This window comes from Candidatus Methylomirabilota bacterium (assembly GCA_035764725.1).
GTDB lineage: Bacteria > Methylomirabilota > Methylomirabilia > Rokubacteriales > CSP1-6 > DASRWT01.
Genome location: DASTYT010000019.1, coordinates 57,672 through 102,678 on the forward strand (window position 1 = coordinate 57,672; position 45,007 = coordinate 102,678).

The window sequence follows — 45,007 nt, forward strand, 5'->3', positions numbered from 1 at the left end:
ACCGAGGAAACCATCACGTTCATGCGCAAGCTCGACGTAAAGGAGATCCACGGGTACAACGCCTCGCAGGGTCTCAAGCTCCTCAAGCCGGACGCCCTCGCCGCGCGCAAGAAGAACGGAGGCAACCATGCTTGAGTGGCTCGCCGCGACATTCCGTCAGTATCCGGAGATCGCGATCTTCCTCGCCCTCGGCCTCGGGTACTACTTCGGCAAGTTCACGTTCAAAGGCATCGGGCTCGGCTCGGTGACCGCCACCCTGCTCGCCGGCGTGATCATCGGCCAGCTCGGGATCACCATCAACCAGCCTCTCAAGGCCTTCGCGTTCCTCATGTTCCTGTTCGCGGTGGGCTACGGCGTGGGGCCGCAGTTCGTGCGCGGCGTCGCCAAGGACGGGCTGCCGCAGGCGTTCTTCTCCGTGGTCCAGTGCCTCTTCAGTCTCCTCGTTCCCGTGGCGATCGCCAAGATGGCGGGCTATGACCTCGGTTACGCGGCGGGGCTCTACTCCGGATCGCAGACGATCTCGGCGGCCATGGGGCTGTCGACCGATGCTATCAATCGGCTCGGCCTGCCCCCCGAGCAGGCCAAGGCGCTGCTCGACTCGATGCCCATCGCCTACGCCGTGACCTACATGTTCGGGACGGTGGGCTCGGCGATCGTGATCGCCCTCGTCTGCCCGGCGCTCGTTCGCATGGATCTCGTCGCGGCGTGCAAGGAGTACGAGAAGATGCAGGGCGGCACCGCCGCCATGGGCGGCGCTGGCTCGGCATGGCACAAGTGGGAGCTGCGCGCCTTCCGGGTTCGGCCGGGCGGGAAGGCGGTCGGACTCAGGGCGGTCGAGGCGGAGGCGATGGTCCCGGACGCCCGGGTCTTCGTCGAGCGCATCCGCCGGGCGAACGGCACCATCGAGGACGCCGCGGCCGACACGGTGATCCGCGAGGGCGACATCGTGGCGATCGCCGGCGCCCGCGAGGTGCTCGTGAAGGTGATCGGGGAGGCCGCGCAGGAAGTCGACGACCCCGAGCTGCTCAACGTGCCCGTGGAGGGCGTTGACGTCTACGTGACCAGCAAGGAGGTCGACGGCAAGAGCCTCGCCGAGCTGGCCAAGCTTCCCATGGCGCGCAGCGTGTTCCTCCAGAGGATCGCGCGGGGCGCCGTCGCAACCTCGATCCCGATCCTGCCCAACACCAAGATCAATCGCGGCGACATCCTCACCCTCGTCGGCCGCACTCAGGACACTGCGGCCGCGGCCAAGGTCCTGGGCGTGCCCGATCGCCCCTCCGACGTGGCCGACGTCGCGTTCATCGGCGCCGCCATCACTGTCGGCGCGCTGATCGGCGCGCTGGTCCTGAAGGTCGCGGGGGTACCGCTGACGCTGTCCACCGCGGGCGGCGCGCTCATCGCGGGGCTCGTGTTCGGCTGGCTCCGCTCGACCCGGCCGTTCTTCGGGCGGATTCCGTCATCCACGGTCTGGTTCATGAACTCCGTCGGCCTCAACATCTTCATCGCCATCGTCGGTATCTCGGCCGGCCCCGGCTTCGTCAACGGCCTCAAGACCCAGGGCATCGGCCTGTTCCTCTGGGGAGCGGTGGCGACCACCGTGCCGCTGATCCTCGGGCTCTTCATCGGCAAGTACATCTTCCGGTTCCACGACGCGATCCTGCTGGGGATCCTCTCCGGCGCGCGGACGACGACGGCGTCCCTGGGCCTGGTTTGCGACCGGGCCCAGAGCCAGATCCCCGCGCTCGGCTACACCGTGACCTATGCCGTCGGCAACACGCTCCTCACGATCTGGGGCATGGTGCTGATCATCCTCTTATCGTGACATCGAAGGCCGCTAGGAGACAGCCATGAGCATCGACCTCACCCAGTTCGACAAGATGGGCCCGTTCGAGATCAAGGACGAGCTCATCAAGCTCGCCAAGAAGACGTCGAAGACCACGCAGTCGGCGTTCCTCAACGCCGGCCGCGGCAACCCGAACTGGATCGCGACCGAGCCGCGGGAGGGCTTCTTCCTCCTCGGTCAGTTCGCCCTCACCGAGAGCCGGCGCGTGATGGAACATCCCGCCGGCATCGCCGGCATGCCGGCCGCCAAGGGCATCGCCGGGCGCATGGAGGGGTGGCTCGCCAAGCATGCCGACGCCCCCGGCGCCGCCTTCCTCGGCAAGATGGTGGCGTTCGCGGTCAAAACGTTCAAGTTCGAGGCGGACGCCTTCGTCCACGAGCTCGTGGATTCCATCATCGGCGACAACTACCCCGTGCCCGACCGCATGCTCGTCCACAACGAGCGCATCGTGCACGAGTACCTCATGTGGGCGATGTGCGGGAATCCGCGGCCCGCCGGCAAGTTCGACCTCTACGCGGTCGAGGGCGGCACCGCGGCGATGTGCTATCTCTTCAAGTCGCTCAAGGCCAATCGCCTCCTCATGCCAGGCGACACCATCGCGCTGGGCACGCCCATCTTCACGCCGTACATCGAGATGACCCACCTCGAGGACTACGGGCTCAAGGTGGTCAACGTCGCGTCGCCGCAGGAGAACCGCTTCCAGCCGACCGACGCCGAGCTCAAGAAGCTCGAGGATCCGCACGTCAAGGCCTTCTTCCTCGTCAACCCCGGCAATCCCACCGGGGTGGCGCTCAGCAAGGAGTCGATCGGCAAGATCGCGAAACTCGTCAAGACGAAGCGCCCCGACCTCATGCTCCTGACCGATGACGTCTACGGGACCTTTGTCCCGGGCTTCCGCTCGCTCCTCGGCGAGCTGCCGCACAACACGCTGGGCGTCTACTCCTACTCGAAGTACTTCGGCTGCACGGGCTGGCGGCTGGGCGTCATCGCGCTCCACGAGGACAACATCTACGACAAGATGATCGCCAAGCACACCGGCGAGACCCTGAAGGCACTCGACAAGCGCTACGGCGCGCTCACCCTCGAGCCGCGGAAGATCAAGTTCATCGACCGCATCGTCGCGGATAGCCGTGACGTCGCCCTCAACCACACCGCCGGGCTCTCGCTGCCCCAGCAAGTGATGATGACCATGTTCTCCCTGGCCGAGCTGATGGATGTGGAGAAGCGCTATCAGAAGGCCTGCATGGAGATCGTGCACCGGCGGTTCCAGGCCATCCTCGAGGGGCTGGGCCTCCAGGCCAGCCCGGGCGACCTCTACGACGCGTACTACGGGCTGATCGACTTCGAGTTTTTCGCGCGGAAGAACCTCGGTGAGGACGCGGTGGCGTGGATGAAGAAGAATGTTCATCCCCTCGACCTGGCCTTCCGCCTCGCCGAGACCCAGGGCATCGTGCTCCTGAACGGCGGCGGCTTCGAGGCGCCGGATTGGTCGCTGCGCGTCTCCCTGGCCAACCTCGGCGACGACGTGTACGACGACATCGGCCGCGGCGTGCGGGCCATCGCGCGCGGCTATCGGGACGCCTTCGAAGCCTCGAAGCGCGCCCCGAAGAAATAGGGCCAATGGCCAAAGGGGAGCGGAAGCAGCGGATCAAGACCGCGCGCAAGCTCGCCAAGCCCTTCCGGGTGACCGACGACAACTTCCGCCTCAAGGACTACGACCCCGGCGAGACCCTCGGCTTCTCGTCGGAGGACAAGCCGAAGGCGAAGGAGGCGCTGGCCCTCGGGGTGGAGCTGCTCGCCGAGCTCCAGGACATGCTCTACGCCCAGGACCGCTACGCCCTGCTTCTCATCTTCCAGGCCATGGACGCGGCGGGCAAGGATGGCGCGATCAAGCACGTGATGTCCGGCGTCAACCCCCAGGGCTGCCAGGTCTACTCGTTCAAGGCGCCCTCGTCCGAGGACCTCGACCACGATTTCCTCTGGCGCTGCATGCGCTGCCTGCCCGAGCGTGGCCGCATCGGCATCTTCAACCGGAGCTACTACGAGGAGACGCTGGTCGTCCGCGTGCACAAGGAGCTGCTGGACAAGCAGCACCTGCCGCCCGCGCTGGTCACCAAGGACATCTGGGACGAGCGCTTCAAGGACATCCGCGCCTTCGAGCGCTACTTGACTCGCAACGGGGTGATCGTCCGAAAGTTCTTCCTCAACGTCTCCAAGAAGGAGCAGCGCAAGCGCTTCCTCAGCCGAATCGAGGAGCCCGAAAAGAACTGGAAATTCTCCGCGAGCGACATCGAGGAGCGCGGGCACTGGGACGACTACATGGAGGCCTACGACGACATGATCCGCAACACGGCGACCAAGCGCGCGCCGTGGTACGTCGTCCCTGCGGACAACAAGTGGTTCACCCGGGTCGTGGTGGCGGCGGCCGTGATCGAGGCGCTGGAGTCGCTCGACCTCGCGTACCCCAAGGTGAGCGACGCCAAACTCAAGAGTCTGGCCGCGGCCAAGCGGAGCCTCCTCGGCGAGTGAGGATGGGAGCTCGGCGGTCAGCGCTTCGCGCGAAAGGCGTCCGCGGCCGCGTCGAGGGAGGGGAACACGGCGTCGGCGCCGATGCGCTCGAGCACTCCCGCCCGATCCAGCATCTCGCGGACCCCGCGGCGCGCGTTGGCGAGGCCAAGCCGGATACCCCGGGCCGCCAGCTCGCCGGCGAGGGCCTCCAGCGTGTCCGCGCCGGTGAGATCGACAAGATTGATGGGGCCGCCGTCGAGGACGATCCATCGAGCGTCGCGATTCGTCTCGGCGAGCTCGATCATCCGCTTCTTGACGTAGCCTGCGTTGAAGAACAGGATCGCGGAGCTGACGCGGTAGACCACGAGGCCGGGCTCGACGTGAGCCTCCGGATAGTCTGCGATGTCGTGCCACCCCCCCATGCCCGGCACGCGCCCCAGCACCGCGTCGCGCGGACGCGACGCGCGCTTGACGAGGAGCAGGAGAGCACAGGCCACCGCGATCAGCACCCCGTCGAGCACGTCCAGCCAGATGACGCCAAACATCGTGAGCACGGCCAAGGCACCCTCGGATCGCCGTACCCGCCAGATGCGGACGACTTCCGCGCCATCGAAGAGGCCGAGCGCCGCCACGAACAGCACCGCGGCGAGGGCGGCGAGCGGCAGGTAGCGGAGCGGCTCGGTCAGGAAGAAGAGCACGGCGGCCATGGTGGCGGCCGCGACCAGTCCGACCATCTGCGACTTGCCGCCCATGGCGTCGTTCACCGCGGTGCGCGAGCCGGCCGCGCTCACCGCAAAGCCCTGCGACACGCCGGCGGCGATCTGGCAGGCGCCGAGCGCGATGAGCTCCTGGTCGGGGTCGAGGTCGTAGCGATGGCGCGCGGCGAAGCTCCGCGCCGTCACCATCGCGCTGCTGAAGCTCATCAGCGCAACCCCCGCCGCGCTCGCGAGCAGGGTCGGCAGGAGCTCAAGGTCGAAGCGCGGCCAGCGCAGGTGGGGCAGGCCCGCCGGGAGCGCGCCGACCACCGCAACCCCCCGACGCTCGAGGTCCAGAGCGTAGACGAGAACGATCGCCGCGACGACGGCGAGCAGTGGGGCGGGCAGGCGCGGCGACAGACGTCGGCTCACGAGGAGCACGGCGAGCGTCGCCGCGCCCACGCCGAGCGTGGGCCAGTGCGTCTCGGGCAGCTTCTGGACGAGCTCGATCAGGCGGGGCACCACTCCGTGCGCCTTCATGGAGAAGCCGAACACCTTCCCGATCTGGCCGAGGAAGATGGTGATCGCGACCCCATTGAGAAAGCCGACCAGGATCGGCTTGGCAAGGAAGTCCGCGACGAAGCCCAGGCGGAGCAGTCCGGCGCCGATGCAGATCGCCCCGGTGAGCACGGCCAGGGTCACCGAGAGCGCCACCAGGATCTCGCGGTCGCCGTCTGCCAGCGGCAGCACCGCGGCCCCGACCACCGCGCAGGTGGCGGCGTCGGGATTCATGATGAGCTGGCGGGAGGTCCCGAACAACGCATAGGCCAGCAGAGGCAGGATGGCCGAGTAGAGACCCACCACCGGCTCGAACCCGATGAGCTGCGCGTAGGCGATCGCGGTGGGGATGGCGACCGCCGCGACCGAGAGGCCCGCCACCACGTCGAGGAGGAGCCACTCGCGCCGATACCGGAGGAGCTGCCGGAGCCCGGGCATGAACCGGCTCACGCGTCCAGCCTGGACCCTGGTCACCCCCTTGGGAAGTACGACCAAGGTCCAATCGGTGGCGCGATTCGGCGGTATGATCGGCCGATGTCGCTCGACGCCGGCCAATCGGGGGCGCCCGCGTGCGCACGATAGAGTTCGATCTCATCTCGACCCTCCTCGTGTCGCTCGTGGTGCTGTTCATCGGTCGCTTCCTCGTGTCCCGGGTGGCCGTGCTCGCGCGGCTGAACATCCCGGCGCCCGTCGTCGGCGGCGGCCTGATGGCGCTGCTCCTGGCCCTCGTCGACGGGTTCTTCCACGTCCGGCTGGGCTTCGGGTTGGGCCTGCGCGACACCCTGCTGCTGATGTTCTTCACCACGGTGGGGCTCGCCGCCGACGCGCGAATGCTCGTGAAGGGCGGGCCGCGGCTCCTGATCTTCCTCGCGATCAGCGTGGTCCTCATCGTGGCGCAGAACGCCATCGGGGTCACCGCCGCCCGCCTCATGGACATGCATCCGGTGGTGGGCCTGCTCGGGGGATCGATCACCCTCGTGGGCGGCCACGGCACCGGGGCGGCCTACGCGGGACGGCTCGGGGAGACCATGAACCTCCAGGGGATCATGGAGCTCACGATGGCGTGCGCCACCGCGGGCCTCGTCATCGGGGCCGTTCTGGGCGGCCCGCTCGCGGAGCTCCTCCTCAAGCGCCACCGGCTGTCGGGGCCGGCGCCGGGCGCCGACGCGGACGCGGACGGGAAGGCGGACGAGGCCGAGGACGATCCCATTACCGCGTCGTCCCTCCTCAACACCCTGTTCGTCATCCTGCTCTGCCTGGCCGGCGGCAAGCTCCTGGCCGGGCTGGTCGCGAGCACGGGCTTCATCCTCCCCGACTTCGTGTTCTCGCTCCTGCTGGGCGTGGTCGTCCGGAACGCTTCGACCGCCACGGGGCTCTTCCGGATGAGCGGCACGACGGTGGATGCGCTGGGCACCGTCGCCCTGTCCATGTTCCTCGTCATGGCCCTCATGACGATGCGGCTACTCGACCTCGTGAATCTCGCCGGGCCACTCCTGGTGCTGCTCGCCGTCCAGACCGTGGCGATTGCCCTCTTCGCGGCGCTCGTGACGTTCCGGGTCATGGGACGCAGCTACGACGCGGCGATCATGGCCGCCGGGCAGATCGGGTTCGGGATGTCGTCCACCGCGTGCGCGCTCGCCATCATGAAGTCGGTGACCGACCGCCACGGGCCCTCACCGCTCGCGTTCCTGATCGTCCCCATGGTCGGCGCGTTCTTCATCGACATCACCAACGCCTTCATCATCCAGGGCTACCTCGCCCTGCCGATGTTCGGCTTCTAGGCCGTGGGACGCCTCGCCCTCTCCCTCCTGATGGCAGTGGTCATGGCGGTCGCGTGCTCGCGTGGCCCCGACGCCACCGCCCTCCGGAGCGAGGTCAAGACGAAGCTCGACCAGCGCTTCAAGCCGGGCCTCTTCGAGCTGGTGGGGCTGCGCCGACAGGGGAGCGCCCCGCTGCCGGACTCGGAGGGCGGGGCGAGCCGGCTCGCCGTCTACTACAACACCACCCTCAAGCTCAACCAGGGGTACGACTTCGGCAACTGGGAAGGGCTGAGCCCGGGGACGCTGGCGCAGGTGCTGGGCGCCACCGAGAAGGGCATCTTCGGCGTGAAGGCGGGGGAGACGCGGCCCGGCGACGAGATCCGCGTGTACGGCAGCTCCACCTATGAATGGACGGACAATCAGTGGCGGACCGTCGAGGCCTCGACGTCCGGGGTCACGCGGGAGAACGCGCCCGGGGACGCGGCCCCGCCGTCCCGCTCGAAGCAGCTGATCGACCGCCTCGCCGCCCTCGTCGACATTCCGCCCCCGGGCGTGCCCGCCGGTGACGATCAGGTGATCGCCGAGGAGCTGAACCATGCCCTCCAGGCCATCACGGCGCGGCGCGCGCGGCGCAAGCACGTCTACACCTTCGCCAGTGGCCCGCAAGGGGGCGAGTATTATCCGATCGTCGACGCCGTGGTCGACCACGTGACCCGGCTGAAGACACCAGTCAAGGTCCGCAATCTCGAGACGGAAGGGAGCCTGGAGAACGTCCGGCTCATTGCCAGCAAGGAAGCCGACTACGCCCTCGTGCAGTCCAACGTGGCCGCGATGGCCTACGCGGGGGAAGGCGCCTTCGCCCAGGGCGGCGCCGTGACGTCCGTCCGCGCTCTGGGCAGCCTCTTCCCCGAGCCCCTGCACATAATCGTCTCCGCGAAGTCGGAGATCCGGACGCTCTCGGATCTCCGCGGCAAGCGGGTGGCGCTCGGCCCATCCGGCTCGGGCACCCGCGCCGACGCCCTCACGGTGCTCGCCGCGCACGGCCTCGGCCTCAAGGACTTCGCCGAGGTGCGGGACGACGACCTCGACGACGCGCCCGCCCGGCTGCGCGGTGGGCGGCTGGATGCGATCTTCGCGACGGTAGGGGCACCGGCTCGGGAGGTGCAGCGGCTCGCCACGCGCCACCCCATCCGCCTGCTCCCCCTCGACGTTTCCGCGATCGCGGGCCTTGTCACCCAGCACACCGGGCTCGTCCGCCTCCTGATCCCCGCCAACACCTATCCGGGCCAGAAGGAAGACGTGACGACCATGGCGGCGACCGCGCTGCTCGTCACGCATGCCGACGTGCCCGAGTCTGAGGCCGCGGCGCTCCTGCGGCTGGTGTTCGAGAATCCCGGCTATCTCTCCGCGGGAAGCGCCCAGGGCGCGAAGATCGCCAAGCGTACCGGGCTACGCGGCATCACCATTCCCGTGCATCCGGCCGCGGGACTCTACTTCGGCGTGCCGGCGAAGGCAAGCTCGGGCGCCACCGATTCGAAACCGCACGGCTAACGCGAGGGAGCCATGCACTATTTCGTCACCGCACTGCGAGAGCACCCCGAGCTCGCGATCTTCCTCACGCTTGCTCTCGGGTTCGCCATCGGACGGATCAAGATCGGCTCGTTCAGCCTGGGCACCGTGGTGGGCACGCTGCTCGCGGGCGTCGTCATCGGGCAGCTCGACATCCAGGTGCCCGCCATCGTGAAAAATGTTTTCTTCGACCTCTTCCTCTTCACCACCGGCTACAAGGTCGGCCCCCAGTTCTTCCGGGGTCTCAAGAAGGACGCCCTACCCCAGCTGGTGGTGACGGTGGTGCTATGCGTCACCTGTCTGATCGCCGCCTTCGTCGCCGCGAAGATCTTCCGTTACGACATGGGGACCGCGGCGGGCCTCCTCGCGGGAGCCTTCACCGAGTCCACCGTCATCGGCACTGCGGGTGACGCGATCAATCGGCTCGCCCTGCCCAAGGACGAGAAGACCGCCCTCATCAACAACATCCCCGTCGCCTACGCGGTCACGTACCTCATCGGCACCGCCTTCATCGTATGGTTTTTGCCCTCTATCGGCCCACGTCTGATGGGCGTGAACCTGAAGGAGGAGGCCAAGAAGGCTCGGAGTGAGAGCGGCGTGGCCGAGGAGAAGGAGCCCGGAGTCCAGTCCGCCTTCATGAATTTCGCCGTCCGGGCCTACCGCGTGACCAACGAGCGCATGATCGGGAAGACGGTGGGGCAGGTCGAGGCGCTTCCAAAGGACGTGCGTGTCTTCATCTCGCGCATCCGACATGCCGGTGTCATCGTCGAGGCCCGACCCGACTCCGTCATCCACAAGGACGATGTGGTCGCGGTGATGACGCGCTCCGAGGCCTTGATGGCGCGCGGCACCGTGATCGGTCCGGAAGAAAACGACCGGGAGCTGCTGGACTTCCCGGTGGAGGTGTTAGACGTCGTCGTCACCAATCGCGCGATCGTCGGGAAGACCATCGCCGATCTGGCCACCATGGAGGCGGCGCGCGGTGTGTTCCTGCGGCTGCTCACGCGAGTCGGGCAGGTCATGCCGTTCTCCGCCCAGACCCGAGTGGATCGCGGCGACGTCCTGAACCTCGTCGGCGCCAAGCCCGACGTCGAACGCGCGGCCCGAGAGATGGGGTACGCGGACCGCCCGACCATCACCACCGACATGGTCTTCGTGGGCCTGGGCATATTCTTCGGCGGCCTGGTAGGGCTGCTCACCCTGGTCGTGGGCGGGCTGCCAATCACCCTTACCGCCAGCGGGGGCGCCCTCATCATGGGCCTGGTGTTCGGCTGGCTCCGCGCCGTCCATCCCACCTTCGGACGGATCCCCGAGCCGGCCATGTGGGTGTTCGACACGGTCGGGCTCACCGTCTTCATCGGCGTGGTCGGGCTTGGCGCGGGGCCGAGCTTCGTGTCGGGACTCCAGAGATCGGGCGTGAGCCTGGTCCTCGTGGGCCTGGTCGTTGCGATCCTCCCGCACGTGACGGCCATTCTCTTCGGCCGGTATGTGCTTCGGATGAACCCGCTGATTCTCCTGGGGGCCTGTGCCGGGGCCGGGACGATCACCGCCGCCCTCCGGGCCCTTCAGGAAGAGTCGCAGAGCAAGCTTCCCGCCCTGGGCTATACCGTGCCGTACGCCCTGGGCAATATTCTTCTCACCGCTTGGGGGCCCGTCATCGTGGCCTTGCTGAGCTGACCAACATGGACCAAAGTCCCATGGTGCCGGGGGCGCGCCCTATGCCACGTTCTCCCGAAAGCCCCTCTCAGGAGTGCCTTATGACACACCTTGCTCGGCTCGGGACGCTCGGCCAACCCCTGGCCTGGACGCTCGGCCTCATGCTGCTCACCGCCACCGTCGGATGCGACCGCGGCGCGAAGGCGGCGAAATCCGCCGAAGCCCCGCCTCCGACCCCCGTGATCGTCGCGGACGTGACGCAGCGATCGGTCCCGATCGTCCGTGACTACACCGCCCGCACCGAGGCGGTGCCCACCATCGAGGTGCGCGCGCGTGTGGCGGGCGTACTGGAAGAAGTACTGTTCAAGGAAGGCAGCGAGGTCAAGGCGGGGCAGACCCTCTTCGTCATTCAACGTGAAGAGTATGCCGCGCAGCTTGATACGGCGAAGGCACAGCTCGCCAAGGCCCAGGCTGACCTCACCCGGGCGCGCGATACCTCGGTGGTCGACCGCTACCGGGCCACCCTCAATCAGCGCAAGGCCGACCTCGGCAGGGCCCAGCAGGACGTCAACCGCTACACCCCGCTCGCGCGGGAGCGCGCGATCCCGCAGCAGGATCTCGACACCGCGCTCTCGCAGGAGAAGGTGGCGCAGGCCGGGGTGTCGGCGGGAGAAGCGGAGCTCAGGGACGCCGAGCTTGCCCAGCGCACCCAGATCCAGCTCGCCGAGGCGGCCGTCAACTCGGGGAAGGCCGCGGTGACCCAGGCGCAGCTCAACCTCGACTACACCACGGTGAAGTCGCCCATCACCGGTGTGGTGGGCAAGGTGCAGGTGGACCAGGGGAACCTGGTCGGCAAGGCCGACCCGACCCTGCTCGCCACGGTGTCGGCGATCGATCCCATCTACGCCGACTTCCCCATCGCGGAGGTCGACTACTTGAAGCTCGCGCCTCGCGTCAAGCTCGATCCCACGGGCCGCGTGCAGGGGTCGGCCCCGACGGTCTCCCTGATCCTGGCCGACGGCTCCGTGTTCCCCCACAAGGGGCGCGTCGTGTTCGTGGATCGCGCGGTCGACACCAAGACGGGCACCATCAACGTGCGCGCCTCGTTCCCCAACCCGGACAAGGTCCTGCGCCCCGGGCAGTTCGGACGCGTGCGGGGTGTGGTGGAAGAGCGACCCGACGCGGTGCTCGTGCCCCAGCGCGCGGTCATGGACCAGCAGGGCACGAAGGTCGTCTACGTGGTGGGCAGCGACAACAAGGTCGTGATGAAGCCGGTGACGCTCGACGAGCGCATCGATGACTCCACGATCGTGACGGCGGGCCTCGCCTCCGGCGAGCGCGTCATCGTCGAGGGGATGCAGAAGGTCCGGCCGGGGATGCAGGTGAAGCCGGAGCAGGCCGCGTCGCGGGCTCCGGCCACCGCCCCGGGCGCGCCGGCGCCTGCGGCGCCTGCCCAGCCAGGCGCGCCGAAACCCGGGAAGCCGGCGTCGGGAGGGTAGGCCGATGGCTCAATTCTTCATCCGACGCCCGATCGTCGCCATCGTCATCTCGATCCTGATGCTCCTGATGGGCGTGTACACGCTCACCAAGCTCTCCTTCGAGCAGTACCCGTTCCTGGCCCCGCCCATCGTCCGAGTGACCGCCACGTATCCGGGCGCGTCCGCGGTGGCGGTGGAGCAGTCGGTCGCCACGCCCATCGAGCAGGAAGTCAACGGCGTGGACCGGATGATCTACATGCAGTCCTCGAACACGAGTGACGGACGCATGCAGCTCGACGTGAGCTTCCAGGTCGGTGTCGACCAGGACACCGCCAACGTGCTGACTCAGAACCGGGTGGCCTCGGCCCAGGCGCGCTTGCCCCAGGAGGTCAACGCCCAGGGCGTGACGGTGAAGAAGCAGAGCCCGAGCATCCTGATGCTCATCTCCGTCTACTCGCCGAACGGCTCGTACACGGGCAACTATCTGATCAACTACTGCGGCATCAACATCCGCGACCAGATCCTGCGCATCCCCGGCATCGCCCAGGTCGATCTCTTTGGAGGGGCCGACTACGGCATGCGTCTCTGGGTGCGGCCCGACAAGATGGCCAAGCTCGGGATCACGCCGGCCGACGTGATCAACTCCATCAAGGAGCAGAACCTGCAGGCGCCGGCGGGGAAGATCGGCGGCGCCCCCACTCCCAAGGATCAAGAGTTCACCTACACGGTGTCCGCTCCGAGCCGTCTCATCACCACCGAGGAGTTCGAGAACATCATCATCCGCGGGACGGAGGGCGCCTCCCAGGTGCGCATCCGCGACATCGGCCGAGCCGAGCTGGGGGCGCAGGACTACAACTCGTTCGGCCGCATGAACGGCAAGCCCGCCGGCACCATGGCCGTGTATCTCCTCCCCGGAGCCGATCAGCTCAAGGCCGCGCACGAGATCTACGAGGCCATGAAGCGGCAGCAGGGCCTCTTCCCGCCGGACATGGACTACAAGATCGTCTACGACACCACCCCGGCGGTGGAAGCCTCGATCCACGAGATCGTGAAGACCTTCGTCGAGGCGCTCATCCTCGTGACCCTCGTGGTGTTCATCTTCCTGCAGTCCGTGCGGGCCACGATCATCCCGCTCTTGACTATCCCGGTGTCCATCGTCGGCACTTTCATCTTCTTCCCGATGCTGGGCTTCTCGGTGAACACGCTGTCCATGTTCGGTCTCGTTCTCGCCATTGGTATCGTGGTGGACGACGCCATCGTGGTGGTGGAAGCGGTCATCCATCACATGGAGCATGGGCTCGGCCCTCGGGAGGCGACCGTGCAGGCCATGAAGGAGGTGTCGGCTCCCGTCATCGGCATTGCCCTCATCCTCTCGGCCGTGTTCGTGCCCGTCGCCTTCCTGGGTGGCTTGACCGGGCGCATGTATCAGCAGTTCGCCCTCACCATCGCCATCTCGGTGCTACTCTCCGCCTTCAATGCGCTGTCGCTCACCCCCGCGCTCTGCGCGATGTTCCTCAAGCCGGGAAGCCACGGCATCAGCATGTGGCCGTTCGGCCCCTTCTTCCGCGGGTTCAACAAGGTGTTCGACTGGGCCACCAACGGCTACATGCACGGCGCGACGCTGCTCGTACGCAAGTCGCTCATCACCATCGGGCTCGTGGTGGTGGTGGCGGTGGGCGCAGGCCTCTTCGCCGGCGCCTTGCCTTCCGGCTTCATCCCCGAGGAGGATCAGGGCATCTTCGGCATCAACGTGCAGCTGCCACCCGGGGCCTCGCTCGAACGCACCGCCGGCGTGCTGACGATGGTCGAGGAGATCGTCGCCAAGACGCCCGGTGTCGATGCGAGCACGACGATCGGCGGCTACGGCGTGGTCACCAGCACCTATCAACCGAACTTCGGTACCGTGTTCGTGCGGCTGCACCCCTGGGAGGAGCGACACGGCAAGGCGCTCCACGTCACCGGCATCATGGCGAGTCTCCGACCAAAGTTCGCCGAGATTCCGGAAGCCATCATCTTCCCCTTCAATATCCCCACGATCTCGGGCTTCGGCGCCTCGGCCGGCTTCAAGATGCTCCTCCAGGACCGGAGCGGCACGCTCACCGTCGAGGACCTCGGCGCGGAGAGCCGCAAGTTCCTGGCCGCCGCACGCGAGCGTCCCGAGCTGGCCAACATCTTCACGTCGTTCGATCCCAACTACCCGCAGGTGAAGGTCGACGTGGACCGCGAGAAGGCGCGAAGCCTCGGGGTGCCGATCAACGATCTGTTCCAGGCGATGTCGGCGGCGATGGGCGCCGCCTACGTGAACGACTTCAACCGCTTCGGCCGCCTCTACCGCGTGTACGTGCAGGCCGATGCCGACTACCGGCGGCGGCCCGAAGATATCGGGCAGGTCTTCGTGCGGAGCCAGACCACCGGGACCATGATCCCGCTGTCCACGCTCCTGACCGTCACCCCCGTGGCGAGCACCGAGATCACCACCCGCTTCAACCTCTTCCGCTCGGTGGAGATCTCCGGCGCACCCGGGCGCGGCTACACCTCCGGCCAGGCCCTCGCCGCGCTCGAGGAGGTGTTCCGTGCCAACATGCCGAAGGAGATGGGCTTCGCCTACTCCTCGCTGTCCTACCAGGAGAAGACCGCGCCGCCCTCCGCGCCGACCTTCGTCCTCGCCATCGTCTTCGTGTTCCTCCTCCTCGCCGCGATGTACGAGAGCTGGCGCCTGCCCTGGGCGGTGTTGCTCGGGTCGCCCATGGTCGTGCTCGGCGCCAGCTTCGGCGTGTGGCTGTTGGGTTACGACAACAACGTGTACGTCCAGGTCGGCAACATCATGTTGATCGGCCTCGCCGCGAAGAACGCCATCCTGATCGTGGAGTTCGCCAAGGCCAAGCACGAGGAAGGGAAGACCGCTGAGGACGCCGCCCTCGAGTCCGCGCGCCTCCGCTTCCGGCCCATCCTCATGACCGCGTTCGCCTTCATCCTGGGCGTGGTGCCGCTGATGCTCGCGGCGGGCGCCGGCGCGGGCGCCCAGAACGTCATGGGCACCTCGGTGTTCTGGGGCATGCTGGTCGCCACCGCGCTCGGCGTGTTCCTCATTCCCGGCAACTTCGCCTTCGTGGAGACCCTGGGCCGACGGCGCAAGACTGTCGCGGTGCCGACCACACCTCCTCCCGTCCCCAGACCCGCGGAGCACTCATGAGACGCCTCGCGCTGATCGCCCCCGCTCTGCTGCTCTCGGCCTGCACGCTTGGGCCCGACTACAAGCGCCCCGAGGTGAACGCGCCGCCGGACTACCGGAGCACGATGGCCCCCTCCACGGATCCTTCGCTGGGTGAGTTCGGCTGGTGGCAGCTCTACCCCGACGAGGCCCTGCAGGCGCTCCTCCGCGAGGGCCTCGCCAACAACTACGACGTGCGGGTGGCAGCGGCGCGCATCGTGGACGCGCGCTCCCAGGTCACCATCGCGCGCTCCTTCCAGTTCCCCGAGGTGAATGGCAATGCGAGCGCGCCGTATCAACGAATAAAGGGCGATCTCGCCCCGCTCCAGACGCGGGAGACCCTGACGCCGTCCGGCGGCCTCGACTTCGGCTATGAGTTCGACTTCTGGGGCCGCTTCCGCAGGGGCACCGAGGCCGCGCGCGCCGATTTCCTCGCGACGGAGTATGGCCGGCGCTTCGTCCTGACGACCCTGGTTTCGGACCTGGCCTCCGCGTACTTCTCGCTCCGCGCCCTGGACGAGGAGCTCGTCATCGCCCGCCGCACCCTCGACTCACGCGTGCAATCGCTCAAGCTGGTCAAGCTTCGCGAGGAAGGCGGCGTGGCGGGCCTGATCGACGTGCGCCAGTCCGAGATCCTGGTGGCGGCGGCCGCCCAGACCGTCCCCGACATCGAGCGGCAGATCGAGCAGACCGAGAACGCCATCAGCATCCTGGTGGGGCGGTCGCCCGCGCCGGTGGCGCGCGGCCGGGAGCTCCGGGCCCAGGTCGCGGCCACCTCGCTGCCGGCGGGCGTGCCGTCGAGCCTCCTCGAGCGGCGCCCCGACATCCAGCAGGCCGAGCAGGTTCTCGCCGGCGCCACCGCCCGCATCGGCGTCGCCAAGTCCGACTACTTCCCGCGCGTGTTCTTGTCCGGCGCGGTGGGCGTGGGGGGCGTGATGATCAACGGGCAGATGTTCGGGCCCCAGGGCATCTTCTCCGTGCTGCCGTCCATGACCGTGCCCATCTTCAATACCGGCCGGGTCGGGGCCGGAGTCGACGCCGCCCGCGCCCGGGCGGACGAAGCGATGCTCCAGTACCAGCAGACCATCATCAATGCGTTCCGCGACGTCTCCGACTCGCTCGTCGAGTACCGCAAGCAGCAGGAGTTCAGGACGCAGCAGGAGGCGCTGGTGGTCGCCGCCATCGACACCACGCGGCTCGCCAATCTCCGCTACACGAACGGCGTGAGCCCCTACCTCGAGGTGCTCGACTCCGAGCGACAGCAGTTCGACGCCGAGCTGGGCTTGGTGCGCGTGCAGCTGAGCGAGCTGCTCGCGGTGGTCCGCCTCTACAAGGCGCTCGGCGGCGGCTGGCAGGAGGTCCGCGCGCAGTAGGCGCGGAGGCGTCCCGCGCCCCCGTCAGACCTCGGCGGCGGCGGGGCGCCGGCTCGGGCGCCGCCCCACCAGGCTCACGTAGAACCCGACCAGGAGCAGGGCGGCCAGCGCGAGCGCGACCGCCTGCATGAGCCACATGCCCGCAATGCCCCACGGCGCGCCCCAGAGCCCGCCGAAGCCGAGGCCGTAGCCGCCGAGCACGCCGACCCCCCACAGCGCCCCCGCGTGGATCACGGTCGGCGCCACCGCCATCTTGTAGGCGCGCAGCACGAAGCTCGCCACCGTCTGCAGCGCGTCGAAGAAGTGGAAGGCGGCGAGGTACGGGATCAAGGTCAGCGCCATCGCCCTCACCGCGGCGTCGCCGGTGTAGAGGGTGAGGATCCCGTGACGCAGCCCCCAGACCACGAGCACGGTGGCGGCGGCGACGAGCCCGCCGATCCTCATCCCGGTGAGCGCGGTCGCGCGCGCCTGGCGGAGGTCCCCGGCGCCGATCGCCTGCGCGGTGAGGGTGGCGGTCGCCACGGACAGCGAGAGCGGGATCATGAAGCAGAGCGCGGCAAGGTTCGCCACCACCTGGTGGCCGCCCATCACGGTCGTGCCGAGCCGCGCGGCCAGGAAGGTGATCATGGTGAAGGAGGTCGCCTCGAGCAGGTAGGAGAGGCTCATGGGCACGCCGAGCTGGAGCAGCTCGCGAAGCACCGCGCTGCGCGGCCCCGTCCAGTGGATGCGGAAGCGGTGATAGAAGCGGCTGCGCAGCATGTACGCGAACCCCGCGAGGAACATCGCCCAGAACACCACCACCGAGGCGGTCGCGGCGCCGAGTGCGCCCATGGCGGGCAGGCCGAAGCGTCCGAGTATGAGCGCGTAGCTCAGGCACGCCTTGAGCGCCAGCCCGCCGAGCTGCAGGACCATGACCACGTGCGGGCGGGAGATCCCGGTGTTGAGCGCATAGATAGCCCGGAACATCAGCGCGCCTGGCAGCGCCACGGCCAGGATGCGGAGGTAGGTTGTCACCCGAGCCTCGACCTCGGGCGGCGCGTAGAGCCACGGGAGCCAGACGGGCGAGAACACCAGCGGCAGGATGCCGAGGGCGGAGAGGAACAGCGCCATCCAGAGGCCCTGAACGTACGTCGCGCCGATGGCGGCATCGCGGCCGCCGCCGAAATGCTGGGCCGCGATCGGGTTCAGCGCGCTCGTCGCGCCCATGAGGCCCACGAACACGGTGGAGTAGGCGCTGAGCCCCAGGCCCATGGTGGCCAGATCCACCGCGGAGGCATGGCCGGTGAGCACCGTATCCACCACCGCGAAGGCCATCAGCGCGACCTGCCCGACGAGGATGGGGCGCGCCTGCCCGACAATGCCCCGGACGATGGACTCGGGCGGCATGCGCGCGATCAGCCGGCGATGACGCGCAGGGCCTCGCGCACGATGGCCTGCCTGCGCGCGGGATCGGCCTCCGTGGTCGAAAGCGCGAGGAAGGCGGTTTCGAGCCCCGCGTCGAAGTAGCGGATGAGCCGGCGCCGGATCTCCGGCAGCGGGCCCCGCGTGAAGAGATCGTCCAGCAGGGTCTGGGGGATCGCGGCCACGGCGGCCTTGCGGTCGCCCGCTTCCCACGCCTTCCACATTTCAGATAGAGCGGAGGTTCTTCCCAGCCACTCCTGGAAGTGCCGGTACACGGGGACGTTCAGGTACCCGGCGACGTGGCGGCGCACCGTCAGCTCGGAGTCGGGCGTGACGGGGTCGAGGTTCACGAAGATGCGCGCCGTGATCTCCACCGCCATCGGATCGCGTCCCGCTTTCTCCGCCGCCTCGCGCACCACCGCCACCGACTTGGGCACGTCTTCGGGGGCCAGCCAGTTGAGGATGACGCCGTCGGCGACCTCGCCGGCCACGCGCAGCATGCCGGGGCGCAGGGCGGCGACGTAGATGGGCACGGGCTTGGACGGCGGCTTCGTGAGGCGGAAGCCGTCGACCTCGAACGTTTTCCCCTTGAACACCACCCGCTCGCCGGTCAGGGCCTGACGGAGGAATAGCACCATCTCGCGCACGCGCGTGGCCGGCTTGTCGAAGCGGCCGCCGTTCCACTTCTCGATGATGACCTGCGAGCCCGAGCCCAGGCCCAGGATGAAGCGGCCGGGCGCCACGTCGGCGACACCCGCCGCGCACTGGGCCAGCGTGGCGGGCCCCCGCGTGTAAACGTTGGCGATGGCGGTGCCGAGACGGAGATTGGTGGCCGCGCCGATGACGGTGAGCGGCGTGAAGCAGTCGAGGCCATCCGACTCGAAGGACCAGGCGTCAGTATAGCCCCACTGCTCCGCCTCGCGCGCGAGCGCCGCGTGCTCGGCGAGGCTGAATCCGTCCTGCGGCACCGACAGAGACCAGCGCTTCCGGGCGGCCATGGCGTCCTCTTTCCGTTCGCCGGGCCGAACCCGGCGGGGTTGTGGGCGTGTCGTGATTCGGGTAAAGTCCCTGCACAGTCTAGTGGATATGGCCTCCCCAATGCTGGGCGACGTGATCGAGCTGACCGTGGTCGTTCGCGACCTCGACGAGGCCGTCACGCGCTATCAACGGATGTTCGGCCTGAAAGAGCACCACCGGCTGGACTCCAAGGAGTTCGGCTTCAAGAGTGCCATCTTGCCGCTCGGCGCCGGCCACATCGAGCTCTTGATGCCCACCGACCCCGACAAGGCGGCCGGGCGCTTCCTCGCCAAGCACGGCGAGGGCGTGTACCTGGTGGGCTTCGAGACCAAGGACGTGCCAGGAGCCTCCGAGCATCTCCGCAAGCAAGGCGTCAAGGTCGACCAGCGCGGGGATCGCATCGCGTGGGTGCACCCGCGAGAGTGCAACGGGCTCTTCGTGGAGATGCGCCACCGCGAGCCGTACGACTAGCCTTCCGCTCCGGAGCGTCCGATGCCGTCCTTCCCCGGCTACACCCTTCCCGATGAATTGCGGATGCTCGCCGAGCAGATCCGCCGTTTCGTGCAGGACGAGATCATCCCCGCCGAGCAGCGCGCGGATCCCGACGCCGAGGAGCTGGCGCCCGACGACGAGAAGCGCCTCTCCGACCTGACCAAGGCGGCCGGCCTCTGGGCGCTGGGCGCCCGGGAAGAGTACGGCGGCGGCGGGCTCGACACCTTCGGGATGTGCGTGGCGCTGGAGGAGATGTCGCAGCACCGCATGGGCCTCTACGTGCCCGGCTGCGGTGTCTTCGGCCGCTATCCGCCGCCCGCGATCTGGGCCGGGACCAAGGCGCAGATCGAGAAGTACGCGATCCCCACCATTCGCGAGGGCTGGGAGACCTTCTTCGCCATCACCGAGCCCTCGGGCGGCTCCGATCCCGCCGGCGCCATCCAGACCCGCGCCGAGAAGCGCGGCGACAAGTGGGTGCTGAATGGCCGGAAGGTCTTCATCTCGCGCGCGCACGATGCGCCGTGGGGCGTGGTGTTTGCGCGGACGGACAAGGGCAAGGGGCGCGCCGGCATCTCGTGCTTCATCGTGGAGCACGGCACGCCGGGCTTTCACACCAGCGAGATCAAGGTCATCCGCACCGCGGCGCGACCCAACGACGTGGTGTTCGAGGATTGCATGCTGCCCGGCGACGCGCTCGTGGGCGCGGAGGGCCAGGGGCTGGACCTCGCCTTCGACCTCCTCGTGAAGAACCGCTTCCCCTACTCCGCGTGCAATCTCGGGGTCGCGGTGGCCGCGCATCGCATGGCCATCGCGCATGCCAAGCAGCGCTCCACCTTCGGGCAGCCCCTCGCCCAGCGCCAGGCTATCCAGTGGATGCTGGCGGACGCCGAGGTGGAGCTGCGGGCCTGCCGCTGGATCATCTGGTCGGGCGCCTGGAAGGCGGACCGCGGCGAGGACGCGCGCGTGGAGGCTTCCATGGCCAAGCTCTACTCGAGCGAGGTGCTAGGTCGCGTCATCGACGCTGCCGTGCAGATCCACGGCGGCTACGGCGTGTCCAAGGAGTTCCCGCTGGAGCGCTGGTACCGCGAGGCCCGTGTCCGCCGCATCGGCGAGGGCCCGTCGGAAGTGCACCGCATGGTCATCGCCCGGCAGCTGCTGCGCTAGGAGCCCTATGACCGACGAGCTTCGATTGCAGATCGAAGGCGGTGTGGCCACGTTGACCATGAACCGCCCCGACCGGCGCAACGCGATGAATCGCGCGATGCTCCACGGGCTGGTCGAGCGCATGGACGCGCTGGACAAGAACCCGGACGTGCGGGTGGTGGTGATCCGCGGGGAGGGGCCGGCCTTCTGCTCCGGAATGGACCTCCGCGAGATGCGCCAGCGCCAGGACGACCCCAAGGGCGATCCCGAGAGCGGCGTCACCCAGGTGCTCCAGAGGGTCGAGCGCTCCCGCCATCCCACCATCGCCATGGTGCACGGCGACGCCGTCGCGGGCGGCTGCGAGCTGGCGCTCCACTGCGACCTCCGCGTGGCCGCCGAGGGCGCGCGCTTCGGGATGCCGCTGGCGCGTATCGGGCTCCTCGTCCCCTTCGCGCTGGGCCAGAAGCTGGTGGAGATCCTGGGCCCCGCGCACACGCGGCATCTCCTCTTCACGGGCCGGCTCATCGACGCGAAGCGCGCCTACGAGATCGGCATGGTCAACCAGCTCGTTGCCCCCGCCGACATCGAGCGGGTGACCTACGAGCTCGCCCGGCAGATCGCGGAGAACGCGCCGCTCTCGCTGGCCGGCATGAAGCTGGCCATCAATCGGATGATCTCGCTCCGCGAGCAGATCCCGCACGAGGACATCGACGCGCTGGCGCGTCAGGCCCATCGCAGCGAGGATGCCAAGGAAGGCGCCGCCGCGATGCTCGAGAAGCGCAAGCCCGTCTTCAAGGGCCGCTAGCCAACGGTCACGCTCAGAGGAGACGACTCGCCATGCCCACCTTCAACTTCGAGCTCCACGAGCTGCCCCCCGAGGCGGAGATGCTCCGCCAGGAGGTCCGTGAGTTCCTGCGCGCCGAGCTGCCCAATCTCTCCGCCGACGAGCGCCCACGCACCTGGGGCGGCCACAGTCCCGAGTTCTCGAAGAAGCTCGCCGCCAAGGGCTGGATCGGGATGACCTGGCCCAAGAAGTACGGCGGCCACGAGCGCTCGTTCCTCGAGCGCTACGTGGTGCTCGAGGAGACGCTCGCCGCCGGCGCGCCGGTGAGCTTCCACTGGGTAGCCGACCGCCAGTCCGGCCCGCTGCTGCTGCGCTTCGGGACGGAGGAGCAGCGCCAGAAGTTCCTGCCCGCCATTACCCGCGGGGAGCTGTCCTTCGCCATCGGCATGAGCGAGCCGGACTCGGGCTCGGACCTGGCGTCGATCCGCACCCGCGCCGAGAAGGTGCCGGGCGGCTACAAGGTGAACGGCACCAAGATCTGGACCAGCAACGCCCACCTCTCCGACTACGCCATCTCACTATTCCGCACCCAGGTCGTGCCGGACAAGAAGCACGAGGGCCTGTCCCAGTTCCTGGTGGACCTCAGAAACACCAAGGGCATCACGATCCGGCCCATCTACGACCTGGCGGGCGGGCATCACTTCAACGAAGTGCACTACGAGGACGCCTTCGTCCCCGAGGATGCGCGCGTGGGCAAGGACGGCGACGGCTGGAAGCAGGTGACGACGGAGCTCGGCTTCGAGCGCAGCGGCCCCGAACGCTATCTGTCCTCTATTCGATTGGTCCTCGAGCTCCTCAACGAGGTCGGCAAGGAGCCCGGCGAGCGCGCGGCGGTGCTGGTGGGTCGGCTCACCGCGCACCTCAACACGCTTCGGCAGATGTCGCTGTCCGTAGCCGCCATGCTCCAGGCGGGGAAGAGCCCGAACCTCGAGGCCTCGGTGGTGAAGGACATCGGCACCACCTTCGAGCAGGAGATTCCGGAGCTGGTGCACGCGCTGATCGGCGCCGAGCCGCATCTGCACACCGGCAGCGAGTTCGAGCGGACGCTCGGCTACCTCGTCCAGCATGCCCCGTCCTTCTCCCTCCGCGGCGGCACGCGCGAGATCCTGCGCGGCATCATCGCCCGCGGCTTGGGCTTGAGATAGAGATAGTGCGAGGCGCAGCCGAAGGCGAGACGAGCGAATATGGAGATCTGAAATGGACGATTTGAGTGGTTTGCTGGCCGACACGTGTACGCGCCTCTTCACCGACCGCGTGACGCCCGCGCTGATCGAGGCCACCGAGAAGGGCAAGTGGCCGGACGATCTCTGGCAGGCGGTGGAGGAAGGCGGCCTCACGCTCCCGCAGATCCCCGAGCAGCACGGCGGCGCCGGCGGCACCTGGGACCACGCGCAGGTGGTGCTGAGCGCGGCCGGCCGCTTCGCGGTGCCGCTGCCGATCGCCGAGACCATGGTGGGCGCGTGGCTGCTCTCCTCCGCCGGGCTCGACGTGCCCATGGGCCCGATCACGGTGGCGCCGACTCAGCCGAGCGATCGCCTGTCTATTTCCCGGAATGGTGGCGCCTGGGCCCTCAGCGGCACCGCCGCGCGCGTGCCGTGGGGGCGCAGCGCCAAGCACGTCGTGGTCCTGGCCGAGAGCGGCGGCAAGCTCATGGTGGCGCGCGTGGCGGGCGGCGCCGCCAAGGCGGAGCCCGACACCAATCTCGCCCTCGAGCCTCGCGACACCCTCACCTGGTCGAACGCGCCGGTGGCCGCCGCGGGCACGTCTGACAGCCTGCAGCCGGATTCGCTCTGGCTGGCCGGCGCCATGGTCCGCGCCGCGCAGATGGCGGGCGGGCTCGAGTTCCTCCTGTCGCAGTCGGTGAAGTACGTGAGCGAGCGCAAGCAGTTCGGCAAGCCGCTCTCGACGTTCCAGGTGATCCAGCAGAACCTCGCCCTGCTCGCCGGCCACACCGCGGCGGCGGGCATGGCCGCCCAGGCGGCGTTCCATGCCATGGAGAAGGGCGATGCGTCGTTCGAGATCGCCTGCGCCAAGATCCGCGTGGGCGAGGCGGCGGGGCTGGGCGCGGGTATCGCGCATCAGGCCCACGGCGCCATCGGCTTCACTTATGAGCACACGCTGCACTTCGTCACGCGCCGGCTCTGGTCGTGGCGCGCGGAGTTCGGCGCCGAGGGGCACTGGGCCGAGCGGCTGGGACGAGAGGTCGCGGCGCGCGGAGCTCAGGCCCTCTGGACGATGCTGACGTCAAGGTGACCACTGCTTGTTTTTTCCACCCATGAGGTGAATGCATGCTGACGACCCGGCTCGGCGACGTCACCATCACCCGCGTGATCGAGATCCCGCGCTCCTACAACCCCACGCCGTCCATGCTACCGGAGTCCTCCGCCGATGCCATCGCGCGCCACCACGGTTGGCTGAAGCCCGACTTCTGGGACGACACCACCGGGGACATGGGCTCGCGCATCCAGTCGTACGTCGTGAAGACGCCGAAGCACACCGTGGTCATCGACACCGGCGTGGGCGACGACAAGGAGCGGCACGAAGTGCCCGCCTGGAACAAGAAGAAGGGCACGTATCTGGACGATCTCCGGGCCGCCGGCGTCGCCCCCGAGCAGGTGGACTACGTCCTCTGCACGCATCTCCACGTGGACCACGTGGGCTGGAACACGCGCCTGGTCGGCGGGAAGTGGGTGCCCACGTTTCCCAACGCCAAGTACGTGATGGTGGGCTCGGAGTTCGAGTACTGGAAGCGTGAGCAGGAGGAGGGGCGCGACGCCTCCGGCTGCTTCGCCGACAGCGTGGCGCCGATCATCGGGGCCGGCAAGGCGATGCTGGTCGACGAGACCTGCAAGATCGACGACCACCTGCGCTTCGAGCCCTCGCATGGCCACACCCCGGGCCATTCCTGCGTGCGGCTCACGACCAAGACGGGCGAGGCCGTCTTCTCCGGCGATCTCATGCATCGCGTGGTGCAGGTGGCGGAGCCCCAGTGGTCGAGCAGGTTCTGCACCGACATGGCGCACGCCGCGCGCACCCGCAAGGCCTTCGTGGAGCAGATGGCGGACTCGGGCGTGCTGATCTGTGCCGCGCACTTCCCCCGCCCCGGCTTCATCGTGAAGCGGGCGGGCGGGCTCCGCTTCACCCCCGCCCCGGAGGCCTGAGATGGCGCTGCCGCTCGAAGGGATCCGCGTCATCGAGCTGGGCGGGGCCTTCGCCGGCCCATTCGCCGCCGGCATCCTCGCTCGCATGGGCGCCGACGTGATCAAGGTGGAGCGTCCTGAGGGCGACGACGCGCGAGGCTGGGGTCCGCCGTTCTGGCACGGCGTGTCGCCCGCCTACCTCGCCATGAACTCCGACAAGCGCGGGATCACCCTGGACCTGAAGGACTCGAAGGACGTCGCCTGGCTCATGGACGAGGTCACGCGCGCCGACGTGCTCGTGCACAACATGCGGCCGGGCGTGATGGAGGAGCTGGGGCTCGGCCCCGACGTGATGCTGGCGAAGAACCCGCGCCTGGTCTACGCGTCGATCTGGGCGCTCGGCCGCACCGGCCCACTCAAGCTGAACCCCGGCTTCGAGCCCATGGTGCAGGCCTTCTCCGGGCTCATGGCCATGAACGGCGACGAGGACAGCCCGCCCACGCGGATCGGCACCTCGCTGCTCGACTTCGGCACCGGCATGTGGGCGGCCATGGGCGCGCTCGCCGGCATCATCCAGCGCGGCCGCACCGGCAAGGGCTGCGTGGTGGATGCCTCGCTGCTCGAGACCGCGCTCGGCTGGCTCACCGGCCACTACGCCTCGTACCGCATCTCCGGCGAGGTGCCGGTGCGCCACCGCACGGGGTCGAGTCGGCTCATCCCCTTCGAAGGCTTCGAGACCAAGAACGGCGAGATCATCATCGCCGCCGGGAACGATCGGCTCTTCGCCAAGCTCGCCGCCGCCCTCGGGCACCCCGAGTGGGCGACGGATCCGCGCTATGCGAAGAACACCGGGCGCTCGGCCAACAAGGCGGACATCCTCGGCAAGATCCGCGAGATCATCGCCACCCGCACCAAGGGCGAGTGGGTGGATGTCCTCGAAGCGGCGGGCGTGCCGTGCGCGCCCATCCACTCGCTGCCGGAGATCGTGGAGCACCCGCAGACCAAGGCCATCGGCATGCTCCAGCCCGTGCCGGGCGCGAGCGACCTCGAGCTGGTGGCGCTGCCGCTGAATTTCGACGGCGAGAAGCCGCGCATCCGCCGCGCGCCCCCCAAGCTGGGCGAGCACAACGCGGAAATACGCGGGACCAGGGAGGCACGGTCATGACGGGTGCGGCGGCAGGCGGCAAGATGATGAAGGCGCAGTTCTATCAGGGCGCGCGGCGTTTCGTCCCCGGCACCGCGCCCGTGCCGACGGCCGGCCCGGGCGAGGCCTTGCTGCGCGTGCGGCGCGTGGGCATCTGCGGCACCGACCTGCACATCTACGAGGGGCACCTGGACGCGCGGGTGGGCAAGGGCCGCGTGATCGGGCACGAGACCTTCGCGGAGGTCGTGGAGGCGCCGACGGGCGCGGCGGTGCGCGCGGGCGACCGTGTCGTCGTCAATCCCGTTGTTTCCTGCGGCGAATGCCGGGCCTGCAAGATGGGCGCGTCCTATGTCTGCTACAACCTGAAGGTCCGCGGCGTGGACGTGGACGGCGGCATGCGCGAGCTGTACCCGGTGCCGGTGGACCGGCTCCTGAAGGTCCCGGACGCGCTCAGCGACGACCACGCCGCCCTCATCGAGCCCCTCGCCGTCGCGACCCATGACGTCAACCGCGCCCAGGTCAAGCCCGGCGACTCGGTGCTGGTCTTCGGTGGGGGCCCCATCGGCGCCCTCATCGCCATGGTGTGCCGGCACCGGGGGGCGCGCGTCGCCGTGGCCGAGATCAATCCCTTCCGCGTCGAGATGCTGAGGGGCCTGGGTCTCGAAGTCGTGGGGCCGGACCGTGACGTCATGAAGTTCGTCCCCGAGTGGACGAACGGCGAGGGCGTGGACGTGGCCTTCGAGGTGACGGGCAATCCCAAGGCCGTCCGCCTCATGACGGACGTGGTACGCGTCTGGGGTACGATCAGCATCGTCGCGATCCACTCGGAGCCGATGCCGGTGAACCTTTTGGCGATGTTCTCCCGCGAGCTCAACATGCACGCGAGCCGGCTCTACACCTGGGAGGCGTGGGAAGAGGCGATCCGCCTCGGCGCCACCGGCGCGGTGACGCTGGGTCCGCTCGTCAGCAAGAAGATCCCGCTCGAGGCGCTCGGCGAGGGCATGGAGCAGGCCCTCAAGGGCGGCCCCGTGATGAAGGTGCTGATCGACCTCACGCAGTAGCGGATGTCCGGCGCCGCAGGCAATCGAATGTCGGGGCCTTTCCCCACCGAGCGCGCGGCCAAACGGGCAGCGCTGCTCGCGGCGGTGGAGTCGATCCGCAGCGTGGTCGCCGCGGGCGGCGAGGAAGCCGAGCGTCTCCACACGCTCCCGTCGGCGACCATCCAGGCGCTCTGCGACTCGGGCCTTCTCTCCATGAAGGTGCCCGAGACTCTCGGCGGCGCCGAGGCGGACCCCGTCACCCAGCTCGAGGTGCTGGAAGCACTCACGCGGGTCGAGGCCTCCGCGGGCTGGTGCCTCATGGTTGCTACGACCGCGGTGGGGCTGCCAGCCGGCTTCCTTCCCGATGCCGCCGTCGGCAAGATCCTCGCGGGCGGGCGCGTGCCACCCGCCGCCGTGGCCATCATGCCCACCGGCGTCGCCACGCCGGTGGACGGCGGCTATCGGCTGACCGGGCGCTGGCCGTTCGCGAGCGGCGTCCCCCACGCGGAGTGGCTCACCGCCGGATGCTGGGTGCGGCGCGACGCGACCGACCCGGGCACGCGGTACATCATGGTCTTCCCCGCCGCGTCGGCCATGCTCCATGACAACTGGCGTGTGGCGGGGCTCGAGGGCACCGGCAGCAACGACTTCTCGGTCACCGATCTCTTCGTTCCCGACGATTTCGCCTGGAACCCCGCCACCACGCCGCCCCGGCGCGGCGGCGCGCTGTTCCGGCTGGGCATGCCGGCCTTCGTGGCGTACGAGCACGTCGCCTTCGCCGTCGGGGTGGCACGGCGGGCCATCGACGCCGCCCTCGAGCTGGCGCAGTCCAAGCGGCGCGGGATGAATGCGCCCGCCGCCCTCTCGGAGCGCGCCCGCTTCCACGCCGTGCTGGGCCAGGGCGAGATGCGCGTCCGCGCGGCGCGGGCGGGGGCCATCGAGCTGTTCGAGGCGGCATGGAGCGACGCGCTCGCGGGCCGCACGCCCGACCGGCGCCGCCAGGCCGAGCTGCGCAGCGCGGCGGTGCACGCCACCGAGGTGGCGGCCGAGGTGGTGACCGCTCTCTTCCGCGCGGCGGGCGGCAGCGCCCTCTACCGCACCGGGGTCCTGCAGCGCTGCCTGCGCGACATTAACGCCGGCGCCCAGCACTTCATGGTGTCGGACTCGGCTTACGAGCGCCTGGGGCAGATGATGCTGGGCGTGCCCGACGTGGACCCCATGGGATGACGGGATCTCGCGCAATGGGCTGGCTGCTCGCGGGCGCGGTCGGGCTCGCCGCGCTGGTCACGCCGACGACCGCGCCTGCTCAGGCTCGGGCGAATCCACCGCTGGCCGGAGCGGAGCTCCTGGCCGCCCTGCGCGGCGGCGGCTACGTCATCTACTTCCGTCACGCCGATACCGATCACACCCAGAACGATTCACGCATGACCAGCATGGCGGACTGCGCCAACCAGCGGAATCTCACCGATGCGGGACGCGAGAATTCCCGCCAGATCGGCGACGCCATCCGGGCGCTCGGGGTGCCCGTCGGCGCGGTGCTGGCGAGTCCCATGTGCCGCACGGTGGAAACCGCGATGCTGGCATTCGGCCGCGCCGAGAGGAGCATGGCGGTGGTCGAGCGTGGTCCGGTCGCGTCCACGGGCACCCGGTCCTATACCGCGCTGCGCGCCTTGCTCTCGACACCCGTTCCCGAGGGAAGCAACACGATGGTCGTGGGCCACGGCAACCCGTACTACGCGATCGTCGGTCAAGATCACCTGGCGGAGGCCGAGGCGGTGGTGGTCCGGCCCGCGGGCACCAACTTCACCGAGGTCGCGCGCCTGACCCTGACCGGCTGGCGCGAGCTGGTGACCGCTCCGGCGAGCCGCTGACGCGGGCCGCGCGCTAGGCCAGCGGCACCAGGGCGGAGAGCCTCGACAAGTTCCCCACCACGCGCGTGATGTGGCCCTGGCCGGTGAGATCCTCGGCCAGCACCACGTCCCCCGGGCGGATGCGCGCCACCGTGCCGTCGCCCACCTCGATCTCCGCCTCGCCCGACAGCGTGATCGAGTACTGCCGCCGCGGCGCGCAGTGCCAGGCGAGCACGTAGCCCGGCGGCGCCGTCCGGAACGAGATGCCCTTGGCGGCGAGCATGGGCGTCCCCTCGCCGTGCGCGCCCTCCGTGTCGGTGAAGGGCCGCATGTCCGGCTTCTCCTCCACGATCCTCGACTGGCCGTCGCTGCCGCTGTAGAGCCTCCAGAACCTGGACATGTCGTCCCTCCCCTAGGATGCGGCGCCGCCGGCGAGCACGCGCTTCTCGTGGAGCGCGCTCAGGATCTCGTCGATCCCCGCCGACGCCCAGATGTCGAAGAACGGGGAGCGCTGCATGCCGAGGAACTCGCGGCCGTCCCGCTCCTTCCGCTGCTCCTCGCTCTCGCCCGGACGCGCCGCCTGCTGATGCCCCCGCACGCGATCCTTGTGGTAGATGGCCGGGTACTCGAAATAGCGGTGCAGTTCCTTCATGTCCTTGGTGTAGATCGCCACCACGGGCAGCGAGGCCCACTCGCCGCCGTCCTTCACGTTCAGGAACTCGAGCATCATATCGTGGTTGCCGTCGGGATAGGCGGCAGGGTCAGGGCGACGCACGCCCAGGATCTTCTGGCCATCACGATTGAAGATGCGCAGCTCGAGGCCACCCGCTTCGGCGAGGCGCGCGAGCCAGGGCAGATCGCGGCGGCAGTCGGACGACCAGTCCTCGGCGATGACGAGAATCTTCGCGGGCCCGTCCGGCTGGGCGGCCAGCCACTTGATGGCGGCGGCCTGATACTCGCTGAGGCGCGCCCGCTCGTAGCGTTCCCGGAACACCGCGCTGTTGTCCTTCCGGGCCGTCGGCTTCGAGCCGCTGTCGGGGAAATAGCCGCCCCAGGCCTCGCGGGCGAGGTTCTCGGGCGTCCCGACGTAGCGCACGTAGTCCTCGAACGTCCTTCCCTTGGCGAACCGCTGGGCGGTGACGACGCTACTGGCCATGGAGCTCGCTCCTTCCGTCAGACGGGGGAGGCGGGCGGCCGCTCGCCGACCGGCAAGATGGAGCGCCGGATGTCGGCCTGGACGTCGCGCACGATCCCCTCGGTGAACTCGATCGTGACCTCGTGCCGCTCCACCTCGAGGTGGCGCACGGACGAGAGCCACCAGAACAGCCGCCGCGTCCGCGGCCGCACACGGCGCCCGCGGTAGACGAGCGTGCGCCGGTCGTGCTCGCTCGTCGGAAAATGCTCGCCCTCCTCGGCGTTCGGCCCGCACAGGCGCAGCACGTCCTCATAGGTCGTCACGCCGGGTCGAATCTTCGCCAGCGTGTCCCGCGAGAGCACCACGCCGCTCCTTCGCTCGCGCGGCACCCCGCTGGAGACATGGATGCGCCCGGCCAGTCGCTCCGCGAGGTGGACGGAGGCGCGCCCGATCAGCGGCCCGACCGCGTAGCCGAGCACGAGCAGCGTGAGCGGGACCACGACCACCGCGATGGCCTGGGTGCGCGAGAAGTAGCCGTACTGCACGCTGAGCCGCTGCGGTGTCGCGCCCTCGCCGGTGTCGAGATAGAGCGAGACGACCTCGGTGCTCTCCGCCGTCTCGCTGGTGCTGCGCACGGCGGTGGGCGGCGCCACCGTGTCGATCTTGAGGTGGTCGGACTCGGCGAAGGTGACCGTCATCTCCGCGGGTGCGTCGCCCAGGCGCAGCACCCGGTCGCGGTGGGCGAGGTACATCCGATGCAGCGGGCGGCCCCGCACCTCGTTGTACGTCATCGAGAAGAGGCGGCGGTCGCCCAGTATCCAGTGCTCGAAGAAGGTCGACCGCTTCGCCTTCACCGCGGAGAGGCTCGGAATCTCGAGGGTCACGATCCAGTCGGGATCCGTGAGTCGCGGCCAGGCGGGGATACGGATCCAGGTCCCGGGGGCGCTGAGCCCCTGCGTCCCGCCCGTCTGCACGAAGGTGACGTAGGGGGCTCCGCTCTTCACGGGCTCGCGCCCCTGGACCGGACCCTCGCCGCTGAGCCGGCGCGCCCGCAGGACGAGGCGGCCCTCGTCGATGACGTCGTAGCGGAGGGCGGTCAGCTGCTCGGCGAGCGCCGGCTCGCGCGCGCCGAGGGTGGGGTCGCCCTTCACCTCGCCCGGCCAGAGCAGATAGAGGTCCGGCACCTTGGCGCCGGCCGGGGCCGTGACGCTGAACTGCAGCCGCACCGCCACCGGCCCTTCCTTCGGCGTGACCGCGGCGCGAATGCTCAGCGGCGCCACCCGCAGCTCCGGCGCCGGCGTCTCCGTGAAGAAGAGCTGCGCCCGCGCCGCCGGCGGCTCCGCAAGAACGCCGGCGACGGCGAGCGCGCCGATAAGCACACGGAGATGCGCGGCGGATCGCATGGCGAAGGCGATCATACCGCTAGTCGAGCCCCTTCACCGCCCGGTCGAGGTCGTCCGCGAGCTCGCCGGAGATCCGGGTGAGCGGCAGCCGGCACTCCGGCGAGGCGATCAGGCCCTGGCGCCAGAGGCAGTGCTTGAGCGGCATCGGATTGGCCTCGCGGAAGAGCAGCGGGATCAGGCCCTCGAGCGGCGTCCAGCGCGCGAGCGCCCCGCGATGATCGTTGGCGGCCATGCGCGCGTGGACGTCGAGGAAGCGCTCCGTCTTCACGTGGGCGGAGGCAAGGATGCCGCCGTCGCCGCCGTGAGCCAGCGTGGTGTAAAGCATGCCGTCGTCGCCCGTCATCACCGCGAACCCCCGCGGCCGGCGCCGCAGGAGATCCAGCGACTGGCCGAGGCTGCCGCTCGAATCCTTCACGCCGACGATGTTGGGCAGCTCGGCGAGGCGAAGCAGCGTGTCGTTGGCGAGGTTCACGCTCGTCCGGTAGGGAATGTTGTAGATGAGGATCTCGCGATCGGTCGCCTCCGCGATGCGCGTGAAGTGCTCGCGCATCCCGTCCTGGCTCGGCCGGTTGTAGTAGGGGCAGACGGACACGATGCCCTCGAAGCGGTGGCGCTCGAGCCGCCGGATGGTCTTCAGCACCTTGGCGGTGGCATTGCCTCCGATGCCGACGAACACCGGCACGCGTCCCGCCACCACGCGCACCGTCGCTTCCACGATGGCCTCGAGCTCGTCGTCGTCCAGGGTGGGACTCTCTCCGGTCGTACCGACGGGGAAGATCCCGTGCACGCCCTTGCCGAGGTAGTGCTCGATGAGCCGCTCGTAGCCGGCGAGATCCACGGCACCGTCCCTGAACGGGGTGATGATGGGCAGCCAGATACCCGCGATCTGCGTTCGCCGTGTCATGTCTGTCTCCCGTGCGCGTCGTCGCGCGAGGCTCCCGAAACGCAAAAGGCCCGCGACCGGTGGTCGCGGGCCTCGTGGGTCCGAGAAGGTTGAGGATGCCTGCTGGCCTAGGGCTCTCCTCCGGCGCGCGCCACCGCGGTCGCTGGGCGTCCCGGATAGGGGGACCCCAGCCGGCTCTTCTGGTCGGCGCGCTTGAACCGTGGAGACATCGTGTTGTTCTTATACGGGCGGGCTCGTTGTCCTGTCAACCTGCTCCGCCGCGGGTCGGCTCCCCGTGGTACAACAACCGAGGCGGAGGCATACCATGATGAACGCCTTCCTCCTCGCGCTCGGCTTCGTGCTCGTCGCCCTCGGCGTCACGCCGGCGGGGACGCCGGCGCGCGCGGAAGCTCCGGCGGAGGTCCTGGCCATGGGCGTGCCCCGGCCCCTCCAGCTCGCGGTGGACGGCCGCGTGCTGCTCGTGCTGAGCCCGGGGCTCCGCGTCGACTCCGCGGGCGAGATCTACCGTGTCCCCCTCGACGGCGAGGCGCCGCTCGATCTTGGCGGGCAGCCCCGCATCCACATCCCGTTCGCGGCCGATGGCGGGACCACCCTTGGCAGCCTCGCCCTCGATCCGGGAAGCGACACGCTGTACCTGGGAGAGGAGAACGGCAAGCGGCTCTGGCGTCTGGGCGGTGACGGCCACCTCGCCCTCTACGCCACCGGACTCCGACGGCTTCAAGGCGGCAGCACGCTGGCATTCGACGCGACCGGGCGACTTCTCGTCGTCGACTACGCCGACCGAAGCGACGAGCGCGCCACACCCGGCCTCGAGCAGCTCCGCGACGACGACTACCGTGGGCCGCTCGTATTCCGGATCGAGCTCGATCCCGGCTTCGCACTGCCCCGGCGCGTCGCCAACCTCCTGCCCCTCTGGCCCCGCGCGGTGCGCGGGCGCGCGAGCGGCGGGCTCCTGCCCTACCTGGTCGCGGTGGCGCCGCTGCCGCGCAACGAGGTGCTGCTCCTCAGCTCCACGGGCGAGATCTACCGCCTGTCGAGCGATGGCGCGTTCTCGGTGTTCGCCCGGTTGCCGCGAGGCCAGTACAATCGGATCAACATGGTGGCGGGATTGGATGGCACCGTCTACGTGAGCGGCGGCTTCTTCAGCGGAGCGGTCTTTCGCGTGACGCCGGACGGGACGGTGACGACCATCGCCTCCGGCCTCGTCGACCCCGAGGGCATCGCGCTGGACGCGCGCGGCGTCCTCTACATCGCCGAGTCCGGCCAGCATCGAATCTTGAAACTTCGCACGCCGTGAGCGGGAGGGGGCGAGATCGATGACCCAGCAGGTTCCCCGAGTGCACGAGATGGAGCATCACGCGGCGGAACGGGTTACCACGCGGCCGGTCGTTTCCGGCACCCAGGGCGTCGTCTCCGCCGGGCATCCGCTCGTCGCGATGGCGGGCATGCGCATGCTGCTCGCGGGCGGGAACGCCTTCGATGCGGCCGCGGCGGCGGGCTTCGCCGCTGCCGTCGTCGAGCCCACGGCCTCCTACACCCTCCTCGGCGAATGCGTGGCGATGCTCCACGACGCGCGCCGCGGCGAAACGCGCGCGCTGAGCGGCCAGGGCACCGCGCCCGCGCTGGCCACCATCCCATTCTTCCAGGGCCGCGGGCTCGATCGCATTCCCACCGGGCCGGGCGCCGACGCGCACCTCTCGTTCACGGTGCCTGGCGCGATCGACGCCTACCTCACCCTCCTCGAGGCCTATGGGACCCGCACGGTCAGCGAAGTGCTGGCGCCCGCGCTCCAGTACGCCGAGCGCGGCTTCCCCATGTACGAGTACATGCAGCGGATGCTCGGGATCCCCGAGTCGCGCAGCCAGTTCGACCTCTATCCTCCGGGTGGGCACGACGTGTTCTACCCCGGCGGCGGCGTGCCGACCCTCGGCCAGCTCCTGGTCCAGCCCGCGCTGGCCGGCACGCTGCGCCGCATCGCCGAGGCCGACACGCAGGGGCGTGGCCATCGCCTCGCCGGAATCGCGGCGGCGCGCGCCCGCGTCTATCGGGGCGATCTGGCCGACGCCATCGGCGGCTTCTCCACGCGGCTGGGCGGGCTGCTCCGCGCCTCCGACCTCGCCGACTATCGCGCGCAGATCGAGGCGCCACTGCGCGTGAGCTTCGCGGGACGCGAGATCCTGGGCCAGTCGGTGTGGACGCAGGGCCCCGTGCTCATGCAGGCGCTCGGCATGCTCGCCGGCTTCGACCTGCGCGCCCTCGGCCACAACTCCGCCGCCTACATCCACGTGGTGGCGGAGGCGCTCAAGCTCGCGTTCGCCGACCGCGAGCGCTACTACGGCGACCCCCGGTTCGCCTCCGTGCCCATCGCAGAGCTGCTCGCCCCGTCCTACGCGCGCGAGCGGGCGGCGCTGATCCGACTCGACCGCGCCGCCGCCGAGGCGCCGGCGGCGGGCAATCTCTGGCCGGATGGCGGCGCGCAGGCCAGGCGGAGCGCTGGCGCCGAGGATCCGCGCGCCACCGCGCCGGTGCCCGACGGCACCACCCACATCGCCGCCATCGACCGCGACGGCAACATGATCGCGCTCACCCCGAGCGGCGGCGTATTCCGCAAGTCGGCCTTCGCGGCCGAGCTGGGCTGCACGCTCAGCACGCGCAGCGAGATGTTCGTGCTCGACGAGGGGCATCCCAATGCCCCCGCCGCCGGCAAACGGCCGCGTACCACGCTCGTGAGCTATCTCATCTGCACGAACGGGACGCCCACCACCACCGTGGGCTGCCCGGGGGGCGACGATCAGGCGCAGGCGGATCTCCAGATCGTGCTGAACCTGCTGGTCTTCGGCATGAATCCCCAGCAGGCGGTGGAGGCGCCGCGCTTCTCCACCCAGACCCTGACCAACTCGTTCTACCCACGCGCATACAAGCCCGGTGTGCTCAACGTGGAGCCGGGCATTCCCCAGACGACGCGCGACGAGCTCGCCGCCCTCGGCCACCTCGTCACCGAGATCGGCGCCTGCGGCATCGGCGCGGTGGTCACGCACCGTGACCTGGCGAGCGGCGTGCTCTCCGCCGGCGCGGACCCGCGCCGCCCAACCTACGCGCTGGCCTGCTAGAGGGCGCTCGCCGCGATGTTGACGGTCAGGGCGAGGAGCGCGGCGTTGAAGAAAAACGACACGATGCCGTGGGCGGCCACCGTACGGCGGATCGCCTTGCTCGTGATCCCTACGTCGGAGACCTGGGACGTCATCCCGATGACGAAGGAGAAGTAGACGAAGTCCCAATAGTCCGGCTCCTTTTCGTCGCCGGGAAACGCCAGCCCGCCCACGCCGCCGTCACCGTAGAACTCGTGGGCGTAGTGCACCGAGAAGATCGTGTGGATGAGCGTCCACGACAGCACGATGGTCGCGGTGGCGAGGACCAGGTCGCTCCCTTGCTTCGGGGCGTCGCCCATGCCGACCTTGCCGAGCAAGAAGACGATGGCAAGCAGGCTGGCGAGGGCGGAAGCGACGGTGACAAAGAGAATGCCGACGGCGCCCTCGTCCTGGCTGGACGCGTGAAGCCGTATCGCGGCCACGTCTGACCGCGCCATCATCCCGAACGTCAGGATCACGTAGAGCAGAGCGCCCATGTCCCAGCCGACCAGCGCGCGCATCCCCCACCGCGAGCTCGGCAGCGCGTGGAGCGCCAGGCCCACCGCGACGCCCACGAGGATGCTCACGAAGATCCGCGGATGCTTCCGTATGATGCGCCATGGGCGCGGCCCGGTGATCTTCGGGATCTTCAGCGCTCGCGACGCCCTTGCCGTCATGGTCACCTCGCTCCGGCGCGGTGATCGTGCCCCAACGCCGGAGAGAGGTCAACCGGGCGGCGCTACGACACCCGCTGGATGAACGCGCGGTCCTCCACCAGGATGCAGCCGGACTGGGCGGCGCGCTTCGCCACCTCCGTGTGTTCCGGGTCGGTGGCGAGCGCCTCGCGATACCGCTCGTAGGCGCTGAGGCTGGGGAAGTCGATGAGGGCGAGGGCGGCGTTGGTGGCCCCGGCGAACCGGGTCGGCGCATAGTAGCCGGCGACCTTGCCGCCGCACCGCTCGATGGGGCCCGCCAGGCCGCGCGCGTAGGCCTCGAAGTCGGCCAGCTTGAACGGGTCAATCGTGTAGCGAATGCTGAGAGTGAGCATGTTGTCCTCCTCCTTGCCGCCAGTATCCGGCGATGCGCTCGCGCGTCCACCGGGAACGCTTCGATCCGCGTCGAACCGTCCCCGCTTGCGGGAGCCCGCGCACGGGCCTAGGGTAAGTGCATGCGCGATACCGACATGCTGTCCGGCGTGGCCGGCCTCCTCGGCGAGCCTGCGCGCACGCGCATCCTGACCGCCCTGCTCGGCGGCTGCGCGCTCACCGCGAAGGAACTCGCCTACTTCGCGGGGGTCGGTGCACCCACCGCCAGCAGCCATCTTTCGCGCCTCGTCGGCGGCGACCTCCTCGTGATGGAAAAGCAGGGACGCTGCCACTACTACCGGATCAAGTCGGCGGAGGTCGCCCACGCGATCGAGGGGCTGATGGTGGTGGCCTCGGCGCCGCGGCAGAGCTGGCCGCCCAATCACCGCGTCGAACCCGCTCTGCGCGACGCGCGCCTGTGCTACGACCACCTGGCTGGCCGCCTCGGTGTCGCGCTCTGCGACATGCTGCAGCGCCGCGGCCACGTCGTGCTGATGGACGAGGGCGGCGAGGTCACGCCGAGCGGCGCGCGCTTCCTGACCGGCCTCGGGGTGGATCTCCCGGGGGCGCGCCGCGCCAGGCGCCACTACTGCCGCGGCTGCATCGACTGGACCGAGCGCCGCCACCACATCTCGGGCGCGGTCGGCGCGGCCCTCGCGGCGACCTTCCTCGAGCGGCGCTGGATCGTCCGCGTTCCGGACAGCCGAGTGCTGACCGTCACCGCGCGCGGCAGGGAGAAGCTCGCCGAGCTGAAGGTTGCCGACTATGCCGGCGCGCCTGCTCCTCCGCGGCTGCGGGTGGTGGCGGGGCGGGCTTGACGCGGCTGCACTCCCTCCGCTAGAGTCGCGGCGCTCCGTCCGGCTGTGATTCGTCCCGTGCCACGACCGACTATCGGGAGGAACCGCCATGGACTCGGATCCCCGCGCCGTCAGCCGCCGTGACCTCTTGAAGCTCGCGGGCGCCGCCGTCATGGCGGGTGCCGCGGGCAGCTCCCTCGACCTGCTCCGTCCGGGCCCCGCCGCCGCCCAGACGCCCAAGCGCGGGGGGGTGCTACGCCTGGCGGGCTTCGACGCGCCGCACTTCGATCCTTTTCAGACCCCGCACTGGTGGACGTTCATCTACACGTCGCTGACGCACGGGGGGCTCGTGCGGCACAAGGCCGGGCCGAGCGTGCCGCCGGGTACGCTTCCCATCGAGCCGCACCTGGCCGAATCGTGGGAGCAGCCGAACGACACGACGTATATCTTCAAACTGCGCAAGGGCGTGCGGTGGCACGCCAAGCCGCCCGTCAACGGCCGCGAGCTCGTCGCGGACGACGTTGTCTACACCTTCCAGCGGGCGCTCACCGTGAAGGGCAATCCGAACCGGGCGACCTTCGAGGAGATCGACCGAATCGAGGCCCTGGACCGCTACACCGTGCGCTTCACCATGAATCAGCCGTTCGCATGGTTCCTCAATAGCCCGGCCCTCACGGCCATCCTGCCCAAGGAGGCGGCGGACAAGGACGGCATGTTCAAGACGCCGGAGACGGTGATCGGCACCGGGCCGTGGATGCTCGAGCGCTACGAGCCCAACGTGCGTGTCTCCTTCGTGCGGAACCCGAACTACTTCCAGTCCGGGCTGCCGTATGCGGACGCCGTCGAGTTCCGCATCGACACCGATCCCGCTTCGAAGCTCGCGGCCTGGCTCAGCGGCCAGTACGACTTCGCCCCCGAGATCCACATGACGTTCCAGCGCTCCGATCTCGACGTGGTGAAGCGCCGGAAGCCTAATTTACAGACGGCGGAGTACACGTGGCTGATCTCGACGTTCGGGGTGCCCAAGCTCGAGGCGGAGGCGTTCAAGGACGTGCGCGTGCGCCGCGCTCTCCACATGGCGGTCAACCTCAACGAGGTCATCAAGGTCAACCCCATGGGCTACGGCTTCGGCGCGCCCAATCCGCTCGTGCCGGCCGCGATGACGGAGTGGGCGATCCCGATCAATCAGCTCACGCCCGAGGGGCGGCAGCTCTACGAGGCCGATCCGGAAGGGGCCAAGCGACTCCTCGCCCAGGCGGGGCAGAGCGGGCTCAAGTTCCCCGTGGAATCGTCGGGCACCTGGGGCACCGCGTTCTCCGACGTCGTGCAGGCCATCCTCAGCGAGTGGAAGCGCAGCGGTATCGAGACCGAGCTCAAGCTCAAGGAAGGCAACGCCTTCATCGTCTCGAGCCTGGCCCGGAGCTTCGAGAAGATGATCATCACGCTGCGGGGCGGCGCGACCACGCCCGATCCCTACCTGATGAACCTCCTGCCCGGGCGCCCGCAGAACGTCGCCGGCGTCAACGATCCCAAGCTCACCGAGATGATCCTGCTGCAGCGGCGAATCTTCGACGAGAAGAAGCGTCGCGAGGTCCTCTTCGACATCCAGCGGCACTTCGCCCAGCAGGCCTATCAGCTCTTCGTGAGCCCGGCCGCCCGCGTGATCTCGGCCTGGGAGCCGTACGTGCGGAACTTTGCGCCCAACATCGGCAACGACTACGGCGGCCGGCTGATGGGCGTCTGGCTCGACCGCTAGCGTCCGCCTCCGCTATGTCCCGACGCCGGGGCCGCGCGTCACCGCGCCCAGCGGCACGAACGTGCGCGCGATGAGGTCGCGGGCACGCTCGGGATCTACGCCGTTGGCCTGCTGGCAGGGCGTGGAGTCGGCGAAGATGCGCTCGGGGTCGGCCCAGAGGCGGTACTTCTTGAAGGTGTCCTCGAACTCGATGCCGAGGGCGCGCGCAAATACCGTCAGGTAGTGTTCAATGGCGATGGGCCGCTCCGCCTCGAAGGGGCAGAGCTGGCGCTGGCAGCCGTGATACATGCCGGCGAAGGTGTCGGCGCCCATGGCCAGCGCGCGGTCGAGCTCGCCCAGCGCGAGGGCGCGCCAGGCCTCGGGTCCCAGATTCGTCATGAGCGCGGGGTTGCAGCTCCGGCCGAAGCGCGTGTCGGGCGGTAGATCGACGAGCGTCACGCCCGGGACCGCGCCGAGCAGCCGCCGGCCCGCCTCGCCCTCGCGCAGCCGCGCCTCTCCGACTCCATGGCCGTGCACCGCCACCCGGCGCGGCGCCACCGGCGCCAGCGCCAGGTCCCCGAGCCGCCGCGCGAGGAATTCGGCGGTGTGGCTCACCGGAAAGGGCAGCTCGAGCTGCTGCACCTCGTCGTAGAAGTAGATGCAGGACGGGCACCACATCACGACTTCCTGCGGCGTGTAGCGCTCGAAGTGCTCCAGGGTGCGCCGGTTCATCCCCGTCGACGCCGCGGTGTCGCCGTTCTGGTGATGCACGATGCCGCAGCAATAGGTGGGGCCGCCCACCGCGATGTAGTCGAGGCCCAGGCGGTCGAAGATCGCAGTGACCGTCTGGATCATGTGCGACGTGCGGAGCACGTTGCAGCCGAGGTAGAGGACGATGTCGTGGTGCTCGGTGTCGCGTTCCGGGGCCGCCGTCCGCCAGATGCGCTCGTCCGGGCGGGTCATAAGATTCTGCGCGACCAGGATGTCGCCGAAGTACTGCTTGTAGTCGAAGGCCATGTCCCCTCCTCGTCGGTGCGCTCGATGCTACGCGGCGGCCCGCGTCAAGTCAAAGTGTGCGATGCTCGCGAGCAGGAGGATTCCCCATGAGCGTCACGGCCCCGCTGCTGCTGGAGAAGGATGGAGCTATCGGCTGGATCATCTTCAACCAGCCGGAGAAGCGGAACGCGGTCAGCCAGGAGATGTGGCAGCTCATGCCCGGCTACGTGGACGACCTGGTCTCTGACGACGCCATCCGTGTGGTCGTCCTCCGAGGCGCCGGCGATCAGGCGTTCGTCTCCGGCGCCGACATCTCCCAGTTCAAGGACCGCCGCCGCAACATGGCCGACGAGGCGGAATACCGCCGCATCTCTGCCCGCGGCGGCCAGGCGCTCGCCACCATGCCGAAGCCGCTGCTCGCCATGATCTACGGCGTGTGCGTGGGCGGCGGCGTGGGCATGGCGCTCAACTGCGATCTCCGCCTCGCCGCCGACGACGCGCGCTTCGGCATCCCCGCCGCGCGCCTCGGGCTCGGCTACCACTACAACGGCATGGACAAGCTGATGAAGCTGATCGGCCCCGCGCACACAAAGGAGCTCTTCTTCACCGCGCGCACGGACTTCAGCGCGCAGGAGGCCCTTCGCTGGGGCCTCGTGAACCAGGTCGTGCCCAAGGCGGAGCTGGAGAGCTTCACGCGCGACTATGCCCTCAAGATCTCGCGCAATGCTCCCTTGACCATCGGTTCGGCGAAGACCACTGTGGACATGCTGCTACGGCCGGAGGCCGAGCGGGACTTCGGCCTCCTCGACAAGCTCATCGCCGACTGCTTCAACAGCGAGGACTACCAGGAGGGCGTGAAGGCCTTCGGCGAGAAGCGGCGCCCCGTCTTCAAGGGCCGCTGAGCGGACGGCGCGCGTCGAGGCGCGTGCTCTGGTAGGTCGCGCCCTCGCCCATGTCGCTATAGCGCGTGGAGCAGAGGTTGTTGATGGTGCCCGCGTGCGCCTCGCCCGAGGGGCGCTGCCCGGGCACGAAGGCCACCCCGCGCTGGGTCTCGTCGCTCACCCTGAGTGTGAACGTCGCCGTGCCCACGTCATTGAAGAGCTCCACCGGCGCGCCGTTGCGCAGGCCGCGCGCCTTCGCGTCGTCGGGATGGAGCACGCACTCGGGCGGCCCCGCCTTCTTCCGCAGGGCGGCCACGCCGGCATAGGCGGTGTGGGCCTGGAAGTAGCCCGGCGCGGTGAGGAGGCGCAGCGGATAGCGCGCCGCCTGCGCGGCCTCGTCCGGATCGGCCTCCCAGTCCGGCATGGCCGGGAGGCCCTGCGCGGCGAGGGACGCCGAGTAGAACTCGAGCCGGCCGGAGGGCGTGCCGAAGCGCCGGCCCGGTCCGACCGCGAGCGGCTCGCCCGCCTTGATTGAGCCGGCGCTGCGGAGCGCGGCGGGATCGAGGCGCGCCGCCGGCCCCCTGGCGTTCCGGAAGAAGGCGCGCAGCAGCGCATCGGTGTCCATGGAAAACACCGGATCCTGAAGGCCAAGGCGCCGGGCCAGCTCCTGCGCGAGCCGGCGATTGGGCCACGCCTCTCCCTGCGGCGGCACCACCTGGGGAATGAACTGTACCCAATACGTGCCGTAGGCGCGAACCAAATCCTCGCTCTCGTAGTGGGTGGCCGCGGGCAGGACGAAGTCCGCATAGCGCGCGGTGTCCGAGAGGAATGGATCGTGCACCACCGTGAAGAGATCCTCGCGCGCGAGCCCACGCCGCACCGCCGCCGCGTCCGGGCACGTCACCGCGGGGTTGTTGGCGGCCACGAACAGCGCGTGGATGGGCGGATCCTGGAGCGTGAGCAGCGCCTCGCCCAGGCGTGAGTGGTTGACGAGCCGGGTCGCCGCGGGACCCGAGGGCTTACGGATCGCGCTCGAGTCGAACCCGAAGCCCGCCGCGGTCATGAGGAGCGCGCCGCCGCCCGGCTTGGCGTAGGCGCCCACCACGCCCGGGAGCAGCGCCACCGCGCGCACCGCCTGGCCGCCCTGCGTCGAGCGCGACATCCCCTCGCCCAGGCGGATGAACGGCGCCCGCGCACGCCCGTACAGGCGCGCGAGCCGCTCGAGATCGGCCGGGGACACCCCGGTGATCTCGGCGACACGCTCGGGAGTGAAGCGCGGCAGGACTTCCGCCTCCAATCGCTCGAACCCCACGGTGTGCTGCGCCAGATAGGCGCGATCGCAGAGCCCCTCACGAACGAGCACCTGCATCACGCCCAGGGCGAGCGCGGCGTCGGTGCCCACGTTCACCCGCAGATGCCAGTCGGCGCGCGCGGCGGTGGCGCTGCGCCGCGGCTCGATGACGACGAGGGTCGCGCCCTTGGCGCGCGCCCGCTCGAGCAGCGGCCAGATGTGCACGTTGGTGGTGAGGAGGTCCGCGCCCCAAGCGATGATGAGGTCGGAGTCCACCACGCTCTCCGGGTCGGAGCCGCCGACGCTCCCGCACGCGGCATCCCAGCCCGCTTCCGCGCAGGTGTCGCAGACCGTGCCGGCCTGGAGCCGCGTGGAGCCGAGGGCGTGGAAGAGGCCGAGCATCAGGCCGCGATTGAGCTGGCCCTGATGGGCGCTGTAGGCGTAGCCGAGGAGCGCGAGCGGGCCGTCCTCGGCGATGATGCGTCGCCACCGCTCCACGATCTCGCCCAGAGCCTCGTCCCACGACACCGGCGCGAAGCGCCCCTCGCCCTTGGCGCCGACGCGGCGCTGCGGACGCAGCACGCGCTCGGGCGAGTGCACCAGCTCGTGCTCGCGATTCACCTTTGCGCAGGCGAAGCCCTGCGTCATCGGATGATCGGGATCGCCCTGGAGCTTGAGGAGACGCCCGTCCTCGACGGTGGCGACGAGCGAGCACTGATCGGGGCAGTCGTGCGCGCAGGCGGTGCGGATGGTCTGGGTCACGCTACAGTTTTACCGCATCCCCCACGGCGGCGTCGGAAAACGTGGCTTCCCCACGGCGACCTCGTCGGGCCACACGATGACCTGGCGTCCCTCCTGCCACTGGATGGTCACCATGCGGTGGCCGATCTGATAGCCGCGCTCGTCCACGTCGAAGCCGCCGAACACGGTGGTGGTGGCGAGCCGGAGGAGATAATCCCGCAGGCGCTCGGTGTCGAGGCTCTGGACGCGGTTGATGGTCTCGGCCATGAGCATGCACGCGGCGTACGCCGCGGCGGCGTGATAGGACGGCGGCCGTCCGAACTCGCCCTCGTAGGCGGCAGCGAACTCCCGCGCGCCGGGATAGGCGAGGCCGGGCTCCCACTGGGAGGCCCCGTACACGTACTCCGCGGTGCGGCCCAACGCCTTGTGGAACTCCGGGAGGTCGCCGCCCACGGTGGTGCCGAACATCTTGACGTTCACGTCCAGCTCCCGCATCTGGCGCGTGATCGCCACCACGTCGTCGAAGTAGGTCGCGGCGGCGAGCACGTCGGGCGCCGCCGCCTTGACCTTGGTGAGGAGCGCGGCGAAGTCCGTCTGCGCCTTGGGGTAGGCCTCCTGCAGCACCACGTCCAGCCCGCGCTTCCGCGCCAGCGCGATGGCGCCCTTCACCGTGGTCTTGGGAAACAGCGTGTCCTCGTAGATCAGGGCGATGGTCTTGAGCCCGTTGCGCGCGGCAAGGTCGATGAGCCCCTCGAGGTACACCTCGGCCGGGGACACCATCATGATCACGTAGCGGCGGCCCCTTTCCCAGATGCTGCCGGCGGAGCCGAGCGGCGCCAGCATGAGCTTCTTGTACTTCTCCGTGACGTTGGCCACCGCCTCGGTGATCGCCGAGGAATACGGCCCCAGCACCAGCTCGACACGATCCTCGGTGATCAGCTTCTCGTAGAGGCGCACCCCGGTCTGTGGGTCGGAGCGGTCGTCGTAGACGACCATCTCGATGGGCCGCCCCATCACGCCCGCGCCCTCGTTGATCTGCTTCTGGCAGAACGCGTAGCCCTCACGGCCGTAGACGCCGGGCTTGGCGTAGGTGCCGGTGAGCGAGAGCGAGGCGCCGATGCGAATCGGCGCGTTCTGTGCGGCCGCGAGCAGCGGTGCGGCGAAGGTGAGGAGCAATCCCGTCAGGAGCGTGACGAGACGGAGCGGGCTCATGCGTAGTCCTCCCTCACCGGCCCATGCGGGCCAGCACCTCCTCGGCTTCGGCGACCAGCCGGCGCACCACCTCGCCGGCCGGCACGATCTCGTGAATCAACCCCGCCGACTGCCCGCAGGGCGCGTTGCCGTTGTCCACGTCGCCCTTCTCGCGGGCGAGGATCCCCGCGTCGCGGCCCACCCGCGCGGCCTGCACCGGAAACGGCTGGATCTCCGCCTCGCGTTTCTCCCACTCGCGCGTGAAATTGTTGCGGATCAGGCGGCAGGGCTTGCCGGAGGCGGCGCGCGTCACGACCGTGCCTTCCTCGTCGAGCGCGACCACGCGCTGCTTGTAGTTGTCATGGCAGTAGGCCTCGGGCGTGGCGATGAAGCGGGTGCCCAGCCACACCCCCTGCGCGCCGAGCGCCAGCGCGGCCGCGATACCCCGGCCGTCGGCCATGCCGCCCGCCGCCAGCACCGGCCGCGGAGCGAGCGCGTCCACGACCGAGGGAATCAGCACCAGGCCCGCGATGCGGCCGGTATGGCCACCCGCCTCGTGGCCCTGCGCGATCACCACGTCCACGCCGTTGGCCGCGTGATCGAGGGCTTGCTTCACGTTGCCGCAGAGGGCCATCACCTTCATATCCTGGCGGTGCGCCTGCGCGGTCACCGGACCCGGATTGCCGAGGCCGGCCACCATGACCGGCACCTTTTCCTCGACCGTGATATCGGCCCATGCGCGCACGGTGTCGGTGAACTGCTGCGCCTCGCTGCCACCCACCCGCACGCTCGCGAACAGGATGTCCACGCCGAAGGGCTTGTCCGTCTGGTCGCGGACCTTCTTGATCTCCTCGCGCAGCTCGCGTGGGGAGAGATTGGCGGCGGCGATGACCCCGAGGCCGCCCGCGGCGGAGACGGCGGCGGCGAGCGCCGAGCGGGCCACATAGCCCATACCCGCCTGGCAGATCGGGTACTGAATGCCGAGGAAATCGCAGATC

Annotated in this window: 38 protein-coding genes (1 of these 38 running past the window's edge); 25 read left to right on the forward strand and 13 right to left on the reverse strand. The window is 69.4% G+C overall.

Annotated elements, in window-relative coordinates; translation table 11 throughout:
- The 4 genes in view from VFX14_02670 to VFX14_02685 are tightly spaced (at most 25 nt apart) and all read left to right on the forward strand, a layout consistent with a single transcriptional unit that may run on beyond the window.
- Positions 1-135 carry the 3' end of a decarboxylase gene (locus tag VFX14_02670; GenBank protein ID HEU5188572.1) on the forward strand. It extends 2,640 nt beyond the left edge of the window, so the window shows 135 of its 2,775 coding nt (coding positions 2,641-2,775); its start codon lies off the left edge, out of view; its stop codon occupies positions 133-135.
- A complete protein-coding gene (aspT, locus tag VFX14_02675) occupies positions 128-1,822 on the forward strand; it encodes an aspartate-alanine antiporter (protein ID HEU5188573.1) in 1,695 nt (564 codons plus the stop codon). The genes VFX14_02670 and aspT (VFX14_02675) overlap by 8 nt, the downstream gene beginning before the upstream one ends.
- Before the next feature lie 25 nt (positions 1,823-1,847).
- Positions 1,848-3,458, forward strand: a complete 1,611-nt coding sequence (locus VFX14_02680) for a bifunctional aspartate transaminase/aspartate 4-decarboxylase (GenBank protein HEU5188574.1) — start codon at positions 1,848-1,850, stop codon at positions 3,456-3,458.
- A gap of 5 nt (positions 3,459-3,463) precedes the next feature.
- Positions 3,464-4,372: a polyphosphate kinase 2 family protein gene (locus VFX14_02685; protein HEU5188575.1), complete on the forward strand. Its 909-nt coding sequence runs from the start codon at positions 3,464-3,466 to the stop codon at positions 4,370-4,372.
- A gap of 17 nt (positions 4,373-4,389) precedes the next feature.
- Here the strand turns inward: VFX14_02685 and sulP are convergent, their stop codons facing one another.
- Complete coding sequence (sulP, locus tag VFX14_02690; GenBank protein ID HEU5188576.1) at positions 4,390-6,054, reverse strand: sulfate permease; 1,665 nt, start codon at positions 6,052-6,054, stop codon at positions 4,390-4,392.
- A 119-nt stretch (positions 6,055-6,173) separates the two neighbouring features.
- Here sulP and gltS point away from each other — a divergent pair, with 119 nt between their 5' ends.
- From gltS to VFX14_02720, 6 genes are all read left to right on the forward strand, one after another.
- On the forward strand, positions 6,174-7,385 hold the full coding sequence (gene gltS / locus VFX14_02695; GenBank protein HEU5188577.1) for a sodium/glutamate symporter: 1,212 nt from the start codon (positions 6,174-6,176) through the stop codon (positions 7,383-7,385).
- Between the two features lie 3 nt (positions 7,386-7,388).
- Positions 7,389-8,915, forward strand: coding sequence for a TAXI family TRAP transporter solute-binding subunit (locus tag VFX14_02700; protein HEU5188578.1), 1,527 nt, complete (start codon positions 7,389-7,391; stop codon positions 8,913-8,915).
- A gap of 12 nt (positions 8,916-8,927) precedes the next feature.
- A complete protein-coding gene (gene aspT / locus VFX14_02705) occupies positions 8,928-10,610 on the forward strand; it encodes an aspartate-alanine antiporter (GenBank protein HEU5188579.1) in 1,683 nt (560 codons plus the stop codon).
- A gap of 80 nt (positions 10,611-10,690) precedes the next feature.
- Complete coding sequence (locus tag VFX14_02710; protein HEU5188580.1) at positions 10,691-12,088, forward strand: efflux RND transporter periplasmic adaptor subunit; 1,398 nt, start codon at positions 10,691-10,693, stop codon at positions 12,086-12,088.
- Between the two features lie 4 nt (positions 12,089-12,092).
- Complete coding sequence (locus VFX14_02715; protein HEU5188581.1) at positions 12,093-15,260, forward strand: multidrug efflux RND transporter permease subunit; 3,168 nt, start codon at positions 12,093-12,095, stop codon at positions 15,258-15,260.
- Positions 15,257-16,651: an efflux transporter outer membrane subunit gene (locus tag VFX14_02720; protein HEU5188582.1), complete on the forward strand. Its 1,395-nt coding sequence runs from the start codon at positions 15,257-15,259 to the stop codon at positions 16,649-16,651. Before VFX14_02715 ends, VFX14_02720 begins: the two co-directional genes overlap by 4 nt.
- Before the next feature lie 24 nt (positions 16,652-16,675).
- Here the strand turns inward: VFX14_02720 and VFX14_02725 are convergent, their stop codons facing one another.
- Positions 16,676-18,037, reverse strand: coding sequence for an MATE family efflux transporter (locus VFX14_02725; protein ID HEU5188583.1), 1,362 nt, complete (start codon positions 18,035-18,037; stop codon positions 16,676-16,678).
- 8 nt (positions 18,038-18,045) lie between these two features.
- Complete coding sequence (locus VFX14_02730; protein ID HEU5188584.1) at positions 18,046-19,050, reverse strand: LLM class F420-dependent oxidoreductase; 1,005 nt, start codon at positions 19,048-19,050, stop codon at positions 18,046-18,048.
- 100 nt (positions 19,051-19,150) lie between these two features.
- On the opposite strand from VFX14_02730, the gene VFX14_02735 reads away from it, so the two are divergent.
- From VFX14_02735 to VFX14_02780, 10 genes are read left to right on the forward strand one after another with little or no spacing between them, the layout of a single operon-like run.
- A complete protein-coding gene (locus VFX14_02735; protein ID HEU5188585.1) occupies positions 19,151-19,540 on the forward strand; it encodes a VOC family protein in 390 nt (129 codons plus the stop codon).
- 21 nt (positions 19,541-19,561) lie between these two features.
- The gene (locus tag VFX14_02740; GenBank protein HEU5188586.1) at positions 19,562-20,725 is read left to right on the forward strand and encodes an acyl-CoA dehydrogenase family protein; all 1,164 of its coding nucleotides are present in this window, start codon (positions 19,562-19,564) and stop codon (positions 20,723-20,725) included.
- 7 nt (positions 20,726-20,732) lie between these two features.
- Positions 20,733-21,509, forward strand: a complete 777-nt coding sequence (locus VFX14_02745) for an enoyl-CoA hydratase-related protein (protein ID HEU5188587.1) — start codon at positions 20,733-20,735, stop codon at positions 21,507-21,509.
- A 32-nt stretch (positions 21,510-21,541) separates the two neighbouring features.
- Positions 21,542-22,693 carry an acyl-CoA dehydrogenase family protein gene (locus VFX14_02750; protein ID HEU5188588.1) on the forward strand — a complete coding sequence of 384 codons (1,152 nt, stop codon included), beginning with the start codon at positions 21,542-21,544 and terminating at the stop codon, positions 22,691-22,693.
- A gap of 52 nt (positions 22,694-22,745) precedes the next feature.
- Positions 22,746-23,801: an acyl-CoA dehydrogenase family protein gene (locus VFX14_02755; GenBank protein HEU5188589.1), complete on the forward strand. Its 1,056-nt coding sequence runs from the start codon at positions 22,746-22,748 to the stop codon at positions 23,799-23,801.
- A gap of 35 nt (positions 23,802-23,836) precedes the next feature.
- The gene (locus VFX14_02760; GenBank protein ID HEU5188590.1) at positions 23,837-24,709 is read left to right on the forward strand and encodes an MBL fold metallo-hydrolase; all 873 of its coding nucleotides are present in this window, start codon (positions 23,837-23,839) and stop codon (positions 24,707-24,709) included.
- A gap of 1 nt (position 24,710) precedes the next feature.
- The gene (locus tag VFX14_02765) at positions 24,711-25,853 is read left to right on the forward strand and encodes a CoA transferase (GenBank protein ID HEU5188591.1); all 1,143 of its coding nucleotides are present in this window, start codon (positions 24,711-24,713) and stop codon (positions 25,851-25,853) included.
- Positions 25,850-26,893: an alcohol dehydrogenase catalytic domain-containing protein gene (locus VFX14_02770; protein HEU5188592.1), complete on the forward strand. Its 1,044-nt coding sequence runs from the start codon at positions 25,850-25,852 to the stop codon at positions 26,891-26,893. The genes VFX14_02765 and VFX14_02770 overlap by 4 nt, the downstream gene beginning before the upstream one ends.
- Positions 26,894-26,920: 27 nt before the next feature.
- Positions 26,921-28,099: an acyl-CoA dehydrogenase family protein gene (locus tag VFX14_02775; protein ID HEU5188593.1), complete on the forward strand. Its 1,179-nt coding sequence runs from the start codon at positions 26,921-26,923 to the stop codon at positions 28,097-28,099.
- Positions 28,100-28,113: 14 nt separating this feature from the next.
- On the forward strand, positions 28,114-28,743 hold the full coding sequence (locus VFX14_02780; GenBank protein ID HEU5188594.1) for a histidine phosphatase family protein: 630 nt from the start codon (positions 28,114-28,116) through the stop codon (positions 28,741-28,743).
- 13 nt (positions 28,744-28,756) lie between these two features.
- Here VFX14_02780 and VFX14_02785 read toward each other — a convergent pair whose 3' ends face one another.
- From VFX14_02785 to dapA, 4 genes are read right to left on the reverse strand one after another with little or no spacing between them, the layout of a single operon-like run.
- A complete protein-coding gene (locus VFX14_02785) occupies positions 28,757-29,122 on the reverse strand; it encodes a hypothetical protein (protein HEU5188595.1) in 366 nt (121 codons plus the stop codon).
- Between the two features lie 12 nt (positions 29,123-29,134).
- Positions 29,135-29,878 carry a thioredoxin family protein gene (locus VFX14_02790; protein ID HEU5188596.1) on the reverse strand — a complete coding sequence of 248 codons (744 nt, stop codon included), beginning with the start codon at positions 29,876-29,878 and terminating at the stop codon, positions 29,135-29,137.
- A 17-nt stretch (positions 29,879-29,895) separates the two neighbouring features.
- Positions 29,896-31,260: a hypothetical protein gene (locus tag VFX14_02795; GenBank protein HEU5188597.1), complete on the reverse strand. Its 1,365-nt coding sequence runs from the start codon at positions 31,258-31,260 to the stop codon at positions 29,896-29,898.
- Between the two features lie 19 nt (positions 31,261-31,279).
- Positions 31,280-32,164, reverse strand: a complete 885-nt coding sequence (dapA, locus tag VFX14_02800) for a 4-hydroxy-tetrahydrodipicolinate synthase (protein ID HEU5188598.1) — start codon at positions 32,162-32,164, stop codon at positions 31,280-31,282.
- 304 nt (positions 32,165-32,468) lie between these two features.
- Between dapA and VFX14_02805 the strand changes: the two genes are divergently transcribed.
- Both VFX14_02805 and VFX14_02810 read left to right on the forward strand, forming a co-directional pair.
- The gene (locus VFX14_02805) at positions 32,469-33,461 is read left to right on the forward strand and encodes a hypothetical protein (GenBank protein ID HEU5188599.1); all 993 of its coding nucleotides are present in this window, start codon (positions 32,469-32,471) and stop codon (positions 33,459-33,461) included.
- A gap of 19 nt (positions 33,462-33,480) precedes the next feature.
- On the forward strand, positions 33,481-35,274 hold the full coding sequence (locus VFX14_02810) for a gamma-glutamyltransferase (GenBank protein ID HEU5188600.1): 1,794 nt from the start codon (positions 33,481-33,483) through the stop codon (positions 35,272-35,274).
- Here VFX14_02810 and VFX14_02815 read toward each other — a convergent pair.
- Together VFX14_02815 and VFX14_02820 are read right to left on the reverse strand one after the other, a co-directional pair.
- Positions 35,271-35,969, reverse strand: coding sequence for a DUF1345 domain-containing protein (locus VFX14_02815; protein ID HEU5188601.1), 699 nt, complete (start codon positions 35,967-35,969; stop codon positions 35,271-35,273). The genes VFX14_02810 and VFX14_02815 overlap by 4 nt on opposite strands.
- Before the next feature lie 62 nt (positions 35,970-36,031).
- A complete protein-coding gene (locus VFX14_02820; protein ID HEU5188602.1) occupies positions 36,032-36,340 on the reverse strand; it encodes an NIPSNAP family protein in 309 nt (102 codons plus the stop codon).
- Positions 36,341-36,460: 120 nt separating this feature from the next.
- On the opposite strand from VFX14_02820, the gene VFX14_02825 reads away from it, so the two are divergent.
- Both VFX14_02825 and VFX14_02830 read left to right on the forward strand, forming a co-directional pair.
- Positions 36,461-37,195 (forward strand): winged helix-turn-helix domain-containing protein, encoded by a 735-nt coding sequence (locus VFX14_02825; GenBank protein HEU5188603.1) that lies wholly within the window; start codon positions 36,461-36,463, stop codon positions 37,193-37,195.
- A gap of 88 nt (positions 37,196-37,283) precedes the next feature.
- Positions 37,284-38,930 (forward strand): ABC transporter substrate-binding protein, encoded by a 1,647-nt coding sequence (locus VFX14_02830; GenBank protein HEU5188604.1) that lies wholly within the window; start codon positions 37,284-37,286, stop codon positions 38,928-38,930.
- Positions 38,931-38,942: 12 nt separating this feature from the next.
- Here the strand turns inward: VFX14_02830 and VFX14_02835 are convergent, their stop codons facing one another.
- Positions 38,943-39,926 (reverse strand): heterodisulfide reductase-related iron-sulfur binding cluster, encoded by a 984-nt coding sequence (locus VFX14_02835; GenBank protein HEU5188605.1) that lies wholly within the window; start codon positions 39,924-39,926, stop codon positions 38,943-38,945.
- A gap of 86 nt (positions 39,927-40,012) precedes the next feature.
- Between VFX14_02835 and VFX14_02840 the strand changes: the two genes are divergently transcribed.
- On the forward strand, positions 40,013-40,807 hold the full coding sequence (locus VFX14_02840; protein ID HEU5188606.1) for an enoyl-CoA hydratase: 795 nt from the start codon (positions 40,013-40,015) through the stop codon (positions 40,805-40,807).
- Here the strand turns inward: VFX14_02840 and VFX14_02845 are convergent.
- From VFX14_02845 to VFX14_02855, 3 genes are all read right to left on the reverse strand, one after another.
- The gene (locus tag VFX14_02845) at positions 40,794-42,839 is read right to left on the reverse strand and encodes a molybdopterin-dependent oxidoreductase (protein HEU5188607.1); all 2,046 of its coding nucleotides are present in this window, start codon (positions 42,837-42,839) and stop codon (positions 40,794-40,796) included. The two genes, VFX14_02840 and VFX14_02845, sit on opposite strands and share 14 nt — an antisense overlap.
- A 9-nt stretch (positions 42,840-42,848) precedes the next feature.
- Positions 42,849-44,030 carry an amino acid ABC transporter substrate-binding protein gene (locus tag VFX14_02850; protein ID HEU5188608.1) on the reverse strand — a complete coding sequence of 394 codons (1,182 nt, stop codon included), beginning with the start codon at positions 44,028-44,030 and terminating at the stop codon, positions 42,849-42,851.
- Between the two features lie 13 nt (positions 44,031-44,043).
- Positions 44,044-45,007: nitronate monooxygenase (locus tag VFX14_02855; GenBank protein ID HEU5188609.1), on the reverse strand; the 964-nt coding region annotated here is incomplete at its 5' end.

Bases quoted from the DNA above. Each gene is read 5' to 3' on its own strand.
- aspT (HEU5188573.1), top strand. From the start codon at position 128: ATGCTTGAGTGGCTCGCCGCGACATTCCGTCAGTATCCGGAGATCGCG.
- VFX14_02680 (HEU5188574.1), top strand. From the start codon at position 1,848: ATGAGCATCGACCTCACCCAGTTCGACAAGATGGGCCCGTTCGAGATC.
- VFX14_02685 (HEU5188575.1), top strand. From the start codon at position 3,464: ATGGCCAAAGGGGAGCGGAAGCAGCGGATCAAGACCGCGCGCAAGCTC.
- aspT (HEU5188579.1), top strand. From the start codon at position 8,928: ATGCACTATTTCGTCACCGCACTGCGAGAGCACCCCGAGCTCGCGATC.
- VFX14_02710 (HEU5188580.1), top strand. From the start codon at position 10,691: ATGACACACCTTGCTCGGCTCGGGACGCTCGGCCAACCCCTGGCCTGG.
- VFX14_02715 (HEU5188581.1), top strand. From the start codon at position 12,093: ATGGCTCAATTCTTCATCCGACGCCCGATCGTCGCCATCGTCATCTCG.
- VFX14_02720 (HEU5188582.1), top strand. From the start codon at position 15,257: ATGAGACGCCTCGCGCTGATCGCCCCCGCTCTGCTGCTCTCGGCCTGC.
- VFX14_02725 (HEU5188583.1), bottom strand. From the start codon at position 18,037: ATGCCGCCCGAGTCCATCGTCCGGGGCATTGTCGGGCAGGCGCGCCCC.
- VFX14_02730 (HEU5188584.1), bottom strand. From the start codon at position 19,050: ATGGCCGCCCGGAAGCGCTGGTCTCTGTCGGTGCCGCAGGACGGATTC.
- VFX14_02735 (HEU5188585.1), top strand. From the start codon at position 19,151: ATGCTGGGCGACGTGATCGAGCTGACCGTGGTCGTTCGCGACCTCGAC.
- VFX14_02740 (HEU5188586.1), top strand. From the start codon at position 19,562: ATGCCGTCCTTCCCCGGCTACACCCTTCCCGATGAATTGCGGATGCTC.
- VFX14_02745 (HEU5188587.1), top strand. From the start codon at position 20,733: ATGACCGACGAGCTTCGATTGCAGATCGAAGGCGGTGTGGCCACGTTG.
- VFX14_02750 (HEU5188588.1), top strand. From the start codon at position 21,542: ATGCCCACCTTCAACTTCGAGCTCCACGAGCTGCCCCCCGAGGCGGAG.
- VFX14_02755 (HEU5188589.1), top strand. From the start codon at position 22,746: ATGGACGATTTGAGTGGTTTGCTGGCCGACACGTGTACGCGCCTCTTC.
- VFX14_02760 (HEU5188590.1), top strand. From the start codon at position 23,837: ATGCTGACGACCCGGCTCGGCGACGTCACCATCACCCGCGTGATCGAG.
- VFX14_02765 (HEU5188591.1), top strand. From the start codon at position 24,711: ATGGCGCTGCCGCTCGAAGGGATCCGCGTCATCGAGCTGGGCGGGGCC.
- VFX14_02770 (HEU5188592.1), top strand. From the start codon at position 25,850: ATGACGGGTGCGGCGGCAGGCGGCAAGATGATGAAGGCGCAGTTCTAT.
- VFX14_02775 (HEU5188593.1), top strand. From the start codon at position 26,921: ATGTCGGGGCCTTTCCCCACCGAGCGCGCGGCCAAACGGGCAGCGCTG.
- VFX14_02780 (HEU5188594.1), top strand. From the start codon at position 28,114: ATGGGCTGGCTGCTCGCGGGCGCGGTCGGGCTCGCCGCGCTGGTCACG.
- VFX14_02785 (HEU5188595.1), bottom strand. From the start codon at position 29,122: ATGTCCAGGTTCTGGAGGCTCTACAGCGGCAGCGACGGCCAGTCGAGG.
- VFX14_02790 (HEU5188596.1), bottom strand. From the start codon at position 29,878: ATGGCCAGTAGCGTCGTCACCGCCCAGCGGTTCGCCAAGGGAAGGACG.
- VFX14_02795 (HEU5188597.1), bottom strand. From the start codon at position 31,260: ATGCGATCCGCCGCGCATCTCCGTGTGCTTATCGGCGCGCTCGCCGTC.
- dapA (HEU5188598.1), bottom strand. From the start codon at position 32,164: ATGACACGGCGAACGCAGATCGCGGGTATCTGGCTGCCCATCATCACC.
- VFX14_02805 (HEU5188599.1), top strand. From the start codon at position 32,469: ATGATGAACGCCTTCCTCCTCGCGCTCGGCTTCGTGCTCGTCGCCCTC.
- VFX14_02810 (HEU5188600.1), top strand. From the start codon at position 33,481: ATGACCCAGCAGGTTCCCCGAGTGCACGAGATGGAGCATCACGCGGCG.
- VFX14_02815 (HEU5188601.1), bottom strand. From the start codon at position 35,969: ATGACGGCAAGGGCGTCGCGAGCGCTGAAGATCCCGAAGATCACCGGG.
- VFX14_02820 (HEU5188602.1), bottom strand. From the start codon at position 36,340: ATGCTCACTCTCAGCATTCGCTACACGATTGACCCGTTCAAGCTGGCC.
- VFX14_02825 (HEU5188603.1), top strand. From the start codon at position 36,461: ATGCGCGATACCGACATGCTGTCCGGCGTGGCCGGCCTCCTCGGCGAG.
- VFX14_02830 (HEU5188604.1), top strand. From the start codon at position 37,284: ATGGACTCGGATCCCCGCGCCGTCAGCCGCCGTGACCTCTTGAAGCTC.
- VFX14_02835 (HEU5188605.1), bottom strand. From the start codon at position 39,926: ATGGCCTTCGACTACAAGCAGTACTTCGGCGACATCCTGGTCGCGCAG.
- VFX14_02840 (HEU5188606.1), top strand. From the start codon at position 40,013: ATGAGCGTCACGGCCCCGCTGCTGCTGGAGAAGGATGGAGCTATCGGC.
- VFX14_02850 (HEU5188608.1), bottom strand. From the start codon at position 44,030: ATGAGCCCGCTCCGTCTCGTCACGCTCCTGACGGGATTGCTCCTCACC.